This is a genomic window from Cytobacillus sp. ABV4_503 (assembly GCF_056158445.1).
On record NZ_JBSWTH010000002.1, the window covers coordinates 30,001 to 87,671 of the forward strand.

Annotated in this window: 54 protein-coding genes, 10 tRNA genes, 2 rRNA genes, 1 riboswitch and 1 other annotated feature (2 of these 68 only partly in view); of the genes, 54 read left to right on the forward strand and 12 right to left on the reverse strand. The window is 42.8% G+C overall.

The features are described from left to right. From ACXAD1_RS25075 to rocF, 13 genes are all read left to right on the forward strand, one after another. Positions 1-181, forward strand: a 23S ribosomal RNA gene (locus tag ACXAD1_RS25075) (it extends 2,755 nt beyond the left edge of the window). A 253-nt stretch (positions 182-434) separates the two neighbouring features. Beyond that, positions 435-551, forward strand: a 5S ribosomal RNA gene (rrf, locus tag ACXAD1_RS25080). Positions 552-572: 21 nt separating this feature from the next. Beyond that, positions 573-647 (forward strand) — tRNA-Asn (locus tag ACXAD1_RS25085). A gap of 36 nt (positions 648-683) precedes the next feature. Next, positions 684-756: transfer RNA gene (locus tag ACXAD1_RS25090), tRNA-Thr, on the forward strand. A 27-nt stretch (positions 757-783) separates the two neighbouring features. Continuing rightward, a tRNA-Glu gene (locus ACXAD1_RS25095) sits at positions 784-858 on the forward strand. A gap of 4 nt (positions 859-862) precedes the next feature. Next, positions 863-938: transfer RNA gene (locus ACXAD1_RS25100), tRNA-Val, on the forward strand. A 5-nt stretch (positions 939-943) separates the two neighbouring features. Continuing rightward, positions 944-1,019: transfer RNA gene (locus tag ACXAD1_RS25105), tRNA-Thr, on the forward strand. A gap of 15 nt (positions 1,020-1,034) precedes the next feature. Next, positions 1,035-1,118: transfer RNA gene (locus tag ACXAD1_RS25110), tRNA-Tyr, on the forward strand. Between the two features lie 64 nt (positions 1,119-1,182). Beyond that, a tRNA-Gln gene (locus tag ACXAD1_RS25115) sits at positions 1,183-1,257 on the forward strand. Between the two features lie 155 nt (positions 1,258-1,412). Continuing rightward, a tRNA-Lys gene (locus ACXAD1_RS25120) sits at positions 1,413-1,485 on the forward strand. A gap of 68 nt (positions 1,486-1,553) precedes the next feature. Beyond that, positions 1,554-1,628: transfer RNA gene (locus tag ACXAD1_RS25125), tRNA-Gly, on the forward strand. A gap of 4 nt (positions 1,629-1,632) precedes the next feature. Continuing rightward, positions 1,633-1,708: transfer RNA gene (locus ACXAD1_RS25130), tRNA-Ala, on the forward strand. 194 nt (positions 1,709-1,902) lie between these two features. Continuing rightward, complete coding sequence (gene rocF / locus ACXAD1_RS25135) at positions 1,903-2,808, forward strand: arginase (protein WP_206845569.1); 906 nt, start codon at positions 1,903-1,905, stop codon at positions 2,806-2,808. Positions 2,809-2,846: 38 nt separating this feature from the next. Here rocF and ACXAD1_RS25140 read toward each other — a convergent pair whose 3' ends face one another. Beyond that, on the reverse strand, positions 2,847-3,005 hold the full coding sequence (locus tag ACXAD1_RS25140) for a Spo0E family sporulation regulatory protein-aspartic acid phosphatase (protein ID WP_206845568.1): 159 nt from the start codon (positions 3,003-3,005) through the stop codon (positions 2,847-2,849). Between the two features lie 173 nt (positions 3,006-3,178). On the opposite strand from ACXAD1_RS25140, the gene sigW reads away from it, so the two are divergent. From sigW to ACXAD1_RS25205, 13 genes are all read left to right on the forward strand, one after another. After that, positions 3,179-3,742 carry an RNA polymerase sigma factor SigW gene (sigW, locus tag ACXAD1_RS25145; protein WP_206845567.1) on the forward strand — a complete coding sequence of 188 codons (564 nt, stop codon included), beginning with the start codon at positions 3,179-3,181 and terminating at the stop codon, positions 3,740-3,742. 16 nt (positions 3,743-3,758) lie between these two features. Continuing rightward, positions 3,759-4,394 carry an anti-sigma factor family protein gene (locus ACXAD1_RS25150; protein WP_206845564.1) on the forward strand — a complete coding sequence of 212 codons (636 nt, stop codon included), beginning with the start codon at positions 3,759-3,761 and terminating at the stop codon, positions 4,392-4,394. A gap of 177 nt (positions 4,395-4,571) precedes the next feature. Continuing rightward, positions 4,572-5,399, forward strand: a complete 828-nt coding sequence (gene cdaA, locus ACXAD1_RS25155) for a diadenylate cyclase CdaA (RefSeq protein ID WP_474911364.1) — start codon at positions 4,572-4,574, stop codon at positions 5,397-5,399. After that, positions 5,392-6,702 carry a CdaR family protein gene (locus tag ACXAD1_RS25160; protein ID WP_474911365.1) on the forward strand — a complete coding sequence of 437 codons (1,311 nt, stop codon included), beginning with the start codon at positions 5,392-5,394 and terminating at the stop codon, positions 6,700-6,702. Before cdaA ends, ACXAD1_RS25160 begins: the two co-directional genes overlap by 8 nt. A 34-nt stretch (positions 6,703-6,736) precedes the next feature. Beyond that, complete coding sequence (gene glmM, locus ACXAD1_RS25165) at positions 6,737-8,086, forward strand: phosphoglucosamine mutase (protein ID WP_474911366.1); 1,350 nt, start codon at positions 6,737-6,739, stop codon at positions 8,084-8,086. 257 nt (positions 8,087-8,343) lie between these two features. Next, a complete protein-coding gene (locus tag ACXAD1_RS25170; protein ID WP_474911367.1) occupies positions 8,344-8,505 on the forward strand; it encodes a hypothetical protein in 162 nt (53 codons plus the stop codon). 58 nt (positions 8,506-8,563) lie between these two features. Beyond that, positions 8,564-10,366: a glutamine--fructose-6-phosphate transaminase (isomerizing) gene (glmS, locus tag ACXAD1_RS25175; protein ID WP_474911368.1), complete on the forward strand. Its 1,803-nt coding sequence runs from the start codon at positions 8,564-8,566 to the stop codon at positions 10,364-10,366. A gap of 591 nt (positions 10,367-10,957) precedes the next feature. After that, positions 10,958-11,347, forward strand: coding sequence for a ribbon-helix-helix protein, CopG family (locus ACXAD1_RS25180; RefSeq protein ID WP_206845553.1), 390 nt, complete (start codon positions 10,958-10,960; stop codon positions 11,345-11,347). A gap of 335 nt (positions 11,348-11,682) precedes the next feature. Continuing rightward, positions 11,683-12,636, forward strand: coding sequence for an ABC transporter permease (locus ACXAD1_RS25185; RefSeq protein WP_206845551.1), 954 nt, complete (start codon positions 11,683-11,685; stop codon positions 12,634-12,636). Then, a complete protein-coding gene (locus tag ACXAD1_RS25190) occupies positions 12,626-13,579 on the forward strand; it encodes an iron chelate uptake ABC transporter family permease subunit (RefSeq protein WP_474911369.1) in 954 nt (317 codons plus the stop codon). The genes ACXAD1_RS25185 and ACXAD1_RS25190 overlap by 11 nt, the downstream gene beginning before the upstream one ends. Further along, the gene (locus ACXAD1_RS25195) at positions 13,576-14,343 is read left to right on the forward strand and encodes an iron ABC transporter ATP-binding protein (protein WP_474911370.1); all 768 of its coding nucleotides are present in this window, start codon (positions 13,576-13,578) and stop codon (positions 14,341-14,343) included. Before ACXAD1_RS25190 ends, ACXAD1_RS25195 begins: the two co-directional genes overlap by 4 nt. Before the next feature lie 209 nt (positions 14,344-14,552). Beyond that, positions 14,553-15,590 carry a siderophore ABC transporter substrate-binding protein gene (locus ACXAD1_RS25200; protein ID WP_474911371.1) on the forward strand — a complete coding sequence of 346 codons (1,038 nt, stop codon included), beginning with the start codon at positions 14,553-14,555 and terminating at the stop codon, positions 15,588-15,590. Positions 15,591-15,720: 130 nt separating this feature from the next. Then, complete coding sequence (locus tag ACXAD1_RS25205; protein WP_474911372.1) at positions 15,721-16,359, forward strand: O-methyltransferase; 639 nt, start codon at positions 15,721-15,723, stop codon at positions 16,357-16,359. A gap of 65 nt (positions 16,360-16,424) precedes the next feature. On the opposite strand, the gene ACXAD1_RS25210 is transcribed toward ACXAD1_RS25205, so the two are convergent. Next, complete coding sequence (locus ACXAD1_RS25210; protein ID WP_474911373.1) at positions 16,425-17,261, reverse strand: TetR/AcrR family transcriptional regulator; 837 nt, start codon at positions 17,259-17,261, stop codon at positions 16,425-16,427. Positions 17,262-17,355: 94 nt separating this feature from the next. Between ACXAD1_RS25210 and ACXAD1_RS25215 the strand changes: the two genes are divergently transcribed. Continuing rightward, entirely contained in the window at positions 17,356-20,439 is a 3,084-nt protein-coding gene (locus tag ACXAD1_RS25215) for an efflux RND transporter permease subunit (RefSeq protein ID WP_474911374.1), read from the forward strand. A gap of 336 nt (positions 20,440-20,775) precedes the next feature. Here the strand turns inward: ACXAD1_RS25215 and ACXAD1_RS25220 are convergent, their stop codons facing one another. Then, the gene (locus ACXAD1_RS25220) at positions 20,776-21,999 is read right to left on the reverse strand and encodes an MFS transporter (protein ID WP_474911375.1); all 1,224 of its coding nucleotides are present in this window, start codon (positions 21,997-21,999) and stop codon (positions 20,776-20,778) included. Positions 22,000-22,187: 188 nt separating this feature from the next. On the opposite strand from ACXAD1_RS25220, the gene ACXAD1_RS25225 reads away from it, so the two are divergent. Together ACXAD1_RS25225 and ACXAD1_RS25230 are read left to right on the forward strand one after the other, a co-directional pair. Then, positions 22,188-22,754: a hypothetical protein gene (locus ACXAD1_RS25225; protein WP_474911376.1), complete on the forward strand. Its 567-nt coding sequence runs from the start codon at positions 22,188-22,190 to the stop codon at positions 22,752-22,754. Positions 22,755-22,819: 65 nt separating this feature from the next. Then, positions 22,820-22,960: a BA3454 family stress response protein gene (locus tag ACXAD1_RS25230; protein WP_474911377.1), complete on the forward strand. Its 141-nt coding sequence runs from the start codon at positions 22,820-22,822 to the stop codon at positions 22,958-22,960. Between the two features lie 46 nt (positions 22,961-23,006). On the opposite strand, the gene ACXAD1_RS25235 is transcribed toward ACXAD1_RS25230, so the two are convergent. Together ACXAD1_RS25235 and ACXAD1_RS25240 are read right to left on the reverse strand one after the other, a co-directional pair. After that, a complete protein-coding gene (locus tag ACXAD1_RS25235) occupies positions 23,007-23,696 on the reverse strand; it encodes a hypothetical protein (RefSeq protein ID WP_206845535.1) in 690 nt (229 codons plus the stop codon). A gap of 197 nt (positions 23,697-23,893) precedes the next feature. Beyond that, a complete protein-coding gene (locus ACXAD1_RS25240; RefSeq protein WP_474911378.1) occupies positions 23,894-24,667 on the reverse strand; it encodes a general stress protein in 774 nt (257 codons plus the stop codon). Positions 24,668-24,847: 180 nt separating this feature from the next. Here ACXAD1_RS25240 and ACXAD1_RS25245 point away from each other — a divergent pair, with 180 nt between their 5' ends. The 12 genes from ACXAD1_RS25245 (at position 24,848) to ACXAD1_RS25300 (ending at position 37,207) form a co-directional block, all read left to right on the forward strand. Beyond that, entirely contained in the window at positions 24,848-26,050 is a 1,203-nt protein-coding gene (locus ACXAD1_RS25245; protein WP_206845529.1) for an alanyl-tRNA editing protein, read from the forward strand. Positions 26,051-26,230: 180 nt separating this feature from the next. Next, positions 26,231-26,548: a DUF3870 domain-containing protein gene (locus ACXAD1_RS25250; protein ID WP_206845526.1), complete on the forward strand. Its 318-nt coding sequence runs from the start codon at positions 26,231-26,233 to the stop codon at positions 26,546-26,548. 178 nt (positions 26,549-26,726) lie between these two features. Continuing rightward, complete coding sequence (locus ACXAD1_RS25255; protein ID WP_370224692.1) at positions 26,727-27,551, forward strand: M55 family metallopeptidase; 825 nt, start codon at positions 26,727-26,729, stop codon at positions 27,549-27,551. A gap of 13 nt (positions 27,552-27,564) precedes the next feature. Next, positions 27,565-28,497, forward strand: a complete 933-nt coding sequence (locus ACXAD1_RS25260) for an ABC transporter permease (protein WP_206845521.1) — start codon at positions 27,565-27,567, stop codon at positions 28,495-28,497. Then, positions 28,497-29,453 carry an ABC transporter permease gene (locus ACXAD1_RS25265; RefSeq protein WP_206845519.1) on the forward strand — a complete coding sequence of 319 codons (957 nt, stop codon included), beginning with the start codon at positions 28,497-28,499 and terminating at the stop codon, positions 29,451-29,453. Before ACXAD1_RS25260 ends, ACXAD1_RS25265 begins: the two co-directional genes overlap by 1 nt. Before the next feature lie 4 nt (positions 29,454-29,457). After that, positions 29,458-30,456 (forward strand): ABC transporter ATP-binding protein, encoded by a 999-nt coding sequence (locus tag ACXAD1_RS25270; protein WP_474911379.1) that lies wholly within the window; start codon positions 29,458-29,460, stop codon positions 30,454-30,456. A gap of 108 nt (positions 30,457-30,564) precedes the next feature. After that, complete coding sequence (locus ACXAD1_RS25275) at positions 30,565-32,193, forward strand: peptide ABC transporter substrate-binding protein (RefSeq protein ID WP_206845517.1); 1,629 nt, start codon at positions 30,565-30,567, stop codon at positions 32,191-32,193. A 210-nt stretch (positions 32,194-32,403) separates the two neighbouring features. Beyond that, positions 32,404-33,324: a S66 peptidase family protein gene (locus ACXAD1_RS25280; protein WP_206845516.1), complete on the forward strand. Its 921-nt coding sequence runs from the start codon at positions 32,404-32,406 to the stop codon at positions 33,322-33,324. A gap of 13 nt (positions 33,325-33,337) precedes the next feature. After that, the gene (locus ACXAD1_RS25285) at positions 33,338-34,444 is read left to right on the forward strand and encodes a dipeptide epimerase (protein ID WP_206845514.1); all 1,107 of its coding nucleotides are present in this window, start codon (positions 33,338-33,340) and stop codon (positions 34,442-34,444) included. Positions 34,445-34,477: 33 nt separating this feature from the next. Continuing rightward, positions 34,478-35,407: a C40 family peptidase gene (locus ACXAD1_RS25290; RefSeq protein WP_474911380.1), complete on the forward strand. Its 930-nt coding sequence runs from the start codon at positions 34,478-34,480 to the stop codon at positions 35,405-35,407. 2 nt (positions 35,408-35,409) lie between these two features. Beyond that, a complete protein-coding gene (locus ACXAD1_RS25295; RefSeq protein WP_474911381.1) occupies positions 35,410-36,420 on the forward strand; it encodes an ABC transporter ATP-binding protein in 1,011 nt (336 codons plus the stop codon). Between the two features lies 1 nt (position 36,421). Continuing rightward, a complete protein-coding gene (locus tag ACXAD1_RS25300; RefSeq protein ID WP_206845509.1) occupies positions 36,422-37,207 on the forward strand; it encodes a serine hydrolase in 786 nt (261 codons plus the stop codon). Between the two features lie 118 nt (positions 37,208-37,325). Here ACXAD1_RS25300 and ACXAD1_RS25305 read toward each other — a convergent pair whose 3' ends face one another. The 5 genes from ACXAD1_RS25305 to ACXAD1_RS25325 all read right to left on the reverse strand — a co-directional run bounded on the left by ACXAD1_RS25305 (position 37,326) and on the right by ACXAD1_RS25325 (position 42,231). Then, entirely contained in the window at positions 37,326-38,051 is a 726-nt protein-coding gene (locus ACXAD1_RS25305; protein ID WP_370224685.1) for a YqcI/YcgG family protein, read from the reverse strand. Positions 38,052-38,163: 112 nt separating this feature from the next. Beyond that, positions 38,164-38,595: a DUF4395 domain-containing protein gene (locus ACXAD1_RS25310; protein ID WP_206845506.1), complete on the reverse strand. Its 432-nt coding sequence runs from the start codon at positions 38,593-38,595 to the stop codon at positions 38,164-38,166. A gap of 122 nt (positions 38,596-38,717) precedes the next feature. After that, positions 38,718-40,403 carry a mechanosensitive ion channel gene (locus ACXAD1_RS25315; protein WP_474911382.1) on the reverse strand — a complete coding sequence of 562 codons (1,686 nt, stop codon included), beginning with the start codon at positions 40,401-40,403 and terminating at the stop codon, positions 38,718-38,720. Positions 40,404-40,765: 362 nt separating this feature from the next. After that, a complete protein-coding gene (locus tag ACXAD1_RS25320; RefSeq protein WP_474911383.1) occupies positions 40,766-41,659 on the reverse strand; it encodes an EamA family transporter in 894 nt (297 codons plus the stop codon). 134 nt (positions 41,660-41,793) lie between these two features. Continuing rightward, the gene (locus ACXAD1_RS25325; protein WP_206845503.1) at positions 41,794-42,231 is read right to left on the reverse strand and encodes a Dps family protein; all 438 of its coding nucleotides are present in this window, start codon (positions 42,229-42,231) and stop codon (positions 41,794-41,796) included. Between the two features lie 183 nt (positions 42,232-42,414). Between ACXAD1_RS25325 and ACXAD1_RS25330 the strand changes: the two genes are divergently transcribed. Beyond that, positions 42,415-43,299 carry a sulfite exporter TauE/SafE family protein gene (locus tag ACXAD1_RS25330; RefSeq protein WP_474911384.1) on the forward strand — a complete coding sequence of 295 codons (885 nt, stop codon included), beginning with the start codon at positions 42,415-42,417 and terminating at the stop codon, positions 43,297-43,299. A 13-nt stretch (positions 43,300-43,312) separates the two neighbouring features. On the opposite strand, the gene argS is transcribed toward ACXAD1_RS25330, so the two are convergent. Both argS and ACXAD1_RS25340 read right to left on the reverse strand, forming a co-directional pair. After that, positions 43,313-44,998, reverse strand: a complete 1,686-nt coding sequence (gene argS / locus ACXAD1_RS25335) for an arginine--tRNA ligase (RefSeq protein WP_474911402.1) — start codon at positions 44,996-44,998, stop codon at positions 43,313-43,315. A 45-nt stretch (positions 44,999-45,043) separates the two neighbouring features. Next, positions 45,044-45,298 (reverse strand) — a binding site (T-box leader). A 30-nt stretch (positions 45,299-45,328) separates the two neighbouring features. Continuing rightward, entirely contained in the window at positions 45,329-46,513 is a 1,185-nt protein-coding gene (locus tag ACXAD1_RS25340; RefSeq protein WP_206845501.1) for an FtsW/RodA/SpoVE family cell cycle protein, read from the reverse strand. Between the two features lie 362 nt (positions 46,514-46,875). On the opposite strand from ACXAD1_RS25340, the gene ACXAD1_RS25345 reads away from it, so the two are divergent. The 12 genes from ACXAD1_RS25345 to ACXAD1_RS25400 form a co-directional block, all read left to right on the forward strand. Then, complete coding sequence (locus tag ACXAD1_RS25345; protein ID WP_474911385.1) at positions 46,876-47,652, forward strand: hypothetical protein; 777 nt, start codon at positions 46,876-46,878, stop codon at positions 47,650-47,652. 80 nt (positions 47,653-47,732) lie between these two features. Continuing rightward, positions 47,733-47,937, forward strand: a riboswitch (cobalamin riboswitch). A 166-nt stretch (positions 47,938-48,103) separates the two neighbouring features. After that, on the forward strand, positions 48,104-49,078 hold the full coding sequence (locus tag ACXAD1_RS25350; RefSeq protein WP_474911386.1) for an ABC transporter substrate-binding protein: 975 nt from the start codon (positions 48,104-48,106) through the stop codon (positions 49,076-49,078). Further along, positions 49,044-50,096: a FecCD family ABC transporter permease gene (locus ACXAD1_RS25355; RefSeq protein ID WP_474911387.1), complete on the forward strand. Its 1,053-nt coding sequence runs from the start codon at positions 49,044-49,046 to the stop codon at positions 50,094-50,096. Before ACXAD1_RS25350 ends, ACXAD1_RS25355 begins: the two co-directional genes overlap by 35 nt. 127 nt (positions 50,097-50,223) lie before the next feature. After that, positions 50,224-51,696, forward strand: a complete 1,473-nt coding sequence (locus tag ACXAD1_RS25360; protein ID WP_474911388.1) for an adenosylcobinamide amidohydrolase — start codon at positions 50,224-50,226, stop codon at positions 51,694-51,696. After that, positions 51,693-52,658 carry an adenosylcobinamide-phosphate synthase CbiB gene (cbiB, locus tag ACXAD1_RS25365; RefSeq protein ID WP_474911403.1) on the forward strand — a complete coding sequence of 322 codons (966 nt, stop codon included), beginning with the start codon at positions 51,693-51,695 and terminating at the stop codon, positions 52,656-52,658. Before ACXAD1_RS25360 ends, cbiB begins: the two co-directional genes overlap by 4 nt. Further along, entirely contained in the window at positions 52,633-53,709 is a 1,077-nt protein-coding gene (gene cobD / locus ACXAD1_RS25370; RefSeq protein ID WP_206845486.1) for a threonine-phosphate decarboxylase CobD, read from the forward strand. The genes cbiB and cobD overlap by 26 nt, the downstream gene beginning before the upstream one ends. Then, on the forward strand, positions 53,691-54,266 hold the full coding sequence (locus ACXAD1_RS25375) for a bifunctional adenosylcobinamide kinase/adenosylcobinamide-phosphate guanylyltransferase (RefSeq protein ID WP_206845483.1): 576 nt from the start codon (positions 53,691-53,693) through the stop codon (positions 54,264-54,266). Before cobD ends, ACXAD1_RS25375 begins: the two co-directional genes overlap by 19 nt. After that, positions 54,263-55,786: a cobyric acid synthase gene (locus tag ACXAD1_RS25380; protein WP_474911389.1), complete on the forward strand. Its 1,524-nt coding sequence runs from the start codon at positions 54,263-54,265 to the stop codon at positions 55,784-55,786. Before ACXAD1_RS25375 ends, ACXAD1_RS25380 begins: the two co-directional genes overlap by 4 nt. Continuing rightward, on the forward strand, positions 55,773-56,564 hold the full coding sequence (cobS, locus tag ACXAD1_RS25385) for an adenosylcobinamide-GDP ribazoletransferase (RefSeq protein ID WP_474911390.1): 792 nt from the start codon (positions 55,773-55,775) through the stop codon (positions 56,562-56,564). Before ACXAD1_RS25380 ends, cobS begins: the two co-directional genes overlap by 14 nt. Continuing rightward, positions 56,522-57,139: a histidine phosphatase family protein gene (locus ACXAD1_RS25390; protein WP_474911391.1), complete on the forward strand. Its 618-nt coding sequence runs from the start codon at positions 56,522-56,524 to the stop codon at positions 57,137-57,139. The genes cobS and ACXAD1_RS25390 overlap by 43 nt, the downstream gene beginning before the upstream one ends. Next, positions 57,091-57,516, forward strand: a complete 426-nt coding sequence (locus ACXAD1_RS25395; protein WP_206845473.1) for a bifunctional adenosylcobinamide kinase/adenosylcobinamide-phosphate guanylyltransferase — start codon at positions 57,091-57,093, stop codon at positions 57,514-57,516. The genes ACXAD1_RS25390 and ACXAD1_RS25395 overlap by 49 nt, the downstream gene beginning before the upstream one ends. 15 nt (positions 57,517-57,531) lie before the next feature. Beyond that, positions 57,532-57,671 carry the 5' portion of a cob(I)yrinic acid a,c-diamide adenosyltransferase gene (locus ACXAD1_RS25400; protein WP_206845471.1) on the forward strand. Its footprint extends 448 nt past the window's final position, so the window shows 140 of its 588 coding nt (coding positions 1-140); the start codon lies at positions 57,532-57,534; its stop codon lies beyond the right edge, outside the window.

A 57,671-nucleotide genomic window follows, 5' to 3' on the forward strand; every position in this document is an offset into this window, starting at 1 on the left:
TAGCTATGTGCGGAAGGGATAAGTGCTGAAAGCATCTAAGCATGAAGCCCCCCTCGAGATGAGATTTCCCATAGCGTCAAGCTAGTAAGATCCCTGAAAGATGATCAGGTTGATAGGTCAGAGGTGGAAGCGTGGCGACATGTGGAGCTGACTGATACTAATCGATCGAGGACTTAACCAAAACGAAAAGCGGAGGCGACTGTTCAACTTCGAAAGACGTTGGAGAGCCGGCCATTCAAATCCTGGTTTTGGGATTTGGAGGGACGGATCGAAACGGCCGAGAAGTTAGGAGCCGAAGCTAGACAAGTCATTGGTGAATACTCGGCAAAATACTTCTTCATGCATTATCTAGTTTTGAGGGAACGAAAAAATGAAATTCTCTCTTGAAAAAAACATTAAAAGAAAGTACAATTATACTTGTCTTTTAAAAATAGTCTGGTGGCGATGGCGAGAAGGTCACACCCGTTCCCATACCGAACACGGAAGTTAAGCTTCTCAGCGCCGATGGTAGTTAGGGGCTGTCCCCTTGTGAGAGTAGGACGCTGCCGGGCTGTTTACTAAAATACCACTTTTCCGCAGTAGCTCAGTGGTAGAGCATTCGGCTGTTAACCGAACGGTCGCAGGTTCGAATCCTGCCTGCGGAGCCATTTTCATAAAGCCCCTTTTGGGAATTATGAGCTGTTGCTTCCATAGCTCAGCAGGTAGAGCACTTCCATGGTAAGGAAGAGGTCACCGGTTCGAGCCCGGTTGGAAGCTCTCTTAATGTAGACAACTAGAGTACTAGGCCCCTTGGTCAAGCGGTTAAGACACCGCCCTTTCACGGCGGTAACACGGGTTCGAATCCCGTAGGGGTCACCATAATGGAGGATTAGCTCAGCTGGGAGAGCATCTGCCTTACAAGCAGAGGGTCGGCGGTTCGATCCCGTCATCCTCCACCATATTTGCCGGTGTAGCTCAATTGGTAGAGCAACTGACTTGTAATCAGTAGGTTGGGGGTTCAAGTCCTCTCGCCGGCACCATCTTTTTTTATAGATGGAGGGGTAGCGAAGTGGCTAAACGCGGCGGACTGTAAATCCGCTCCTTCGGGTTCGGCAGTTCGAATCTGCCCCCCTCCACCATTTATTCTTAATAAAACACAAAAAACTGGACAAGCTATGAATGTCCTTTTTATTTTGTAATTATTGGGCTATAGCCAAGCGGTAAGGCACCGGACTTTGACTCCGTCACTCGCAGGTTCGAATCCTGCTAGCCCAGCCATTTTCGAGCCATTAGCTCAGTTGGTAGAGGATTTTAAAAGAATGCAGCATCGAAGCGTTACATCCCTGAATGGCAAGCTTTTAAAATCTGCGACAAAGACCGCAGGGCTTTGAAGCACATCTGCAAATTAAGTTTAGGCATCAGAATTATATTTTGAGCCATTAGCTCAGTCGGTAGAGCATCTGACTTTTAATCAGAGGGTCGAAGGTTCGAGTCCTTCATGGCTCACTTTATAGAAAAACACAGACCTTGGGAATCGACTCCTGAAGGTCTTACTTGTAAATATAAATATTTTTGCGGAAGTAGTTCAGTGGTAGAACATCACCTTGCCAAGGTGGGGGTCGCGGGTTCGAATCCCGTCTTCCGCTCCAAAATGGGGCCTTAGCTCAGCTGGGAGAGCGCCTGCTTTGCACGCAGGAGGTCAGCGGTTCGATCCCGCTAGGCTCCACCATTATACATAATTCGACAATCCTTAAACCAGCATGGTTTAGGGATTTTTTATTTCTCTTATTGGAAAGTTAACACCTTGATTTTTAAGATTACCTTCCCCGGCAGCCGCATATATATACACGATTTTGTCGAGTTGAGTCATGTGTTTGAAAGCGGTTAAAATAAGAGTATGAAGGGAAAGGGAGGACTTGTAATATGAAAAGACAGAAATTATCGATAATTGGAATGCCGATGGATCTTGGCCAGATGAGACGCGGTGTGGACATGGGACCAAGTGCGATCCGATATGCAGGTGTAAATGAGCGATTAAAGTGTTTATTCGAAGAAGTCCATGACCAGGGTGATATTGCCATCGGCCGTCCGGAAGTTCAAATCGATCCAAATTCAAATCTTAGAAACTTGGACCTTATTGCTGAAAAGACAGAAAAACTAGGAGAAGAAGTTGATAAAGCAATAGAAAGTGGTTCTTTTCCATTAGTACTTGGCGGCGATCACAGCATCGCAATTGGAACATTAGCCGGTGTTTCGAAGCACTACAAAAATCTTGGAGTAATCTGGTATGATGCCCACGGGGACTTAAATACAGCTGAAACTTCACCTTCAGGGAACATTCATGGCATGCCACTTGCAGTAAGCCTGGGAATTGGGCACCCGCTTTTAACCAATGTAGGAGGATATGCTCCAAAGGTTAAGCCGGAGAATATTGTTATTATTGGAGCAAGATCTTTGGATGAAGGAGAACGGGAGCTAATTAAGGAAAAAGGCATTAAAGTATATACCATGCACGAAATTGACCGGCTTGGGATGACCAAAGTTATGGAGGAGTCTATTACATATTTAAAAGAAAGAAATACAGATGGTGTTCATCTGTCTCTGGATTTGGATGGACTGGATCCGCATGATGCACCGGGTGTTGGAACTCCCGTTATTGGCGGCATCAGCTATCGTGAAAGCCATTTGGCCATGGAGATGCTTGCAGAAGCTCAGATCATAACATCGGCTGAATTTGTAGAGGTTAATCCAATTTTGGATGACAAAAATAAAACAGCTACCGTGGCAGTCGCGCTAATGGGTTCATTATTTGGCGAAAAGCTTCTATAATAGAAAATAAAAATGAGCAGAACGTAAACAAGTTCTGCTCATTTTTTTGCTGTGAGTGTATAATATTTATTTAGAAGCTGATCGAGTTTCGTGCTCGTATCAACTACCATGTGATCTGTAAAAGAAGCGGAAGCTGCTAACTGCATCATTCTTGACCGGCAATCCTCAATATCTCTCAATAATTCCTTAACACACACCGTAACCAACCCTTTTCGAATAATTTAGTACTTTTATACCCTAAAAGAAAAAAATTAAACCAGAATAAGTAAAAATTTGCTAATATAGAAATTGAATGTTTTTTTATTAAAATGAAACCTTTTCCGCTATCGGTTCGTATTATCGATTAGCCGCACTGGAGCTGAGGTAAAAAATGGAGACAATCGTAAAGAAGAGGATAAAGCAAGTATTAAAGGGCGACCAGGATGCTTATGCTGAAGTTGTTGAAATATACAAAGATAAAGTTTTTCAGATATGCTACAGAATGCTGGGAAACAGGCATGAGGCAGAGGATATCGCTCAGGAGGCTTTCTTAAGAGCCTATGTAAACATTGCCAGCTTTAATATTGACTTGAAGTTTTCCACGTGGCTTTTTCGGATTGCCACAAACCTATGTATAGACAGAATCAGAAAAAAGAAGCCTGATTATTATCTGGATGCAGAGGTCGCAGGAACGGATGGACTGAACATGTATTCTCAAATTGCTTCCGATGCGAGGCTGCCTGAAGAAGATGTAGAAAGTCTGGAATTGCAGGAAACAATCCAAAGGGAGATATCGAAGCTTCCGGAGAAATATCGTTCGGTTATTGTTTTAAAATATATTGAAGAATTATCGCTGAACGAGATCAGTGAAACGCTCGACCTTCCTCTGGGAACGGTTAAAACCAGGATTCACCGGGGCCGGGAAGCACTTAGGAATCAATTAAGATACGTTTAAAAAGAGGGTGAGAACTTTGAAATGTCCAGCAGAAATGGTTGTTTATATGCATGAGTACCTAGATGAAGAGATCTCAGCCGAACATGAGATGGAATTAAGGGCACACTTGCAGAACTGTGAGGAATGCCAAATTCATTTCCATGAATTAAAGAAGACGATCGCTTTAGTCCAAAGCACTTCACATATACAGGCACCTGAAAATTTTACGGCAAACGTTATGGCGAAATTGCCCAAAGAAAAGCGGAAAGTCGGTGTCCAGCGCTGGTTCAGGCATCATCCGCTTTTAACTGCGGCGTCCCTCTTTCTTGTTCTGATGATGGGAAGCGTCGCTTCTTCCTGGGATCAGGATCACCAATTATCGGTTTCTAAGCAGCCAAACCTTGTGGTGCAAAACGATAAGGTGATCGTACCGGAAGGTGAAGTGGTAAAAGGCGATGTAGTGGTTAAGAACGGTGACTTGGAAATCCAGGGCGAAATAGAGGGAAATGTTACGGTCATCAATGGCCAGCAGTACATGGCTTCAGCCGGTAATGTTACCGGAGAAATCGAAGAGGTTGATGCCATTTTCGAATGGCTTTGGTATCACATCAAAAAGGCAGCCAAGGATGCTGTTAATGTATTTGAAAGCGGAGAAACAGAAAAAGAGAAATAGTCATAACCATAGTAAGAATCCCTGCTTTAAGGCAGGGGTTCTTAGTGTGCTTATTTTTCCAGAGTGGTGTCTGTTGTCTCAAAATTGGAATTAGCGTTAAATATGATATAATATGAAAGTTACATAAAAGAACTTTAAGCATTTTTGCTTTTGAAATATATAATTGGAGGAAGGATAATGTCGTTTGCAGATTTCTCTATTTTGAAATTGTTGGCTAATACAATAGACATTCTCCTTGTCTGGTACGTCATCTATAAGCTCATAATGATTGTTAAAGGAACAAAGGCTGTCCAATTGCTGAAGGGGATTTTTGTCATTATTCTGGTTAAAGTAGCAAGCGACAAGTTCCACCTGCAAACATTAGGATGGATGATGGAACAAGTGCTTCTTTGGGGATTTCTGGCCATCATAATCATTTTCCAGCCGGAGCTGCGAAGAGCACTGGAGCAATTGGGAAGAGGAAGATTCTTCTCAAGGACGGCTAATCAGGAGGAGGAAAATCAGGAGAAACTGGTCGAATCCATTGCAAAGGCTGTGGATTATATGGCTAAACGCCGCATTGGGGCGCTTATTTCAGTTGAGCGGGAAACAGGGATGAACGATTATATTGAAACCGGTATTCAGCTGGATTCCAAAATTTCATCTGAGCTCCTGATTAATATATTTATACCGAATACACCGCTGCATGACGGAGCCGTTATCATTCAAAAGAATTGTGTGGCTGCAGCAGCGTGTTATCTGCCGCTGTCAGAAAGTCCATTCATCTCAAAAGAGCTGGGCACCAGACACAGGGCTGCTTTAGGTATAAGTGAAGTAACTGACAGTATTACCATTATCGTTTCAGAGGAAACAGGAAGTGTTTCCTTAACCAAAAACGGTGAGCTGCACCGTGATTTAAAAGCTGAAACTTTTAAAGATATGCTTTCAAATGAGTTGCTTGTTCAACATAAAATAAAGCAGACTTCTTCAGGTCTTTGGAACTGGAGGGGGAAAAAGAATGGATAAGTTAATTGATAAATTGGTAGACACCCGCTGGTTCATGAAAATTGTTGCTTTGATTCTGGCACTTTTTCTATTTGATTCAGTATATGATGCAGATAAGGAATTAAAGGACATTAACGTTCCAGGCCAGCAGGATTCAGACATTATTGAAGATGTCCCTGTGAAAAGCTATTATGATACGGAAAATCTGGTTGTTACCGGTATTCCGGATACTGTTGATTTGAGCATAGAGGGTCCCAAGAGCCACCTTGAGCCAGCAAAAAAACAGCAGAATTTTGAAGTATATGTAGATTTGACAAATGCAGAAACTGGCTCTCAACGAGTGGAAATTAAGATCCGCGATATCTCAGATAAACTTGATGTGACGATCAATCCGCAATATGCAGATGTGACAGTCCATGAAAAAGTGACCCAGGAATTTAAAGTGGATGCAGAATTTAATAATGGCCTGCTTGGTGAGGGCTATACCGCCGAAGCGGCATCTGCAGAACCAAAGACGGTAAAAATCACGGGAGCAAAAGAAGTGATTGAGCGGATCAGCTTTGTTAAAGCAACTCTTGATGTAAAGGGGCCAATAACCGAGACAATCACTAATGAAGCAACTGTCAGGGTATTGGACCGTGAGATGAATAAGCTTGATGTTATTGTGGAACCCGAAGTGATTCAAGTAACAGTACCTGTTAAGCAGTTAAGCAAGACGGTTCCCGTTACGATCGTCCGGAAGGGAGAACCTCAAGATGGTGTTACCATTAATTCGATTGAACTCGATGTTGACGAGGCTTCTATTACGGGCCGGGAAGAAATATTAAATGAGACTGAAAGTGTCAGGGTAGAGGTGGATGTCAGCAAGATTGAAAAAGATACCGTGCTCACCCTGCCGGTTATTATTCCGGATGGGATTTCTGCAGTGGATCCTAAGACAGTGAAGGCGACTGTAGACGTCAGCACTGAGGAGAATGTGAATGAAGAGGATAATACAGAAGAGCCTGCTGAAGAAACAGAGGCACAGGAACAAGAGGAAACCAAAACCTTTTCAAGCCTCCCCATCAACTTAGTGGAATTAGCTGAAGAATATGAAGCGGTCCTTAAAAACCCAGCTTCCGGACGGACAAGTATTACGGTTACCGGTAAAAGCAGCACGGTTCAGGATCTCAAAGCAGAAGATTTTAATATATATTTGAGCCTGGCAGACCTTGGTGAAGGTGACCATGAGGTGCCAATCAGCGTCGATGGCCCTTCAGGGGTGGATATAAAACCTGCAGCAGGCAAAGCGACCATAACGATTACGCAAAAAGAAGAAGCTTAATATAGTTTTTAAAGTTAGAAGGAGCGATTATAAAATGGGTAAATATTTCGGTACAGATGGAGTACGAGGAGTTGCAAATAGTGAACTGACACCGGAGCTGGCTTTTAAACTGGGCCGCTTTGGGGGTTATGTATTAACAAAGGACCATGATCGTCCGAAAGTATTAATCGGCCGTGATACCCGTATTTCGGGCCATATGCTGGAAGGCGCACTTGTAGCGGGGCTATTATCAATCGGAGCAGAAGTTATGCGTCTCGGAGTCATTTCAACGCCTGGCGTCGCTTATTTAACAAAAGCACTGGGTGCAGAAGCTGGCGTAATGATTTCTGCATCCCATAATCCTGTTGAAGATAACGGAATCAAGTTCTTTGGCCCGGATGGATTTAAACTTTCTGATGCTCAGGAAGCTGAGATTGAGGTATTAATGGATATGGAAGCAGACCAGCTTCCAAGACCGGTCGGAGGCAGCCTGGGACAGGTAAATGATTATTTTGAAGGCGGACAGAAGTATCTTCAATACCTAAAGCAGACGGTTGATGAAGATTTCTCTGGCATCCACATTGCGCTTGATTGTGCACATGGTGCCACTTCTCCGCTGGCAACACACCTATTTGCTGATCTTGATGCTGATCTTTCAATGATGGGAGCATCTCCTAACGGATTAAATATCAATGCAGGAGTTGGTTCTACACATCCTGAGGCATTATCTGCCTTTGTTAAGGAAAAAGAAGCAGATGTAGGTTTGGCATTTGATGGCGATGGAGACCGTTTAATTGCCATTGATGAAAATGGCGATATTGTAGATGGCGACCAGATCATGTATATTTGCGGAAAATATATGAAAGAGCAGGGAAGGCTTAAGCAAAACACAGTAGTTTCCACTGTGATGAGCAACCTTGGATTCTATAAAGGGCTTGAAGTCAATGGTGTGGAAAGTGTTCAGACAGCTGTAGGCGACCGTTATGTTGTGGAGGAAATGAAGAAGAACGGCTACAACCTTGGCGGAGAACAGTCAGGACATATTATTTTCCTGGACTACATCACAACTGGAGATGGGCTTTTGACAGGCCTTCAGCTTGTTAACATCATGAAAGTAACCAAAAAGCCGCTATCTGAGCTTGCAAACGAAATGCAGAAATTCCCGCAGAAGCTTGTGAACATCCGTGTTACAGATAAACACCATGTGACTGACAATGAAAAAGTGAAAGAAGTCATTGCGCAGGTTGAAGAAGAAATGAACGGAAACGGCCGGATCCTTGTCCGCCCTTCCGGTACAGAGCCGCTTGTCCGTGTAATGGCAGAAGCGCCAACAGGTGAGCTGTGCGCGTCTTATGTAGAGCGCATCTCTGCTGTTGTTGAAAGTGAAATGGGATTAAAAGAATAAGCAGCACAATTCATATGCATAAGGGAACTCCTGAACTCCCTTATGCATATTTTAATTTGTGGGAGTTTCCATCCTCTCCATATTCATTTATCTGTTGACGGAAGTCTGACTTTGATGTATGATAATCCTGTTTTTGTATTTATGAATACAAGACAGCTTCATTCAAAAAGAGAAAGGTGGATAGTGAACAAATTAATTTAAAGCGCCTGAACTGATCCTGGACGTAAGGATTAGTTGACGAGGAGGAGGTTTATCGAATGTTCGGCGGATGCCTCCCGGTTGAAAGCACAACCGATGATTTCTTCTTTAAAACATTCGGGCAACTGAATGGACAAAGAGAAGGGAATGCTAAAACTAAATACGCTCATCCAAGAGGCTGTATTGCCCCATTGAGCGACGAATATAAAAAACAGAGATAAGGGGCAGGAGTGCCCCGAAAAGGCTTCTTGCCCCTTCATTATTAGGAGGAAGAGAAGTATGTGTGGTATCGTTGGATATATTGGAAACTTAGATTCAAAGGAAATTTTATTAAAGGGCTTGGAGAAGCTTGAATATAGAGGCTATGATTCAGCTGGCATCGCGGTTATGAATGATAACGGCGTTCAGGTTTTCAAGGAAAAAGGCCGTATTGCGGATCTTCGCAGCATTGTTGATGAAGATGTGATGGCAAACACAGGGATTGGACACACCCGCTGGGCAACTCATGGTGTTCCAAGCAAAGTAAATGCTCACCCTCATCAAAGCAACTCCGGCCGTTTAACGCTTGTCCACAATGGCGTAATTGAGAACTATGACATTTTAAAGCGCGAATATTTGCAGGGAGTTTCCCTTAAAAGTGATACAGATACAGAAATCATCGTTCAGCTTATTGAATTATTCTTGAACGAAGGTTCTAATACTGAAGAAGCGTTCCGCAAAACGCTGACACTTTTAAAAGGCTCATATGCGATCGCCCTTTTGGATGCAGAAAACGATGAAACGATTTTTGTTGCAAAAAACAAAAGCCCTCTTCTGGTTGGATTAGGTGAAACATTCAATGTAGTCGCTTCTGACGCAATGGCGATGCTGCAAGTTACAGATCAATATGTTGAATTAATGGATAAAGAAATCGTTATTGTCACAAAAGATGCTGTAAAAATCCAGACGCTGAATGGCGAGGAAATCAGCCGGGATCCGTATACCGCCGAATTGGATGCAAGCGATATTGAAAAAGGAACATATCCTCACTACATGCTGAAAGAAATCGATGAGCAGCCTTTAGTGATGCGCAAAATCATCCAGAAGTATCAAAATGATAATGGCGAGCTGACAATCGACCAGGAAATCGTTGAAGCAATGAACGATGCAGACCGCATTTATATCATTGCTGCCGGGACTTCTTATCATGCAGGTCTTGTTGGAAAGCAGTTTATTGAAAAAATCGCAAAAATTCCAGTTGAAGTTCATATTTCAAGTGAGTTTGGCTACAATATTCCGCTGCTTTCAGAGAAGCCGTTATTTATCTTTATCTCTCAAAGCGGTGAAACAGCAGACAGCCGTGCCGTGCTTGTGAATGTAAAGGAAATGGGCCATAAGGCGTTAACGATTACAAATGTTCCTGGTTCTACTCTATCCCGTGAAGCGGATTACACGCTATTGCTTCATGCGGGTCCTGAAATTGCTGTTGCTTCTACCAAGGCTTATACAGCTCAGATTGCTGTATTATCCATTCTTGCAGAAGTTACAGCGAAGAGCCGCGGATTGGAACTGGACTTCAACCTTGTTCAGGAGCTGGGCATTGTTGCTAACGCAATGGAAGTCCTTTGCGATGCGAAAGAAGAGTTCGAAGACATTGCACGCAAATTCCTTTCCACTACACGCAATGCTTTCTTCATTGGCCGTGGTATCGACTACTATGTTGGTCTTGAGGGTGCACTTAAACTGAAGGAAATTTCATATATTCAAGCTGAAGGCTTTGCAGGCGGAGAATTAAAGCATGGAACGATCGCCTTAATTGAGAACGGTACGCCAATCATTGCCCTGGCAACTCAAGAAAGTGTTAACTTAAGCATTCGCGGCAATGTCAAAGAGGTTGTTGCCCGCGGAGCAAACCCTTGTATCATTTCCATGAAAGGGCTGGAAACAGAAGAAGACAGCTTTATCATTCCGGAAGTGAACGAGCTATTAACACCTCTTATCTCTGTAATACCTTTACAATTAATCTCTTATTTTGCTGCGCTGCACCGCGAGTGTGACGTAGATAAGCCGCGTAACCTGGCTAAGTCGGTTACTGTGGAGTAAGGAAATTCTATACTGAAAATAACGTTGGACCAGTAAAGTTGGGGTGCCGACTTCAAAAATTACTGCTCCACAACATTATTAAAAATTTGATCAAGTTAGACTCAATCCAATTGCAGGATTGGGTCTTTTTTTTAAGGCTATTTTCGCAAGGTTTGTTGCTTTTTGTATATGATTTACTGAGTTGATTGTAGCGGAAGGTGCGAGATCCTCGAAAATGCTGGCGCATTTCCTTCGTGCGGTGCTTATTCGAGGATGCTTATTCAAAGTCCTGCGGAAGTAGCGGGACAGGTGAGACCCCGCAGACGCGCAGCGTCGAGGAGGCTCACCGCCCGCCCCGCGGAAAGCGAGCAGCCTGGAGCGGAAATCAAAAGGCAACATTAATAGGCGAAAAACAACAATTTACACGAAAAGAGCCTTTTTTTAAAAAGATTATTATAAATAAGACAGGCATAATTTAGCATTCGTTTAAGCTGTGAAAACTTTGCAGTCAGTGTAAAAATGAAGGAATTGACGGATTCAGTCAGGATTTACAACTGTTTTCTTAAAGGGTATGATTTTTATAGAAAGATAATAGATTATGGGAGCGGAAAAATGAAAGAATTAACATTCAAATCTTACGACCAATTTCTCCAATTTAACGAGCATAAGGCGATGGAAAAAGCGGTCATGAAGGGACTTCAAGGAGATGAGCTGGAGAAATTCAAGCTTGAATTTCTGCAAAGAGCCAAAACCATGTGGAAAGAGTATGATTGTGATCTTTGGCTTCAAAAACACGGATATGTCATCATAAATGTCTGGAAAGACGGGAGCGGCAAAAGAAAAGTTACAAGAGGAAGGCCGAAAAAGCTAGATTCTGAAAAATATTTGCACACTGTTCATGTAAGGCTGGATGAGGAAACATATCGGCAGCTCACCAATCACTGCCAGGAGAATCAGATTGACGTATCTGAAGCTATTCGTGTTCTAATTAAAACACTATAGAAGCAAACAATGGGGGATTCAACTTTTTGGTTTGAATCTTCTTTTAGTTTAAGTTCCCTTATTAAAGTGAAAATAAATTTAGACAATTACCGGAATTTACAATCTGCCTCTTTTCTTTTAATATTTTTTGTGATACATTAATTGTGTTGGTAAGTTGATAATCATTTTCAATAAACGAAAAAGCTATACATATCAAGGTTCTTTTTTTTGCTTTTTGATGATAATGATTATCATTATATTTAAAGTAGATTTAAAGATTTACTTCTACTCCTTTAATTGGAATAAAGGTCTTTTCAGTTGTTGAATTGATAATAAACATGTTATGAGGGTTATTAATGAGATTATGGATGTTAGGAATTGCAGCAATCGTTCTGTCTTTTATCTCACTGTTTATCGGTGCAATAGATATAACGCCTAAGGATCTGCTTAATTGGGAATCAGATGAAACACATATCTTCCTTATTAGCCGCATTCCACGGCTATTGGCGATTATATTAGCGGGGGCAGGGATGAGTATTGCCGGTTTAATTATGCAATCTTTAAGCCGAAATAAGTTTGTATCACCAACTACGGCTGGAACATTGGATGCAGCAAAGCTGGGTATTTTAATTTCCATGCTGTTTTTTACGAATGTAACCTATACACAGCAAGTTATTTTTAGTTTTGCCTTTGCTTTAGCAGGTACATTTCTTTTTATGCAGATCTTAGATCGTATAAAATTTAAAGATGTTATTTTTGTTCCATTAGTTGGAATTATGTATGGAAATATTTTATCTTCCATTACAACCTTCTTTGGATATGAAGCAGATCTTCTGCAAAATATATCTTCTTGGCTTATGGGAAGTTTCACTTTGATTATTGCTGGCCGTTATGAGCTTTTGTATGTTAGTATTCCGGCTATTATTTTAGCGTATCTATATGCGAATAAATTTACAGTTGCAGGAATGGGTGAAGATTTTGCGAGAAATCTAGGTTTAAGTTATAAGATGGTACTAAATATTGGCCTGATTCTTGTTGCGATTATTTCGACCACGGTTGTCCTTACTGTAGGGGTTATTCCATTTTTAGGTCTGATTGTGCCAAATATTGTATCTCTTTATTTGGGTGATAACTTGCGCAAAACGATTCCGCACACAGCGGTGTTAGGGGTTGTCTTCTTATTAATATGTGACATTCTAGGACGCATCATTATTCATCCATATGAAATTCCAGTTAATGTAACAGTGGCAGTGATTGGCAGTGCAATCTTCTTAACGATGCTGCTTAGGGGGAGAGCATATGCGAAATAGTACAAAACTGATAATGTTAGCAGCTATTGCCATTGTGTTTGTTTTGCTATATGGCTTTTATGATATTAAAGGCGGCTTTGATTATGCTTTTCCAAAGCGTATGCTCCGAGTTACAGCGATGATTATAACAGGTATTGCGATTGCTTATTCCACAATTGTGTTCCAGACAATTACACATAATCGTATTTTAACACCTTCTATCATGGGCCTTGATTCTATGTATCAAGTAGTACAGACATTAATCTACTTCTTTGCAGGATCAATGTCAGTGTGGGTGTTAAATAAATACTTAAACTTTGGTGCAGCCATTTTTGCCATGGTCGTCTTTGCCTTGATTTTATATCGATTTTTATTCAGAGCTGATAAGCACCCAATATATTTTCTTCTATTAATAGGGATGATTATAGGAACACTCCTGGGAAGCTTTGTTACATTTCTGCAAGTATTGATTGATCCAGTCGAATATTTAAGCCTTCAAAGTCGTTTATTCGCGACCTTTACAAACGTAAAAGCGGAGTTATTATTTATTTCAATTGGCATCCTGTTCCTTGCATTCCTTTATGGATACCTTATTATGGATAAACTGGATGTTATGTCACTGGGCCGCGAAAATGCGATGAATCTAGGCATTAATTATGACGGTATGGTTATGAGAATTTTAATTTTATCGTCTGTTTTAATTGCCACATCTACAGCACTAGTTGGTCCAATTACATTCTTTGGATTAATCGTTGCAAACCTTTCTTATCAATATCTTGTGACGTATAAGCACTCTATTCATATATTGGGAGCTAGTTTAATCAGTATTATTGCATTGGTTGGCGGGAATTTCCTTGTGGAGCATATTTTTGAATTGCGTACAACATTAAGTGTCATTATTAATTTTATCGGTGGTATTTACTTTATTTATCTATTACTTAAGGAAAGTAGGGCAGCAGGATGATTGAAATCAAAGGATTAACAAAGCAATTTGGTAAAAAGCCTGTTGTAGAGGATGTTACGGTCACAATTGAGCCGGGAGCCATAACCTCTTTTATTGGACCGAATGGTGCTGGTAAATCAACACTTCTTTCTATGGTAAGCCGTTTATTGGAAGCAGATACAGGTGAAGTATTGCTCGATCAGAATAATGTGAGAAAGTGGAAGTCTTCGGACTTTGCAAAGAGAGTATCCATATTGAAACAAGCCAATTACCTTAATGTGAGATTAACGGTGCGTGAGCTTGTATCATTTGGGCGTTATCCCTATTCAAGAGGGCGTTTAACAGCTGAGGACGAAAATTTTGTTGATCAAGCCATTGAATACATGAATTTGGCTGATATGCAAGACAAATATTTAGATGAACTATCAGGTGGTCAAAAGCAACGGGCATTTATAGCAATGGTCATCGCGCAGGATACGGATTATATCCTGCTGGATGAGCCTTTAAATAACCTGGATATGAAGCATTCTGTTCAAATTATGAAAATTTTGCGCAAATTAGTTGATGAACTAGGAAAGACGGTTGTCATTGTTTTGCATGACATAAATTTTGCATCTGTTTATTCTGATCGCATTGTAGCCTTAAAAAATGGCAGGCTGATGAAAAATGGGCCGACCAATGAAATCATAAATTCTGATGTGCTTCGTGAAATCTATGATATGGATATTCCAATTCAAGAACAGAATGGCTGCAGGATCTGTGTCTATTTTAATTCGCATACATAAACATTGAAGTAATAAAAAACCCTGGAGAAATCTATCGTATTTCTTCAGGGATCAGCTTATTACGTGTCAGATATTTGAAAAAATGGAAGATAATTTAAAAAAGTTCACAAAAGTTATTGACTAATAAAGATTATTCGATAATAATTATCATCATAGTTGATAATGATAATCAATATCAATAAATAAATAATAAGGGAGAGTTAAGAAAGATGAAAAAACTATTTTTGGTGATGGTAGCAGCTATGGTATTATTGCTTGCCGCATGTGGATCTAACGAAGAAGCTTCAAAAGAAGAACCAACTGATAAAGCTGCAGCTGAAGGCCAATCTGAAGAAACGAGTGCAGCTGAAACAGAAGGAAGCCCTGCATATCCAATGACTGTTTCTCCGACGGTTGCTTCAACAGAAGGCAGTGAGGGTGGTACAACTAATTTTGAAGATGTAGAATTTGAAAAGATGCCAGAAAAAATTGCCGTATTCGATTATGGATTCTTAGATACATTAGATGCTCTAGGTGTTGAAGGAATTGTTGGGGTTGCAAAAGATTCTACCCTGCCTGCTCACCTTGAAAAATACGCTTCTGATGAGTATAAAAGCGTTGGTGGATTAAAAGAACCTTTACTTGAAGATATCGCTGAAATGGATCCGGATGTTATCTTTATCTCTGGGCGTCAGTCAGCTTTCTATGAAGAATTAAAAGAAATCGCTCCTGTCGTGTTTGTTGGTACTTCTCAGGATGACTACTGGAACACATTCCAATCTTCTGTAGATCTAGCGGCGAAAATGTTTGGTAAAGAAGCGGAAGCCGAAGAATACACGGCAAAATTTGATTCAGCTTTAGAAGAAATCAAGGCTTTAGCTGGAAACTACGAAACCTCTTTAGTAACAATGTACAATGAAGGTAAATTATCTGGTTTTGCAGCAAATTCCCGTTTCGGCTATATTTATGACATTTATGGATTCAAGCCTGTAACAGAAGATATCGAGTCTTCTTCTCACGGTTCTAACTTCGGTTTTGAAGCCATCCTGGAATTTAATCCACAAGTGCTATTTGTAATTGACCGTACAGCAGCTGTTGGAGGCGACTCTAATATTGAAGATGATATGGAAAATGATATCATTAAGAAAACAGATGCTTTTAAAAATGAAAAAATCGTTTACTTAGATGGACCACTATGGTATCTAAGTGGAGGCGGTTTACAATCCGAGCTTGCTAAAATTGAAGAAGTTTTAGCTGAGTTGAAATAACTTATGAAAGGGGCTGTCCAGAAAGTCAGTGAAAACTGACCCTTTGGCAGTCCCTTATTATTGAAATTTAATGATAGATTCCAAAGAAGAGAAAGAAAAAATAATCAATTTCTAATAAAGGGGCAGGAGAATGAAACAAATTAACAGATATATCGATTCAGTTTTTTATAGCCAGGATGATATTTTAGAGGAAGTTCTTCTTTCCATAAAAGAGAATGGTATGCGATCCATTTCTGTATCTCCTTCTACTGGTAAGCTTCTCACGCTGCTAGTATCGATGTCAGGGGCAAAAAATGTCCTTGAGATCGGGGCGCTTGGAGGATATAGCGGAATTTGTTTAGCCAGGGGATTCGATAAGGCAGGAAAATTAACTTCACTTGAGCTGGTGGAGAGCTACGCAAATATAGCAAATAGTAATCTAGTTAAAGCTGGTTTTGGCAGTCAAGTATCATATTTAATCGGACCAGCTTTGCAAAGTCTCGAACAGCTTGTTAGCGATAATAGACAATTTGATTTTTTCTTTATCGATGCAGATAAAGAAAATTACGAAAACTATCTGAATTATTGCATCAGACTAGCGGAAAATGGAGCATTAATTGTTTGTGATAATGTACTGGCCAGAGGCAGTGTAGCGGACGAATATGCTGAACCGACTCGGCATGCTGAATTCATGAAAAAATTCAATGAAACCGTTGCCAGCCATCCTCAATTAGAATCTGTGCTTATTCCTATTGGTGATGGGCTGACTGTTTCAAAAGTAAAAAAATAAAAAAAAATATTAACACAATACACAAAAAGCAGGATGCTTGCTAAATGCATTCTGCCTTTTATTGTTTAAACCTCATAGTAATGGAAAAGCAGATAAGCAATCCATCTGCAATGAGGGTTGTTTCTGATATTTGTAATCAGCCCTTTTACGATAGCAGGATTCAGGCTGCGCTCCAGCACATCCTGCTTTAGCAGGATGAGGGATTCTTTTTCAACCGAGTCTTCTAATTCCTCAATTTTTTGCTCCATAATTTCAATTATTTGTCCGTGAGTCATCTCTTCATGTCCCGTCTTCCTGAACATCTCGTATAGCTCATCGGTTATAAACGGGATAGTCGAATGCTTGGCAAGAAGTTCTGTCTTCTCCGCAAGTGATCGGCACAGAAGGTCCAGATCCAAAGGAACATTGAAAAATAAAAATAAATGAGAGTACACATGCATAAAGCCTTTGATGCAATAGATTAAATCGTATTTTGTATGCTGGACAGTCTTTCCGTATAACTGATCAAGCATGGAAAGGGTGATGTCATCGATTAATTGGTCAAAGTGACGCCCTTTTGATATCAGTTCTTCGTTGAATGTATGCGCCTGTTCTTTAATGAAAATTTTGGCGAAGTCTGAATGCTTTTGAAAGGAGTGGAATGTTGTGTAAAAAAACTTCACTAAAAGCTCTTCACCATTGTTATTCGGGTCTTTGACTATGTGGTCAATATCTGAAATGAATTGCTCCATAAAATGATCAATCAAAGCCATGATCAATTCATCTTTTGATTTGAATGATAAGTAGAAAGCTCCTTTGGATATACCGGAGTGCTCTGTGATCTGCTGAACAGAGGTAGCTTCAAATCCTTGCTTCGCAAAGAGTTCAAGTGCGCTTTCCATAATTAATTGCTTTTTGTTCATGTAATGGTGTCACTCCTTTTTGATTGACAAATGACCAATCAGTCATTATTATATGTAATTGAGTCTAACAAGTCAATTAAGGGTAGGTGCACAAGTGAAAGGTTTAGTGAATTTTGTCCTGCAGAATAAACTTGCAGTCTGGCTGTTAACAATTATTATCACGGTATCTGGCATCTATTCAGGTACACGAATGAATATGGAGACCATTCCGGATGTCTCAATTCCTTACTTAATGGTAATGGACGTATATCCGGGGGCGACTCCTGAAAAAGTGATGGAAGATGTGTCCATCCCAATTGAAAAAGCCGTAGAAGGCCTTGAAAATGTTAAATCAGTTTACTCAAATTCATATTCTAACATGTCAAATATCCAAGTGGAATATGAATATGGTATTGATATGGATGAAGCCAAGCGCGCTCTCCAATCAGCTCTTGATGCAGTGGAGCTTCCGGAAGGAGCACAGGAACCTTCCATCACGGCCATCAGCATGAATATGATGCCGGTTGCTGCACTGAGTGTAAGCAGTAAATCAGAGGATATTATTGAGTTAACCTCAACTGTAGAAGATATCATACTGCCAAAAATTGAGAAAATTGAGGGTGTAGCATCAGCGACCATCACTGGTCAGCATGTGGAAGAGGTGCAGCTCACATACAACGAAGAAAAACTGGCTGAGCTTGAGCTGACCGAAGATAAAGTAAAGGAAATGATCCAGGCGAGCAACATGGCTGTATCATTGGGACTTTACGAGTTTGAGGAAGGAGAACAGGCTGTCGCAGTAGACGGCAAGTTCATGACCGAGGATGAATTAAAGAACATGCTTATCCCGGTAACACCAACCGCACAAAACCAGTCACCTTTTGTGAAGCTGAGTGACATTGCCGAGATTGATACTGTCGGCAGAGTACAATCCGTTTCCCGTACAAATGGTGATGATGCCATTGCGATTCAAATTGTGAAAGAACAGCAGGCAAACACCGTTGAAGTGGTCAACAGTGTCAAAGAACTAATCAAGGAAGAAAAAGAAAAGGTCGAGGGCCTTGTTATAGATCTTTCACTTGATCAGGGCAAGCCGATTGAAGAATCTGTTTCAACCATGATTGAAAAAGCCGTGTTTGGCGGGCTGATCGCAGTCTTGATTATTTTACTGTTCCTGCGTGATTTTAAATCCACGATTATTTCAATCGTATCCATTCCAGTTTCGATTTTCATGGCTTTGCTGCTGCTGAACTGGATGAATATTACCTTGAATATTATGACGCTTGGAGCCATCACGGTTGCTATCGGCCGTGTGATCGATGACTCTATCGTTGTGGTTGAAAATATTTACCGCCGCCTGCATTTAAAAGAAGAAAAACTAACTGGGCGGGCACTTATCCGTGAAGCTACGATTGAGATGTTCAAGCCAATTCTTTCCTCAACATTAGTAACGGTTGCCGTATTTGCACCGCTCATTTTTGTAGGAGGCATGGTCGGCGAGCTGTTTATGCCATTCGCTTTGACGATGACGTTTGCACTTGGCGCTTCACTCCTTGTGGCCATTACAATCGTTCCAGCGCTGTCTCACTTCTTGTTTAGAAAGAAATTGTACAGCGAAAAAACGGAAGGCAGCCATAAGGAAGCTGGAAAGCTATCAAAATGGTATAAAGGCATTCTTGAGAAGTCTCTTAATCATAAGATTATTACATCCATCATTGCGGTTGTATTGCTGGCGGGAAGCTTAGCTCTGACACCAATGATCGGATTCAGCTTTATGGGAAGTGAAGAAGAGAAAGTAATGTATCTAACTTACACGCCTGAAGCTGGAGAACTTAAAGATGAAACTTTAAAGAACGTTGAAGCAGTAGAAGAAGAGATGCTGAAGCGTGATGATATTGACATCGTTCAAATATCTGTAACCGAAGAAGCGGATCAAATGGCTGCCATGATGGGCGGAGGAGCAGGCGGAGCCTTAATGTATCTGATCTTTGACCCTGAAATGGATAATTTTCCTGAAGTCCGTGAAGAAATTGAAGATTATGTGTTTAATATCGGACAATCAGGTGAATGGAAGAGCCAGAACTTCTCATCTATGTCCGGTTCAACCAATGAAGTCAGCTACACATTCTACAGTGAAGATTTAGATAAACTGAATGAGTCTGTCAAAATGGTAGAAGACGTAATGAAGGAAAATGAAGAATTAGAGGACGTTTCTTCAAGTGCAGAAGACGCCTTTGTTGAATATACCTTCAATGTTGAGCAGGATGAACTGCTGCAGTACGGTCTGACAGCCGGACAAATTGTCATGATGCTGAACCCGTCAAACACCAAGGATGTTCTGACAACGATTGAAAAAGACGGTGAGACGCTTGAAGTCATTGTCCAGCAGGAGCAGGCGGAACAGCCGAAATCCATTGATGATATCCTGGCAACACAGGTGCCGACAGCAATGGGTACAACTATGCCTCTTTCCGAGCTTGTCACAGTGAAAGAAGGTACAACGCATAATACGCTTGCCCGCAGTAAAGGCGAGTACTACGCAACCGTGTCAGGTACGGTAAAAGGTGATGACATCACAAAGGCTACTTCTAAAACAGATGAAGCGATTGATGAATTGGATCTGCCTAAGGGTGTAACCGTCGGAGTTGCGGGTGTTCAGGCAGATATGACCGAGACGTTCACACAGCTTGGCGCTGCGATGCTTGCAGCCATCGCGATTGTGTACTTCATTCTGGTCGTTACATTCCGTGAAGGAGTGGCGCCATTTGCGATTCTCTTCTCCCTTCCATTTGCCGTGATTGGTTCTTTCGTTGGCTTATTAATTGCCGGCGAAACCATTTCTGTATCGGTCATGATGGGACTATTAATGCTAATTGGTATTGTCGTAACCAATGCTATCGTTCTGGTGGACCGGATCATCCATATGGAACGTGACGGTCTGGTTATGAGGGAAGCGGTGCTGGAAGCGGGAGCAACCCGACTTCGCCCAATCCTGATGACAGCCATTGCTACAATTGGTGCATTAATTCCATTGGCCATCGGCTCTGGAGGCGGAGGGCTTATCTCTAAAGGCCTTGCCATTACCGTTATCGGGGGTCTGACAAGTTCGACGCTATTGACCCTTATCATTGTGCCAATCGTGTACGAAGTATTATCTAAAATGTTTAAGAAGAACCGCAGAGAAATCGAAGAAAACTAAAAGGAAGCCCTGCAGGATATAATAGTCTGCAGGGCTTTTCCGTCTTTTAAGGGGCTATAATTATTCTTTTCTGCGATTTTAGTTGGAAATTAAATTTTTCATTGAATTTGGGCTGTCTTTTACTGCCAATATTTAATATTTTCATATCATGTGCGAGGATATCGGTCAATTTTCCTTTTTATCGGTCACCTCACCATGGATATCGGTCAGATTTTTATTTTATCGGTCACCTCACCATATTTTTCGGTCAGATTTCTACTATTTCGGTCACTTCGCGTTACATCAGCCTCCCTGCCAGATCATAGTGCAAACATTACTCAGACTCTTAACAAAATCTTAAATACCCCTGATGAACTCCCTCTTTTCTTTCACAAGATCTACTCTTGCAAACAGAAGTGCATACATAATAGTAAAAATAAGATACGATAAGCCAATAATCAGGCTAAGAGTCCTCGGAGCAAAAACTTCCAGCAGGAATCCTGCTGTGCCCATGGAGATAGCCAGGGAAAGATTTGAAACCATCTGCATTAAACCAAAAAAGGTTCCTTGTTTGGATCGGGGTATAAATTTCATCATGACCGTATCCAGGCATATGTTGCCAAGGCCGCCCGCAAAGGTGATCAGCACAACGGTGAAAAGTGCTGCATAAAAGCTTGGTGCGAGGCTTAATAAAATATGGCCAGTACCTTCCAAAGCAATAAAGAGGATCGCGAGTATCAGGAGACCCTTCTTGATCATATGAGAAAAGAATGAACTTAGAATGAGTCCAATCCCCAATGCGCCATACATAAACCCAACACCCAATTCTCCCATATTAAAAACTTCCAGCCCATAAATGCTTACAAGAATATTATCAATTCCATTGGCGAGCGGCATGGTCAGCATCATGATAAAAAAGGCAATCAGTGCGGAGGAGCCAAGAATAAGTCTCGCTGGTGAAATCGCTGCAGATGTTTTGGTTTTTTTTCTATTTACCTCAGAGACATCCGGGAAAACCATCCTGGAGATTAGATATGCTGATAAAAGGAAGGTAAGGCCGTTAATCATGAATGCAGCATGGTTTCCCAGAAAGTAGGCAAGGATTCCTCCGGTGCTTGAACCAATAATGAGGACGGCTCCGATCATGATTTGTTCAATCGCGTTCACATATATGAGTCTATCTGATTTTACAAGAGCAGGTATCGCAGACATCCTGGCCGGGGAGTAGATCGCTTCTCCCATTGAGATGAGGAATGCACTTGCGTAAATAATCCATAAATCCCCAGTTTCTTTTACGAAAAGCAGCCCTAGGACCGCAGGCACTCTCAACAAGTCTACTGTCACCAGAATGGCCTTTTTTGAAAAGCGGTCCGCAAGAATTCCTCCTAATGGGGCAATGAAGAAAAAAGGTGCCATGCGGATGGCAAATAAGAGGCCAATGGCTACTCCGGAACCTGTTACGTGGTATAGCAGGGCAAGCAGCGCAACCTGTGTGAAGCGATTTCCAATTCCATTAATGACGCCAGCCCAAAAGAGCTTTTGATAATTTTTTTCCTGTTTCCATACAGTCCAATTTGTCATTTTTTCCGCACCTCTGCGAATGTTAATTCGACATATATCTAATTTGTTAACAAAAAAATAATTAGATAATCATCTAATTAGATTATATTCGAATTGGTTTGTTTTCACAATCATAAATTTGACATTTCTTGTAGAGGTGAAACTTTATCTTTTGGTTAAACGTAAAGATTATTAAGGAGGCGGGTTTGATGAAATTAATTTTCGAGGTTCTATTTTTGTTAATTGTTATCTATTACAGCTATCATTACATCATTTTAATAACGAAAATGAAGAAGAAAACAGCCCTTATTCCTTTTGGCAAGACGGACCTGAAAACCGTAAGGAAATTCCCCCAGAAATCTGCAAGTGCACCTGTTATCTCAGAAAATAAGCTGGGACTAACAATGTATGCTATCATGCTGGTTTTTCTAATTGCCATGTTTATATTCGGAAAATATAATATGAAATTCAGCTGGACGTATCTCTATCTGCTGTTTATCCCTTTAATCAATGCCAGGGATCTGCTGAATGTATTTGCAGTCTATGATGACGGCTTTATAAGCGGAAGCAAGTTTATTCCATGGAATAAGCTGCAATCCTTCCATTTCAAAAAAATCGATCTGGATCATAAATACTATGGTTTTTCTCAAGAAGTAAATGAAGGCTTTGAACTTATTCTTAAAACAAAAATGGGCAGCCATAGCCTAGTTGTAACGGAAGAGGAAATGAAGGAAAGGCTGGCAAGTATTTTCGAAGAGTATGTGAAACCGGCATAGTGAAGTTTTAAATCGTCCTTTTGTTGGTATTTATATAATAAAACATCAGGAAAGGACCAAGAGAGATGAAAGAAATTACAGTAACTGTTGACTATGAAGGTTTAAAATATCAAACGAATATCCTTACAAATAAAGAAGCCGGCGACGAAGAAATTTTAAAGCAGGCAGAAGACCAGATCAGGAAACAGCTGAATAATTTAGATTAAAAATTAACCCCCTTAATCAGAAAAGATAAGGGGGTTAATTGTGGGGTTAGTGCAGTTTTTGATTAAGTTTTTGCTGCAGCAATTCAATTTTATTCGGCAGGACAAATAAGTACTCTATTAAACTTTCTAAAAGCTCCATCAGCAGAGAAGCCATTTCCTGATCAATATCCTTTTCAAGATCAAGCATCTGGTAAAAAGCGCTGCCTGGCTGTGCCAGCTGGCTTAAAGACTGCAGAGGCCTTGCTAAATCAACATGCTCTGGCAGCTGTTCAAACTGTTTTGAAAGGTTTTGCCCCTTGACCTCCTCGCCGAGGAAGTTCTTCAGTATGCTTTCAAGTACCCGTTTGGACATCACGGCAGTAGCAACCGTATCTTTGGAATAGCTGACATTTAAAGCCGATCGGTAGGCTCTTGTCAGGTCTCCCGGCACTTCCTTTATTTTTTCAAGCTGAGTCAGGAGCTCTTTCGCTGAATTGGGGTCATAGATATAGAGAATAGTCTCGTCACTGGATTGTTCAGCTTGGTTAAGAATCATGATAAAAACCGATTCCTTTTTGCAGGCAGAACAACTTCCATGCGAAAGTATGCTGGACTTGCTTGTATGATTATAATTTGCCTTTATCGTAAAAAGGCTCGGTTTACTGCATTTAGGGCACTCGCATTGGACACTTGATGGTATCTTTTTGTAACCAAATTGACTATGAGAAATAATTTGTGCTGGCAACACTCTTCTCATTATCATTTCCCCCCGCTAGATTTCTGTTTTTCCATTCCATTACATTTAAGTATAACTTTGAAAATAATTCGGACAAACCTGAAAAATCTGGAATTTATTCAATCGAAATCCAGTATTGAAATGTGAGAGCTCATGCCATTATCTATATGTACGCAAAAAAGGAGCTCATCCCTTTCTTGGGAAAAGCTCCTATTTCTTTATCCTTTATAAGGGTTATTGCGGTTCTCCCTTACGTTATTAAAATCATAAGTATCTCTGTAGCGGGTATCCACATCATCGTTGTAGGCAGAAACAGTACGGTCTGTATAGTCATCTGTTTTCGTGTCGTCAAGCTTTTCGCTAAGCGGACGGTTTGAGTCCAGGTTCTCATCTGTCCAAACACTGCTGCTGTTTCTGGTGTTATCCTTAAAAGCATTCGTTCCGCGGTCAAGCTCTCCGGGATTTAAAGGATCAGCGTTTGTATAGGTTGTCCTGTCTCCTTCCAGAACAGAACGGTTTGTATCTGTATAGCCGTCAGTAAAATCTGCGGACTTAGTCTCAGGGTCAACTAACACAAGGATTTTCCCTGATTTGACATCAGCTTCATAACGATGTGCTTCCTCTTCAGGAATGCCCATGCCGATAAGTGCTCCTGCTATACCGCCGGCTCCTGCGCCAACAGCAGCGCCTGTTAATGTAGCAGCGATTGGTCCTGCTGCCACAATCGGCCCGATTCCGGGAATCGCCAATGCGCCTACACCGGCCAGAAGACCTGTTAGTCCTCCCAGAATTCCGCCTGTTGCCGCTCCGGCAGCTAATCCTTCTTCCGTTTTTGTGCCTGTTTCTTCTGTAACGGCATCTACATCATCTTTATTTTTGCTGATTACGGAAATGTCTTCAGGACGGTATCCCTCCGCTCTTAACTTTTCAACCGCTTGTATAGCTTCCTGCTCTGTATCATATGCACCTACAATATGCTTGTTTGTTGCCATGTTCATCATCCTCCTTATAATTTATTGCTTATCTATTGGTGTACATACCTTTTTCATCACAGCCATAAACCGCGTGGATAAAATTACTAATAATTTACCCTTGACTAATAAGTGGCTTGACCTGTAACTGCATAATCGGTAGTTTAAAAATAGAATAGTCACAAGAAAGGTTGGTTCGCTTTGAATAAACTTTATTATGAAGACCCATATATCCAAACATTTGAAACGGAACTTGTATATCAGGCAGCAGATGACATGGAAAGGATATATGCCGTCCTGAAAGAAACGGCCTTTTATCCAACTGGCGGAGGACAGCCACATGATGAGGGAACACTAAATGGCGTAAAAGTAGTGGATGTCGACGAGGTGGATGGGGAAATCCGTCACTATATAGAAAGGGAGCTAGACCCGTCCAGGTCCAGTGTATCAGGAGAAATTGATTGGAACAGACGGTTTGACCATATGCAGCAGCATGCAGGACAGCATATATTATCGGCTGCCTTTGAAGAGCTTTACGGCTATAAAACGGTCAGCTTTCATTTAGGCAAAGAAACATTAACCATTGACCTGGAAATCAGTGAATTGCGGGTCCAGCATGCAGAGGAAGCGGAGAGGCTGGCAAATAGCATCATCCTTGAGAACCGTCCAATTGAAGCCAGGTGGGTGAGTGCGGAAGAAGCTTCCCAATTTCCCCTTCGCAAGCAGCTGTCTGTAAGTGAAGACATTCGGCTTGTGATGATTCCGGAATTTGATTATAACGGATGCGGCGGAACCCATCCATCTTCAACCGGCCAGGTTGCAGGCATTAAAGTATTAGACTGGGAACGCCAAAAAAAGAAAATCCGTGTGCAGTTTATCTGTGGGGGCCGGATCCTTGCGCAGCTTCAGACCAAACATGAGATTACCAAAAATCTTAGCCAGCTTCTTAATGCACCTGAAAAGGACTTGCCGTCAGCGGCCAGCCGTTTGATTGAAAATGGAAAGGACCTGGAGAAACAACTGGAAGCAGCAAAGGAAGCACTGTTAGCTTATGAAGCAAAAGAAATGTTCACAACAGGGAACGGAGAGTGGATCAGCAAAGTCTCTGAGGGACGCTCCATTCAGGAGCTGCAGAAACTGGCGCGCCTAATCGCCTCCCAATCTGAAAATGCAGTTGCTATCCTAATCAATGAAACCGCTGATAAGCTCCAATTTGTATGTGCCAGAGGAAAGGATTCCGGGCCTGATATGAAGAGCCTTTCCGCAGAACTTCTGCAGAAAATTAATGGCAAAGGCGGGGGGAACCCTCAATTTGCACAGGGTGGGGGAGACAAGCTTATGAGCGGGGAGGACCTCCTGCAGTATGCATTGAGACTTGCCGGGCAAAGCAGCACTGAAAACTAATTAAGTAAAATTTAAAAGGAACAGCGTTAATTGATAAAATATTTAGAAAAGTATTGAAAAGTGATTGTAATAGAGCCTCTGTTGTATTACAATTTTGGTACGGGCCATGCATTATAATGAATGTTTATGATAGCCTCATAAACGCCTCATATAATATCCGGTTCTGCAGGAGGCAAGTTCATGTACAGACAAAATACCGTCTATATCATCGGAGACAGCAAAACATCATTGAACAATCCGATTATGCAAAAATACAATGGCTTCTTTATAGGTCTTGTAATTGACAGGGACACAGATGAAATTGTAGATGCAGAATGCTCATCTACCATTAACTTAACCTCATTATTTATTAAATCTATATTTGTCGGCAAATCCATACTGGAAGCAGACAAGGTAATGGAAGAAATCGAAAGCCGCTACTTCGGCTCCTCGCAAAAGGCGCTAATGGTTGCCTTTAAAAATGCCCATATAAAATATACACAAATTATGAATAAGTAAAGCTGCTTTTTCTGTTTTCCGCAGATGAAATCCAGCTATCAGAGAAGAGCATTATTTTCTCCGATAGCTGGATTTTTTGCATTCTGCCTGTATAAGGCAGATTGGAGGTAAATTTTACAGAAAATATCAAATAATCTATAATATAAAACTATAACAATATAATATTTGGGGGATTCAAATGAAGCTTTATCTATCTGTTGATATGGAAGGAATAACGGGTCTGGCTGATCACACACATGTAGACTCTTCGAAGCACAATTATGAACGAAGCAGGGTAATCATGACTGATGAAGCAAATCATGTGGTAACAGCTGCCTTTGATGAGGGCTGCAGCGAGGTTATTGTAAATGACAGCCACTCGAAAATGAATAACCTGCTGATTGAAAGGATGCATCCTGAAACACAGCTGATTACGGGCGATGTGAAGCCATACTCAATGGTTCAGGGGCTTGACTCAACCTTTAGCGGTGCCATGTTTGTTGGTTATCATGCACGTGCTTCCATGAAGGGAGTGATGTCCCACTCCATGATATTCGGTGTTAGGCATATGTACATCAATGACCATGCCATTGGGGAAATGGGCTTTAATGCTTATGTGGCAGGTTATCATGGCGTACCGGTCCTTATGGTGGCCGGAGATGACCAGGCGGCTCTGGAAGCAGAAAAATTAATTCCGAATGTCACCACTGCGGTTGTAAAGGAGACGATATCCCGTTCAAGCGTGAAATCGCTGACACCTGCAAAAGCCGGACAGCTTTTAAGAGAAAAAGCAGCAGAGGCTCTTAGCAGGAAGGAACTTGTAGAACCGCTTGTTCCGCCAGAAAACCCTGTATTGAAAATTGAATTTGCCAACTATGGCCAGGCTGAGTGGGCTGCTTTAATGCCTGGTGCGGAGATAGAAGAGAATACAACCATTGTCCGCTATCAGGCTAAAGATATTCTTGAAGCATACCAGGCGATGCTGGTGATGACTGAGCTGGCCATGAGAACTACATTCTGTTAGGAAGTGTTAATGAATGACTGGATACATAATAAAACGCCTTATCGCAATGGTCGTCACACTTTGGTTCATTATCACTCTGACTTTTTTCTTAATGCATTCCATACCGGGGTCGCCTTTTAATGAAGAAAGAAATACAAGTGAAGCGGTCCAGCGGAATCTGGAAAAATTCTACCATTTGGATGAGCCGCTCTATGTCCAATATGGGATGTATTTGAAGTCCGTTGTGACATTCGACTTTGGGCCATCTATTAAAAAATCTTCCCAGACGGTTAATGAAATGCTCGGACGGGGTTTTCCGGTGTCTTTCGAACTGGGAATGGTCACATTGATCGTGGCAGTTTTTTCGGGAATTGCCCTCGGAATCATAGCTGCCCTCCGGCACAATGGCTTTATTGATTATTTAGCGATGACCATTGCTGTTCTGGGCATATCAGTGCCAAACTTTGTGCTTGCCACACTGTTAATTCAGCAGCTTGCTGTCAACCTGGCAATCCTGCCGGTGGCTACCTGGTCAAGTCCGAAGCATATGATCCTGCCGACTCTGGCGCTTGCGACCGGGCCCATGGCGATTATCGCCCGTCTGACACGTTCAAGCATGCTGGAGGTGCTGACTCAGGATTACATAAAAACAGCCAAAGCAAAAGGCTTATCACCGGTGAAAATTGTGTTTAAGCATGCACTGAGGAATGCCCTTCTGCCTGTCGTAACTGTACTGGGATCCTTGGCAGCGAGCATTTTGACAGGTACGTTTGTCATTGAAAAAATCTTTGCCATTCCTGGAATGGGAAAGTATTTTGTAGAAAGCATCAATACACGTGATTATCCCGTCATAATGGGAACCACCGTTTTTTACAGTTCAATATTGATTATTATGCTGTTCCTTGTGGACATTGCATACGGAATTTTAGACCCGAGAATTAAGCTGCACAAAAAGGAGGCGAGCTAATGGAACTGCGAAAACAGCATGATGACCGCAATCTTGCACCCGATATTCCGGATGATTGGTTTGTGCCTAAGGCCAAGGACCAGGATGCAGCGGAAGCAGTTGTAAGGCCGAGCCTTTCCTATTGGCAGGATGCATGGCGCCGGCTCTTGAAAAATAAGCTGGCAATGGCAGGTCTATTCTTTCTTATTGCTTTAGCCTTTATGTCTATTTTTGGACCGATGATTTCTCTGCATAGTGTATCTGAGCAGTCTCTGACCAATCAGAACCTTCCGCCATCATCGAAATATTGGTTCGGCACTGACGAGCTTGGCAGAGATGTATTCGCCAGAACATGGTATGGGGCAAGAATTTCCTTATTCGTGGGAATCGTTGCTGCCATGATTGATTTTGCAATCGGAGTCATCTATGGTGGTATCGCCGGCTATAAAGGCGGCAGAACAGATAATGCCATGATGAGGGTTGTGGAAATTCTATATGGACTTCCTTATTTGCTTGTTGTTATTTTAATCAGCGTCGTAATGGGACCAGGTTTATTCACGATTATATTTGCCCTTTCTGTGACGGGCTGGGTTGGGATGGCCCGGATTGTCCGCGGGCAGGTTCTGCAGATTAAGAACTATGAATTTGTACTGGCATCAAAGACTTTTGGGACAAAAACTTCGAGGATTATTAAGAAAAACCTGCTGCCGAATACAATGGGCCCTATTATTGTACAGATGACACTTACCGTTCCGTCAGCCATCTTTGCAGAGGCGTTCCTGAGCTTTCTGGGATTAGGCATTCAGCCTCCTTTTGCCAGCTGGGGATCCATGGCTAATGATGGGCTGTCTACAATCCTATCAGGTCACTGGTGGCGCCTGTTCTTCCCTGCCTTTTTCATCTCCCTGACCATGTTTTCATTTAATGTGCTCGGAGATGGATTGCAGGATGCCCTCGATCCGAAGTTAAGGAGGTAGCAGCATGGAGAAAGTACTGGAAGTAAAAGACCTGCATGTCACATTTACCACTTATGGCGGTGAAGTCCAGGCTGTAAGGGGAGTAACATTTGATTTGTATAAGGGAGAAACCCTTGCGATAGTCGGTGAATCCGGCTGCGGAAAAAGCGTGACTTCCCAGAGCATCATGCGGCTGATTCCATCCCCGCCAGGGAGAATAGCTGATGGCGCTGTCCTTTTTAAAGGGAAGGATTTGACTAAATTAAAAGAGTCTGAGATGCGGGATATTCGCGGTGCAGACATTTCGATGATCTTTCAGGATCCAATGACCGCTTTGAACCCTACGATTACCATTGGGGAGCAAATTATTGAAGGAATTATGCAGCATGAATCCATTTCCCGGCAGGATGCCCGTAAAAAGGCCCTGGAAATGCTAAATTTAGTTGGGATTCCAAATCCGTCCGAAAGATTGAAGCATTATCCGCACCAGTTCAGCGGAGGGATGAGGCAGCGGATTGTGATTGCCATGGCCCTTGTCTGTGAACCGGAAGTGCTGATTGCCGATGAACCCACTACAGCACTTGATGTAACGATTCAAGCTCAAATATTGGATTTGTTTAAAGATATACAGAGGAAAACAGGGGTATCTATAATCATCATTACCCATGACCTGGGGGTTGTCGCTCAAGTAGCGAATCGCATTGCCGTGATGTATGCAGGAAAAATAGTGGAAGCTGGTGAAAGAAGGGAAATCTTCTATAATCCTCAGCATCCCTATACGAAGGGCCTGCTGAATTCAGTTCCGCGTCTTGATTTGGACGGAGCTGATCTTGTTCCCATTGGCGGATCACCTCCGGATTTATTCGCTCCGCCGGCTGGCTGCCCATTTGCTGCCAGATGCGGCTTCGCAATGGAAGTATGTGACCGGGTCTATCCATATAAAACTCATTTAAGCCAGGATCATCATGTAGATTGCTGGCTCCAGGATGAGCGGGCACAGAAAATGCTTGCAGGTGTAAAATAGGTTTTTCCTTTCAAAGTGCCGGACCGGTACTTTGAAAGTTATGATTCTATCAGCTGTCAAACAGCCAGCTGATAGATAAAGAAATATATTTTAAGAGGGGGAAAAAGAATGAAAAAGTTTTTATCACTGCTGCTGGCGGGCGTATTGCTATTTGTCATGGCAGCCTGTACGGCAAATGAAAATGCCGGCAATGAATCAGACAGCAAGGATGATGGCAAGAAAGAAGAAGAAAGTGCTGAAAAAGTACTTTATTTGAACAATGGCCAGGAGCCGACTTCGTTTGACCCTCCTATCGGCTTTGACTCTGTTTCCTGGAGCGCACTGAACAACTTGATGGAAGGTTTGACCCGTCTTGGGCAAGATCATGAACCAGAAGCAGCAATTGCTGAAAAATGGGATATCTCAGAAGATGGAAAGACTTACACCTTTCATATCCGTGAGGATGCAAAATGGTCAAATGGTGATCCTGTAACTGCAGGTGACTTCGAATTTGCATGGAAGCGCCTTTTAAATCCTGATACTGGTTCTTCAGCCGCTTTCCTCGGCTACTTCATTGAAGGCGGAGAAGCTTATAACAATGGGGAAGGATCAGCTGATGAGGTAAAAGTAAAAGCAGTTGATGACAAAACATTTGAAGTTACTTTAGTTAGTCCGCAAGCTTACTTCTTAAGTGTGATTACTAATCCTGCGTTTTTCCCAATTAACGAAAAAGTTGCAACAGAAAATCCGAAGTGGTTTGCTGAAGCTGAATCCTTTGTCGGAAATGGGCCTTTCAACTTAACGGAATGGGAGCATGACAGCCATTTTGTGATGGAGAAAAACGATCAGTATTGGGATGCTGAGACTGTAAAGCTTGATAAAATTCACTGGGCAATCATTGATGATACAAATACAGAATATCAAATGTATCAATCGGGAGAACTGGATGTATCTGATGTACCTTCTGAGCTAAGCGAGCAGCTGCTGGGAGAAGCAAAGGTTGAAGACCAGGCTGGAGATTATTTCTATCGATTTAATGTAAACATGGAGCCATTCCAGAATCTAAACATCCGTAAAGCATTTGCGATGGCAGTGGACCAGCAGCAAATTGTTGATTTCGTCACAAAGAATGGTGAAAAGCCAGCATATGGATTTGTTTCATATGGTTTTGCTGATCCTACAGGAAAAGATTTCCGTGAAGTATCGGGTGACCTTGTAAAAACAAATGCAGAAGAAGCGAAGGCATTACTTGAAAAAGGCATGGAAGAAGAAGGATATGATAAGCTTCCGGAAGTTACCTTAACATACAGCACGGATGATACACATAAGAAAATAGCTGAAGCACTTCAGCAAATGTTCAAAGAAAACCTTGGCGTTGAAGTAAAGCTTGCCAACATGGAATGGAATGTATTTGCTGAAGAACAAAAAGCGCTTAAATTCCAATTATCACGCAGCTCATTCCTTGCTGACTATGCTGACCCAATCAACTTCCTTGAAAACTTCCAGACAGGACATTCCATGAACCGCACTGGCTGGAGCAACGAGAAATACGATCAGCTGATTAAAGATGCAAAGAATGAAGCAGACGAAGCAAAACGCTTTGAACTGATGTATGAAGCTGAAAAAATCTTATTCGAAGAAATGCCGATTATCCCTATCCATTACTACAACCAGGTTTATCTCTATAATGATGCAGTTTCAGGAATCGTCCGCCATCCGGTTGGATACCTGGAGCTTAAATGGGCAGATAAAAAGTAATACTTCTTCGGCTTGACGTGAAAGTGACAGGAAAAGGGGTGTTCGTGTGAACATCCCTTTTTTTCAGAGTAGCATTCTGAATTATTTCCCGAAAAATAATATATTTTCCCGAATTTTAGCTTATATCCTCGACAATTATTTCATTTCCCAAACAATGCTTTTACTTAAGGAGCATATAATGCTAATAAACAACTAAAAGGATGTGGCAGCATGGCAATGAAACCTCAGCGCTTGGAAAAAGGCGATGCTATTGGAATTATAGCACCGGCAAGCCCGCCCAATCAGGAAAACCTAAAGCGATCCCTGGCCTTTTTGGAGGAGCTTGGCGTAAAGGTAAAAATGGGCGATCATGTGACTGATCAATATGGATACCTTGCCGGAAATGACGAGGACCGGCTGGCAGATTTACATAAAATGTTTCTGGATAAGGAAGTCAAAGCAATCATTTGCGCAGGCGGCGGCTATGGCACAGGGAGAATTGCATCCCAAATTGACTACAGCCTTATTAAAGAAAACCCGAAAATTTTCTGGGGCTATAGTGATATTACATTCCTGCATACTGCAATCCGCCAGCAGACAGGATTGGTCACCTTCCATGGCCCGATGCTGGCATCCGATATTGGCAAGGAGGATGCGGATCCACTATCAAAGCAGTATTTTAACCAGTTATTTAAGCCTGTAACGCTTGACTATCCGGAAGGGATTTCGAATCTGGAGACGCTGGTGAGCGGGAGTGCTTCAGGAATCTTAACGGGCGGCAATCTGTCTCTCCTGTCCAGCACGATTGGAACACCATATGAAATTGATACAAAAGATAAGCTTGTGCTTATTGAAGACATCAATGAAGAGCCCCGTGCGGTCGACCGCATGCTAAACCAGCTGCATATGGCCGGGAAGCTTGAGGATGCGGCCGGCTTTATCATCGGGGACTTTAATAATTGCGTCCCGGAAAGAGAACTTTCCTTAGAACTGGATGAAGTGCTTGATACGTATATAAAAAGGGTGAATAAGCCGGCTGTAAAGGGCTTTAATATCGGCCATTGCTCTCCGCATATTTCTGTGCCATTAGGTGTAAGTGCAAAATTGGATGCGGCCGGTAAAAAGCTGATAATCGAAAGCGGCGTTAAGTAAAAGGGTGGTATGGATGAAAATAAACACGATCGAAACATTTAGAGCTGCGGTACCACTGAAAAAACCATTTAAAACAGCTTTGAGAACGGTTGAGACAGCTGAAACGATTGTTGTAAAAGTAACTTGCGATAACGGTATTGCCGGCTGGGGGGAGGCCCCTCCAACTGTGGTGATCACAGGAGACAGCCTATCAAGCATCGAATCCGCCATTCATCATGTATTAAAGCCGATGCTGGTCAATAAGAGCCTTCTAAACTATGAGGATATCTTCCAGGGAATTCAGTCAGCTTTGATAGGAAATTCGAGTGCAAAGGCAGCGGTGGATATGGCATTGTATGATTGTCTTGCACAGCAGTGCAAACTGCCTCTTTACCAATTTTTAGGCGGGCATAAAAATGAGGTGGAAACGGATTATACGGTAAGCGTCAATGGCCCGGAGGAAATGGGGGAAGATGCTGTTTCCTATGTTCAGCAAGGCTTTAATGTCCTTAAGGTGAAAGTCGGCAAGGATGATATTTTAACAGATATTGAGAGAATTAGAGAAATACGCACACGAGTCGGACCTAAGATTAAAATCCGCCTGGATGCCAATCAGGGCTGGAAATCAAAGGATGCTATCTATGCCATTCGAAAAATGGAAGCTTTGGACTTGAATATTGAGCTTGTCGAACAGCCTGTGAAGGCATGGGATATAGAGGGCCTTAAGCAAGTTACCGATGCGGTTGATACACCGATTATGGCAGATGAAAGCGTCTTTTCTCCGAAGCAGGCATTTGAAATCATTAAAACGCGAAGTGCTGATTTGATTAATATTAAGCTGATGAAATCAGGCGGTATTTATCAGGCGCAGATCATCAATCAGCTCGCTGAAGTATGCGGGATGGAGTGCATGGTAGGCAGCATGATTGAAACCAAGATCGGCATTACGGCCGCAGCCCACTTTGCCGCAAGCAAAAAGAATATAACCCGTTTTGATTTTGACGCCCCATTGATGATGGCAAAAGAAATTGTAGAAGGCGGAATTCAATATTCCGGCCGCAAAATCACCCTGCCATCCGAACACGGCCTTGGCATCAGGAATGTATCGTTAATCGTAAACAAGCAGGAACTAACTTCCTGATAAAGTATGGATAATTTAAAGGAGGAATTCGTTTTGGCAATTCAGCAAAAATGGCTGGTTTCGGTTCCTGCTGCAACCTTGTGGACAGCAAGTGATTCATCAAGAGAAATAGACCTTGACGCCATCACCAATCCAGTTCATCTGGATTCCTGGCTTGAAAAACTCACATATGAACCCAGGCTGGAACTTTGCAATGGGAATCTTGTTCAATCACAAGTTCTGTACGGAGAAGAAGTAATTGTATTGGAGGAGAAGGATGGGTGGGTTCATGTTGTTGTGCCGAGCCAGCCTTCTTCTAAGGACGGGAGAGGATACCCTGGATGGGTGCCGATAGCCCAGCTGACAAAAAATGAAGATTGGAAGCTTGATAGCAGAAAGGCCGCGGTCATTCAGAAGAAAAAGGCAACGCTCTATTCTAATGATAGAGAGCCTGAACTTGTTCTAAGCTATCAAACTATACTCCCGGTGTTAAAAGAAGAAGCCGAGTGGATTCAGGTGCAGACACCTGAGGGAACAGGATGTCTAAAACCTGAAGATGTGCAGGTGTATGAATCAATCGGGGCTATACGGAAAGGCAACGGAAAAGACATCATCGATGCGGGGGTACAATTTTTAGGCCTGCCATATCTATGGGGCGGCATGAGCAGCTTTGGATATGACTGCTCAGGCTTCAGCTATTCTATGTGCAAAGCAAATGGATATATCATCCCCCGTGATGCCCATGATCAGGCGGAAGCAGGGAATCTGGTTGAACTTGACGCCATTGAACCCGGGGACTTATTATTTTTTGCTTATGAAGAAGGAAAAGGCAAACTCCATCATGTAGGCATCTATTATGGTGATGGAAAGCTGCTTCATTCTCCTAATACCGGTAAAACCATCGAAATTATCGACTTGAAAGATACTATCTATGAAAAGGAATTATGTGCAGCTAGACGTTACTGGCAAGAGACGGGGGAATAAATATGTCAAAAGAAGCACTCTTACAGGTCAATCATTTAAAAAAGCATTTTTCAATGGGGAAAGGCCAGACTCTGAAGGCAGTTGATGATGTCTCCTTTCATATCAAACAAGGCGAAACTTTCGGGATTGTCGGCGAATCCGGCTGCGGAAAATCAACCGCAGGGCGTACAATTATTGGTTTATACAACCGTACAGAAGGCGAAGTCCTTTATGACGGAAAGAATGTCCATACCATGACTGAAAAAGAAAGATTTGCTTTTCACAGGAAGATGCAGATGATCTTTCAGGATCCATATGCTTCGTTAAATCCGCGGTCAACCGTCCAGGAGATTATTTCGGAGCCCATGGAAGTGCATGGATTATATCCGAACAAAAAGGAACGGCTTGAGCGGGTCTATCAGCTTCTGGAGGATGTGGGTCTTAACCGCGATCATGCCAACCGCTATCCGCATGAATTCAGCGGCGGACAGAGGCAAAGAATTGGAATTGCCCGGGCTTTGGCGCTTGATCCGGAATTTATTATTGCTGATGAGCCGATCTCCGCACTTGATGTATCGGTACAAGCCCAGGTAGTCAATCTGCTTAAAGGGCTTCAAAAGAAAAAAGGTCTAACCTACTTATTTATCGCCCATGATCTCTCGATGGTCAAACATATCAGCGACAGAATTGGCGTTATGTATTTGGGGAATCTAGTGGAATTAACCACTAGCGAAAACTTATATAAAAATCCGCTTCACCCTTATACACAGGCCTTGCTGTCGGCGATTCCCATCCCTGACCCTGATGTCGAGGATCACCGGGAAAGAATTATTTTGGAAGGGGAACTCCCGAGTCCGATGAATCCTCCTAGCGGCTGCGTATTCCGCACACGCTGCCCTTATGCGATGGAGGCCTGTGCTTCCATGAAGCCTGAGTGGCAGGAGATTGAGAAGGATCACTTTGTGGCCTGCCATTTATATAATGAAAAGGTAACGGGCGACCATAACCGGCCGCAAGTAGCCGCTGCGAAATAAAATGAACTTTCATACTTTCAAAGCGGAAATTCTTAAATTGGCCAGCTGCTGTGACGGCCGCGTTTCCGTATATATCCATACAGAAGATGGTGTAATCGAAACAAATGCCGATGATGTTATCTCTTCCGCAAGCTTGATTAAGGTTCCCATTTTACTCGCGGGGCTTTCACAGGCAGAAAAAGGGATGCTTCAGCTTGATGAAGAAGCAGAGGTGAAGGATGCTGCCCGGGTTGGAGGAGCCGGGGTATTGCAGTCCATGAGCAAGGGTCTGAAGGTGAAGTTTATAGACTTAATGACGCTCATGATCATTGTATCTGATAATACAGCAACTAATTTAATCATTGAGAGGCTGGGAATAGAGAAAATCAATCAGCTAATCAAAGGTTTGGGGTATAATTGTACAGAATTAAACAGGAAGATGATGGACTTTGAGGCATTGAAAAACGGCATGGACAACACTACGACTGCCAGGGATATGGTGTCTGGCATAAAGGCGTTGGCAGAGCAGTCACTTTTAACCGGGAAATACACACAAAAAGCACTGGATATATTGGAAAAACAGCAGTACAAAAACAAACTTGCAAACACGATAGACACGGAAAAAGTCAAGGTTGCCAGCAAAACAGGCGAACTTCCAGGAATAGAGCATGATTGCTGCATATTTACCCATAAAGGAAAAACTGTTTACGCCGCTGTACTTGTGGACCAGCTTCAAAGCCAGGCAGCGGGCAGAGAATTACTGTCCGCAATCGGCAGTCTCATTAATCAATATATAACCCTAAAATAAGGAACCGTATACTGAGAACGGTTCCTTATTTATTTATGCAGTTTTTGCTTTTCAGGTAAAATTAGGAGATGGACGTTCCTCGAAGATAATTCGTGCGTTAGGCGCTGCGCTTTCAAAATTATTTATGATGAAAAGGGCATTTCCCTTCGATTGGTTTAATGTCATCACCGATAAAGTATTGTTTCCACTCACGGTGTTCGGGATCGCCATAATGGCTGATGTTTGGATGGGTAGGGAGGCCATCCCATTTTTCAACCCGTTCCCTTACTTTTTCCCTGGACATGATGCCGCCTTTAGAGGTGCCTTCAAGGCCTTCAAAAATGCGGCGCGGCTGGAAACCGAGCACAAGGCTATTGCCCAAATCCCTCGTCTTTCTCTGCTTGTAGGCAGGCGCATTTCCAAACACAAAGAATGGTTCCTCGGCAAAAGAAAACGCCCATAAATGATGGTCAGGATCTGTCGGATAATCCTTTGGCCAAGGCTTTGTATCAACCTTATGCAGGTACTGAAGGATATTCCAGAAATATTTTCTGTAATGTTCAAGCGGGTTTTCATCTGTTTCCGGCTCCACAAATACAAACAAGCCATGTCGAATCAGTTTTGGTGCGTCAAATAGCTCGATAAAGGATTCGAGGGCTTCCGGCAGGTTAGACCAGTCCTCCTGTGTAATATAGGCATATCTCAATTCGCCGCGCATCTCAGCAGTCATTCCAAAATAGCACGGGAAGGTTTTATCTGTAACCGTATCATGAAATGTTTTATATTCTTGAATAACCCACTCAGGCACAATTTCGGGGTTAGTCATATCCTCTTTTGTTAAGAGAAACTTACTGGCAGTTTTCATTTTTTCACCTCAGAATGATTTACTTATGAAATATGTACCCCTTAAAAAGTCCTTTGAAACTAGCTGAGTGGAAACGAAAAAGAAAAAGAAAAAGACAGCCGTGTTGGCTGCCTTAAGCTTTATCTAATGATTTTCGGTATTTATATTGATTGAACTGAAAGCGGATAAAACAGCCTATGCAAAATCCCAGAATGGCAACAAATGCTGATAGGGCTACCATAGCTGTAAAAACATACCCTGCAGCTGTCCAGCCCAGAAGAAAGCTTATTAGGCCCAGCGCCAGGCAGGCAACGGCAATCACTTGATTAAATTGCTGCTGCTCCCAGTCTTCGGGAATGTAATCAGCAGGATTTTTTCTCAGAAAATGTTTTGCTGTACGCATAATGGGATTGTAGCTGAACAATAAGCCCATTATACCTGCAAGTAGGGGGATGGCAAGAATCCATGCTTCTCCGATAAGCCACGAAGCTAAAACACTTAATACGATCGACCATTGATTGGTTCTTACGAGCGGACGGGGAATAGAAACCGGTGTATTTGCCAATTATTTTCCGACCTTTCTCATTGGTTTTATAGGTATTATTAGTTTACTTAAATTGCAGGTTTTTGTGAAGAGAAAAAGCCTGGAAAATAAAAAAGCACGCCCACAGGGACGTGCTTCAAAAATTATTTCAATGGACCATTGTTTTCATCCATCCGGTTATTGCGCGGATTTAATGGGTCGTTTGCAGGATTCATAGACGGATCTGGACTTGTTGGGTTAATCGGTTTATCAACAGTACTAGTGGCGTTGCCTGGTTTCATTTCAGGCATGGCTTCTTTCATCACTGCTTTCGTATCGGCATCTTTGTTAATAGTTGTTTCTTCAATTTTACGATCAAGCTTTTGAAGATACTTGGCTGCAAAATCCTTTCCACCAAGACCAAATGATAAGCCGAATGCCAGGGCAAGTGCACCAAGCGTTAGAATGAACGCAGCATTTACAATGGAAGCGGCGAGACCAAGCTGATCGAGTGCCATAAAGATTGAAATCGCGATAATGGCTGCCTGAGCGATATTGGCAAGGAATTTATAATGCGGTCCTTGAAGAACCGTGCTTAGCAATTTCTTAACCAGACCTCCCAGCCACAAACCTACGCCAAGAATGACAAGAGCTGCAATCACATGAGGCAGGTAGGCAATTACACCTGTCGCCAATGTTACCAGGAAGTCAAGGCCAAGGATATTAAGAGCCTGTACCACAAACAACAGGACAATAATCACTTCTGCAATATAGCCAATCACCTGGGAGAAGCTTAAACCATTGCCTGCAGCAGCAGACTTATTTAATCCCATACCGGAGAAGTAAGAATTCAATCCAATGCGTTCGAGTAAACTGGAGACGAATTTGCGTACCCATTTTCCGAGCCAAACTCCAATCAGCACGAAGAATATAGCTACAGCAATATTCGGCAGCATCGTCAGGACATCATTCAGCATGGCAATGGCAGGTCCGGAAATGCCTTCAATATCCAATCTCTCTAGAGCGGCAATGACTGTTGGGATCAGAATAAGAACAAACACAACTGTGCCAATCACAGATGCCAGGCTTGTCCCTTCAAACAATCGGTTTAAGCCAAGTCTTGCGGTCAGTTTTTCACTTCCAATAGCCTGCAGGAAATTCGTTACAATATCACGGACGATTTTCGCAACGAACCAGCCTACAAATAAAATCAGGGCTGCTGCAAGAAGCTTAGGCAAAAAGGCCAGGATGCTTTCAAGCATGCCGGTGAACGGTCCGGCGATTCCATTCATGTTTAGAGCTCCCAATACAGCCGGCAGGAATACCAGCAATGTCAGATAGAACACAATTTTAGCTGCGTTATCAATAACATTGGCAGGCTGCTCTTTATGGTCTGTTAAATTCCATTTGCTAAGCTTTTCTTGAACTTTGAGCGTTCTGCCGCTCTTTCTGATCAGCAGGCTGAGTCCGGTGGCGATAAGCCATGCGAATAATAGAATTAGAGCTGCTTTTAAAATGCTCGGCACTGCTGCCATTATGGAGGAGAACATGCCCACAAGAGGTGCAGCGATAATATCGAGGTCCAATATATTGAAGAACAGGATAAATACGAACACTAACAGCAGATAGAAAATAATCTTGCTGATTATTTTCTCAGATGAATACTTTCTATTTGCTTTATCAGGGAATACTCTGTCATCAAGGCTGGTTTTGCGCAGCCCTTTTAAAACGGCTTTTTCTATTGCTTTTGCAATCATCCACCCAACTAATAATACTAATAGTGCTAATAATAAATCAGGCAGTTTGGCCAAAAGGTAATCAAATCCGCCCCAGTACCGATTATTGTCCAATATTGTCACTCCTTAAAAGAATTTGTAGAATTGCATACTTTCATATACCCACTGCTTTTAGGAGTAAACAGTCCTTTTATCAAGATTGTTTTCGCAGAAGGGGCGTTTGACTTGCCCCATTCGGACAGAAGAAGAGGAAAACAGGAAGATGGAGTCCGAATGTGGCGCTCATTCGGACAGGGGAAGATATAACACAGAAGGAAGCTTTATGAATCCTGCCTCTTCACCAAAACACAGCAGTTGTTATAGACACGCATAATACATGATAAAAACCTATCGATGAGATAATAGACTTTATAGAAAAGAGACGTTGGAGGTCATTTCCAAAGTCTTTTTTCTATAAATCTTAAGTCGTAAATTCCTTACGTGCTAAATCGATTCTTTGCTGCTTTTTTCAATGAGAATTGCGGAATACTGATTCCAATCAGGATCATCACAATTCCGAAAGTCTGTGCTTCCGAAATTCTTTCGCCTAGAATCAGCATGGCCGCAGCAACAGCAGCCGGGAGTTCGGCAGAACCTACAATTGTGGCAAGCCCTGAATCTAAATGGGGTGAACCGATTGCAAAAAATAAAATTGGGAAAATGGCTCCGAACAATGCCATCAGCAGGCCGAATTTCCATAGGCCTTCAAGCTGAATGCCGCCGCTTATTAAGACGGGGCCTGAAACAGCTGCAACCAGAAGAAGTCCGCCAAATGTGATGAAGATGCTCCTCTGAATGGTTGGAATTCCCTTACCTGCCTTGCCGCTCGCAAAAATGAATACGGCAAATGTTACCGCAGATAATAAGCCATAGATCAGGCCATCAGCTTGAATAGGATGTGACCCGGAATTAATCAGGTTGCTTGCAAATACTGTCCCTATAATAAGCAAGATCGAAGAAATGACTTTTGCTTTACTGGGCATCCTTCTTTCATATAGGGCTTCTAAAAGAATTCCTATCCAGGTGAACTGAAATAAGAGAACAACAGCGATGGAGGCCGGATTCCGGTCGAGGCTCATTCCATACAGAATGCCTGTTAAACTTAGGGAGGCACCGGTCAATAACAAAGCTGCTGTTTGTTTAAGGGTGATTTTCGTTCTTTTGATAAATGGGAAAGAAAGCAACAGCAAAAGGAGCCCAAATAAATATTGGCTTCCGGTCAATTCAGGAACAGAGTGGCCGGCCTGGAGTCCAAGTTTTACAATGGATGCCAGAATGCCATAACTGCATGCGCCAAGAAAAATAAATAATGAATATTTTAAATTTGCCATTATGGATACTCCTTTCTAAAGAGGATATGGGGCAAGGTCAATCATAACATCTCAGTGATCCTAAAGGGGAAAGATTTTTTTTCACAAAAATAAGAGCCAGTGATTTTTCTCACTGACTCTTTCTTTATTATCGTCTATTCTCCTAAGTAGGCATTTAACATCCAAATATGCGTATCTAATTTCTCCATAAGGCCGATGGCGAAGTCGCCTGTCACTTGATCTTCCTGCTCCTCAGCAAGCTGGGCTAAAGAAATTAATAGTTCTTTAATCTGTCTATAATCGGAAGTAAGAGCGGCAACCATATCTTCTGCTTTCTTTTCCCCATTAGTCTCTTCAAGAGTAGTGATGCTTAAGAACTCCTTTAATGTCGCTGCCGGTGAGCCACCGATTGCAAGCAGGCGTTCCGCTGCCTCATCCACAACTTCCGCTGCTTCATTATATAATTCTTCGAACTTTTCATGAAGGGTAAAGAAAAGCGGGCCTTTTACAAACCAGTGGTAGCGGTGCAATTTAGTATAAAGAACACTCCAGTTTGCGATTTGTACATTTAATGCTGCATGTAATTTTTCCATTTTTATATTCCCCCTAAGTCGTTTATATATTTATTATAACAAATATTAAATTAAAATCAATACTTATTTATAATAATTATAAATAAGATAAATTAGAAATCCGCAGTATAACTCTGTACGATTATGGTAAAGTGATATAGTACCGCTTAATTGGAAAGACATAACGGTTAGTGAGGATTTGAAATGGAATACGTTTTATTTATTACACTCGGAGCGCTTATTAGTGTGCTTTCCGGTTTTTTTGGAGTAGGCGGGGGATTCATTCTTACTCCCACTCTCATGCTCTTTGGTTTTTCTCCTGTAGAAGCGATCACTACGAGTTTGCTTTTTTCAATTGGAACCTCCCTTTCAGGCATCTTCGCTCATATCAGGATGAAGAATATACGGCTTAAGCAAGGGCTGATACTTGGACTAAGCGGCATGGCAGCTACTCAGGCTGCACACCCCTTTGTGCTGTTTCTTGAGGAAAAGGGCTGGGATACGTGGGCAGTGCCTTTGTTTTATATCATTCTCCTGTCTTATTTTGCTTTAGGTATGTTAAAAAGCAGGAAAAAGTCGGCCTCAGGCGACGTTCCGCCTTCTGAACTTTCACCATCTATTGTGAAGATGGTGCTCATTGGATTTTTTGCTGGCTTTGTTTCTACGACTTTAGGTGTGGGCGGCGGCTTTATTATGGTGCCTTTATCGGTTGCTTATTTAGGGATGATGCCGAAAAAAGCAGTAGGGACCAGCTTGTTTGCTATTCTGCTGATTGTCACTGCAGGCTTTGTTTCTTATTCTTCAACCATATCCATTGATTATTGGATTGGCCTTTCACTGGTAGGAGGAGGCCTCATAGGGTCACAATTTGGAGCGAAGCTTACCTCCTATTTTGAAAACGAAGAGATCACCTATATGCTCGGAGCCTTATATATGGCTACTGTGGCAAGTGTGATTCTAAAGTTAATACACTTGAATTATACCGGCTTACTGGTGATGGCCATCTTTGTCGGCGGATTTTTAGTAAGAAGCCTTGTGAAAATGCAGAAAGCAAATACCCGCACAAAGGCAAAAAAGGAGAGACCATAATGGGCCTCTCTTTTTACATTTGCTGGGGCACCTTCATGCCGAGTGTTTGCATGCCATCGGTAAGGACAATTGTGACTGCTTTGACAAGGGTAAGTCTTGATTTGATGCCGTTATCTTTCTCCAATATTCTTACCTGTCCGTAATATTTATTGAAGGCTTGAGCCACATCAATCAAATATTTAGCCAGGACAGAAGGGGAAAGCTGCATATAAGATTGTCTGATTTTTTCAGGATACTGATAGAGCAGCTTGATAATTTCCCAGCTGTAAGAATCAGATAGCCCATTTTCGGCAGATGGAACATTGTCTGCCTTGCGGAGCAGAGAATAGGCCCGGGCATTGGTGTATTGCAGATAGGGTCCTGTTTCTCCTTCAAATGTCAGCATATCTTCAAGTGAAAATTCAATATTATTCATGCGGTCATTTTTCAGGTCATGGAACAGAATAGCCCCGATGCCGACTGCTTCAGCGACTTCATCTTTGTTTTCCAAGCCGGGATTTTTAGCTTCGATATTGTTCTTTGCCAGAAGGATTGCTTCATTCAGGACCTCCTCAAGAAGGATGACTCTGCCTTTTCGGGTAGACATCTTTTTCCCATCTTTTAAATAGAGGCCAAAAGGGACATGTGTCATATTATCCGCCCACTCATAACCCATCTTTTTAATAACGCTTTTAACCTGTCTGAAATGGATGCTCTGTTCCTGACCGACAATGTATAGGGAATGATCAAACTGATAGGTTTCTTTTCTGTAAAAAGCTCGAGCGAGATCCCGTGTTGCATACAGAGTCGCTCCGTCGGATTTTTTTATCAGGCATGGAGGGAGGTCTTCATCAGGCAGTTGAACCACCTCTGCGCCATTAGACTCAGCCAGCAGGTCTTTTGCCATGAGTTCCTCTATGACGGGTTCCATTTTATCATTATAAAAAGCTTCACCATTGTATGAGTCGAAATGAATACCAAGCATATCATAAACCCGCTGGAATTCTTTCAATGATTCATCTCTAAACCAGCTCCAGAGTGCCTGAGCTTGCTCATTTCCGTTTTCAAGCTCTTTGAACCAGGAACGCGCTTCATCTTCAAGGGCTGGGTTAGCTTTTGCTTCTTCATGGAAGCGTATATATAGGCTAAGCAGTTCCTTTATGGGATTTTCCTTCACTTTATCCGGGCTGCCCCACTTTGTATAAGCGGTGATCAGCTTGCCGAATTGTGTGCCCCAGTCGCCTAAGTGGTTGATTCTGACCGCTGTATAACCGCATTTTTCGGCCAGGCTGCCGAGGGCGTTTCCAATGACCGTAGACCGCAAATGGCCCATGGAGAAGGGCTTTGCGATGTTTGGCGAAGAGAAATCAAGCACGGCTGTTTTGCCTGCGCCATCATTCAGCTGTCCATATTCTTTTCCTTCGTTCAAAATTTTTTCCATTATGACTGCACCGGCTGACTCTTTGGAAAAGAAGATATTAATGTAAGGACCAGCAGCCTCTGCTTTTTCGATATGCGGTCCCTGAATCAGGCACGCTGTCTCTTCAGCAATAGAGGCAGGTGACTTCCTCAATGCTTTTGCAAGTGTAAAACAGGGAAAAGCAAGATCGCCATATGCCGGATTCTTTGGCGTTTCGATTAAGTCTGCAATTGCTTCGTCTGAAAGCTGCCCATTCAGCACTGAAGCCAGCTGGGCTGTGAAAATAGCTTTAAAATTAATCATATTACACCTCCTGGAAAATAAAAAAGCCCGTCTCTATATAAATATAGAGACGAGCTGAATCTGCCCGCGGTACCACTCTGATTGTCCAAAGGACCTCTTGCAAAAGGACGTTTCCTAATATTTGAACTTCCTTATGGGGTTTGGTAACGGGACTCCTTACCCGGCATAGCCTACTTTTCTTTCAGCTATGCATCTCCGAAGTGCGCTTCGCAAAAAGGATTTTCCGACAGGCTTGCACCGTCCCTGTCTCGCTTTTAGGAAAGAGCCCTTTGCTACTCTCTTCATCATAGACACTAAATATATTAATGTTATTATACGTGGTTGGAATTATTTTGCAACATAATTTGAATCCGTTGAAAACATATAAGTCTTATGATGGTAGCGAATGCTGAAAATCAGGCCCATCGCCATCATGTTTCCCATAAGCGAGCTCCCGCCGTAGCTGATAAACGGCAGCGGAATGCCGGTGATTGGCAGTACCTGAATAGTCATACCGATATTTTGAAATACATGGAAGGTGATCATACTGATGACCCCGACACAAATATAAGTATTAAAGGGGTCGGTCGTCTCCAAGCCGGTTTTAGTTAAGTGATAGATAAGCAGAAAGAAAAGGCTGATTACTACACTGGCACCAAAGAAGCCGTACTCCTCGCCAATGACGCTAAAAATAAAATCAGTATGGGCATCAGGCACATATACCTGTCTGTCAGTAAACCCTTTTCCGGATATTAATCCTGAGCCGATTGCGAGCATGGAGTTGTACAGCTGCATTCCGGCTCCCTGCTTGTGATTAACCGGGTCAAGCCAGGAATAAATTCTGCTGAACTGATAGGGGTCTATCCCAAGGTACTTCTCCAAAATCTCTGGTGCTATGATGACCAGATAAAGCACCGTTCCCGCGAAGGCGCCAAGGATCCCATAAATCGGAACAAGGATTTTCCAGGTGATTCCGGAAACCAGGATGATTCCTGTTAATATGGCGATGATGACAAGGGCGGTACCCAGGTCTTCAATAATGATCAATCCTAATGGAGGCAATGTGGCTGCCCCTAATTTGATTAGAAGGAAAAAGTCAGTTCCTGCAGTCTTTGCCTGATATTTTAGATGGTGGTCAGCGATGATTTTGCTGAGGGCAATAATAAGGAATACCTTAACAAACTCTGAGGGCTGCACAGAACCAAGTCCAGGAATGATATACCACAATGTAGCCCCTTTGCGTTCTGGTGCAATGCTTTCCGGTGCAATGAATAACCCGACAAGCAATAGGATGCCTAAACCATACAGCAGCCAGGTAAGCCTTCTGATTTGCTCGCTGTCAAAATACATGACAATTGCCACAATGATAGCTCCAACAACATAATTTTTTATTTGTGAGACGACAAAATTCCCTTCATATTGATTGGAGGATTGTCCGCTGTAAATAGCGATGCAGCTGATGAGGAAAAATAGCAGCAGAAGAAAGCATAATGTCCAATCGAATCGGTCTGAGAATCTATTATTCTGGTTCATTTGTATACACCTGGTTTCTTTACCTTTTTACATTTTTATCCTAACAAAGAAAAATAACCCTTACAATGGAGAACAGATTACATTTTTTCTCTGCATGTAGTTAGACGAATGAATCAGCACGATGGTTTCCTGTATTTTCAAAAAAACGGGCATGCTGCAATTTAAAATTTTTTCTCATCGGCAAAGATATTTTCAGATTTTTTTGCTACAATAAGAGAATAAAATACTGGATGTTTAACAGGCAGTTTCAAAGGAAGCTGTCTTTTTACTAATTTGTGAAGGTGCTTGTGCTATTCTATCTGTCTAGCCCAGTGCTTTTCTTTGAAAACACCACTTTGGGTAACGGTTCGGAGGTTTCGTCATTGAAAAGAAGGAATCATGCAATTCGTGATCTCATCTACATCCATCTTAATGAACAGGATCAGTATGTGATGACTTATGGAATTGAGTTTGAAGAGTTTGCCCAAACTCTTTCAGATTCTATTAATAATCTGCTGCTGTTAAAGCATCGTTTTGAACATGGGGACTTTAATACCCATACGATGTTCGATTATGTGTCAAGGGACAAGCTGGGCAGGCTGGTTGAGGATGATGTATACGGCTATGGCGATTTTTGCTGGATCGACTTCGAGGAAGAGGAAGCGGTGAATGAGCTTCCCGGCCAGACAATTGCTGAGCTTCTTTATCTTGGTCATGTCAAGGAACATCTTAAGCCGCCTTTTTACAATTATCTGAGCAATCGCTTTGTGTACCTTGCCCATGATGATGGCTGGTTTAACCGCACATATTATCGCGATCTGAACGATTTTTACCGGATGCTTGGAGAAGTAATCCCCGGTAAAATGGGACAGATGAAAGTCGAAAAAACGCTCCTTGGCATTAAAAAGAAAAAGACGTATCCTCCAATTACCAGAGATGTCCTGCTTTCCTTAAAGCCTCTTATGAAAGAAGGAGCGGTCCTTTCCATTAAGGATATCGAACAGAATCGGGTCCGGATAGAAATTCCTATTTGGATCATTGGTGATTTTGCGAATATGGATGATATGTATGATGAGTATGAAGCCATTGTGAAAGAGCCATGTGAGGCTAAGATTGTGTTCGATAAGAAAACAAGAGAATGGAAAATATACTCGCGTTAGAATTCTGAACTTTTTTACAACATTCAGCAAATTTCTCTTACTTTTTCTGCGGGATGGTGTATAATCGGAGATAGAAAATTTTATATCCGCATAGAACAGGTGTCTTCTCAAAAGAGCTTTAAAACAGGCTCTTTTGAAGACTTAATAGGGAAGCTGGTGAAAGTCCAGCGCGGTCCCGCCACTGTAAATGGAAGCTGTCTGCAAATCCACTGTACAGGAATGTATGGGAAGGAGCAGAACGCATTGACCATGAGCCAGGAGACCTGCCTGATTCTTAGCACCCATAAACCTACGAGGATAGGGAGGTGTTTGGTCCGGCCATCCCTTTTGCACTGATTGATAAATGACCATACCAACATCTCCTTGCTGTTCGAGGGGATGTTTTTTTATTTTATAGGTGGTGACAGGCACCGCCCGAATTTTGTCGAAAGTTCTAGGAGGATTGCTGAGTATGAAAAAGTTTTATGCATTTTTATTAACGTTGCTTCTGGCTGCAGGAGTGCTTGCAGGCTGCGGCGAGAGTGCTGAACAGCCTAAAGAAGAGAACAAGGTTGAGGAAGGGCAGAATGCCGGCGGGGAAGAAGCTGCTTTTCCTGTAACAATAAAGGATGCTCTTGATAATGAAATAACCATTGAATCCAAGCCTGAAAGAATCGTGTCCATGATTCCAAGCAACACCGAAATTGCTTTTGAATTGGGGCTTGGAGAAGAAGTTGTCGGTGTCTCCGATTTTGATAATTACCCGCCCGAAGCCACAGAAAAAGAAAAGATTGGCGGCATGGAATTTAATGTCGAGAAAATTATTTCTTTAAATCCGGATCTTGCCCTTGCTCATGCTTCAAGCGCACATAATTCCGAAGCTGGTCTTCAGCAATTAAGGGATGCAGGTGTGACCGTCCTTGTTGTCAATGATGCGAAGAGCTTTGATCAGGTTTTTGAATCCATTGAAATGGTTGGAACCGCAGCGGGAGAGAAAGATAAAGCAGAGCAGCTTGTTTCAGACATGAAAAGCAAGCTCGAGGAAATCAAAACAAAAGCTCAGGGCATAAAAGAAGAAGACCGCAAATCCGTATTCGTGGAAGTTTCACCTGCTCCTGAAATCTATACAGCAGGTACAAAAACATTTATGGACGAAATGCTAAGTGCCATCAATGCAGAAAATATCATTACGGAAGAAGGATGGCCAAAAATGGATCCGGAAGCGATTATCGAACGGAATCCGGATGTAATCATCACTACTCATGGCTATTACACTGAAGATGCTGTCGGCAATGTAATGGGCAGGGATGGCTGGCAGGATATAACCGCAGTGAAAAATAAGCAGGTTGCCGATGTTGATTCCGATATGGTAACCCGCTCTGGCCCTCGTATTATTGAAGGAGTCGAGGAACTTGCAAAAGCAGTATATCCGGACGTATTTAAATAATAAATTTTTAGCTTATATAACAGCAGCGGCTTTCCTGCTTTTTGCCATGCTGATGGGGATATCAATTGGAACAGTGTCTGTTCACCCCATGACGATTATCAGAGTAATAAGCGCTGAGCTATTTCCCTTTATTTCATTGGAAAACACGGATGCTATGCATTCAAATATCATTATGAATATTCGCCTGCCGCGCGTATTGCTGGCTGGCCTAGTAGGGGCGTCTCTTGCAATTGCGGGAGCCGCCTTTCAAGGTTTATTAAGAAATCCGCTGGCAGATCCATATACAATTGGGGTTTCGTCCGGGGCTTCACTCGGTGCTGTTTTAACATTATTCTTAGGCTTATCCATTCCGTTTGCAGGAATGTTTACGCTGCCGTTATTCAGCATTTTGTTTTCCTTTTTAACCATTTTTGCCGTTCTGCTATTTGCCAGAAAGATTGAAAGATCCATGAAAGTGGAAACGATTATTTTAACAGGCATTATCTTCAGTTCTTTTCTTGGCGCTCTAATTTCCCTAATGATAGCCCTTACTGGAGAGGAGCTTAGACAGATTATTGGCTGGCTTCTTGGCAGTGTATCCATGAGAGGCTGGGCGTATATTAACATTATCCTTCCGTTTTTTGTAATAGGTGCCATCCTTCTGTTAGTGAACAGTAAAGAGCTGAATGCCATGAGCTTCGGAGAGGAAAAGGCCCAGCATATAGGGGTGGACGTTCAGAAGAGAAAGATGATGGTCCTGGTAGCTGGCTCCATCTTAACGGGTGCGGCTGTAGCTGTGTCTGGAACGATAGGGTTTGTCGGGCTAGTGATCCCTCATCTGACCAGGCTGTTATGGGGACCGGATCATAGGCACCTATTGCCGCTATCGATTCTTATGGGTGCAGGTTTTCTTATTATTGCCGATCTGGTTTCACGGACAATCATTGCACCTACCGAGCTTCCAATCGGTGTGATTACAGCGATCATCGGTGCACCTGCGTTTGCCATTATTTTAATTAAAAGAAAGAATAAACTTTGAACTTCGATTACTGTCCAGTATAAGCGTCCACCTATTCAAGGGGATGGCTTCCGGGATTTTCTTCGCTGGAACAAACGTTTCTGCTTGTTCTGAAGGCATATCTTAGTTCAGAAAGAAGTGGTTAATCATGCTTAGCATTCATCAGGTTACTGGCGGATATGCCGGTACACCGGTTGTGAAAAATATCAGCTTTGAAGTAGAAAAAGGGGAGCTTTTCGGAATATTGGGGCCGAATGGAAGCGGCAAGACCACGATTCTAAAGATGCTGAGCGGAATTCTGCCTCATAAGTCAGGAGATATACTGATCAAAGGAAAGAACCTTTCACAGTATACACCGAAAGAGCTTGCAAAAATTATTGCTGTTCTGCCGCAGCACTCCTCTCAGGCCTTTTCTTATACCGTAAAAGAAACGGTTTCTCTCGGGCGGTATGCCCATCAAAAGGGGTGGTTCCAGAGCTGGTCCGGCAAAGATGAAGAAGCGGTCAATCGGGTCATGGAGCAGACAGGCATTTCCCATTTTCGGGATTATGATATACAGCAATTATCCGGCGGCGAAAGACAAAGGGTGTTTTTAGCCCAGGCCCTTGCCCAGGAGCCGGAAATATTATTGCTGGATGAGCCGACTAACCATCTTGATTTATCCTATCAAAAAGAATTGCTTGATCTCCTTTCTGTATGGTCAAAGGACTGCGGGCTGACGGTCATTTCCATTTTTCATGATTTGAATTTAGCTGGCCTGTATTGTGATCGCCTATTGCTGCTGGAGAATGGCGAAGTCAATATTAACCACATACCCAATGAGGTTTTAAAAGAAAGCAGAATACGCGAGGTCTATAGGACGAAGATTGAGAAGCTTCCGCATCCAAGAGTCCCGGCCCCTCAGATGGTGCTGGTGCCCCAGCGCTCTCAGGCGGAAAGTCAATCAGTGAATCGAATTGATCAATCCAGTCTTGAGGTAAAGGACGACTTACTTGTCATTTGTTCCCCATTTCCGCTGAAAACCATGTCATCAGGTGTAACCGGATCTGGCACCGGCTGGAATCGCATATTTCTAAACCGGCATGTGAGCAAGAATTATGATTGCAGTGATCATCGGGCGGAGATGGCGGATTTTGTCCGGGAGATTGGCTTTGAACCCGGGGAAACCGTGGGGATGATGACCGCTGTATATGTTGAAGATCATAGCAGTAAATTTTATGAAGAGGGAACCTTTTCTGTGTATGTGGTCGTGACAGCAGGTGTCGGCAATGCTGTTGATGCCTCGAAAAGTGAAGCACATTCTTATCATCTGACTCCGGGTACAATCAATACATGGATTTTCGTTAATGGCAATCTGACAGAGGAATCCTTTATCCAATGCATTATGACTGCAACCGAGGCAAAGACAAGAGCCTTATATGATCAGAAAGTAAAGGATGCAGTCACAGGGACGATTGCGACCGGAACATCGACAGACAGTATTATGATTGCGGCCACACAGCAGGGAGAAAACCTCGAGTATGCGGGTACCATTACACCGCTAGGCAAAGTGATCGGAAAAGGTGTCTACGAATGTACTGTAGAGGCGATAAAAAAATCGCAAAGAAGGATAAAGAGATGATTTTTAATCACCTGCTTGCCCTATCCTTTGCCTGCATAATAGATAAGCTGATAGGAGACCCGCCAAACTGGCCGCATCCGGTCAGATGGATGGGTGCCCTGATACATAAACTTGAACAAGGCCTTAATAAAGGGCGCTTTAGAAAATTAAATGGGATTATCATGCTTTTTATAGTCCTGCTGGCTGCAGGAGGAATAACTTTTTTAATCATCCGCCTCTTCTATGGAATTCACCCGATTGCCGGCATTCTGGCAGAGGGCATTTTTATCTTCACAGCCATTGCACAAAAGAGTTTAAAAGATGCAGCACTGGAGGTCTATGAGCCTCTGGCAGAAGGAGATATGGAAGAAGCAAGATTGAAGCTTTCATACATTGTCGGCAGGGATACAGATCGATTGGATGAGCCAGGCATTGTCAGGGCTGCCGTGGAGACAGTGGCTGAAAACACCAGTGATGGCATTACAGCTCCATTATTCTGGGCCTTGATTGGAGGTGCTCCAATGGCCCTTATCTACAGGGCCATTAATACATGCGATTCAATGGTTGGCCATAGAAATGATAGATATATGAATTTTGGATGGGCATCCGCCAAAGTGGATGATATCGCGAACTGGATCCCGAGCCGGCTGACATCGGTTTGCATCATGCTTACACAAAACCCGGAGCATTCTTCATATGGGGAAGTATGGAGAGTTCTATTAAGAGATGCACCAAAGCACCCGAGCCCAAATAGCGGCTGGGGCGAAGCAGCTGTTGCAGCCCTTCTGGGGGTTCAGCTTGGAGGAATCAATTTTTATAATGGTGTAATCTCAAACCGTGCAACGATGGGAAAGCCGATGGTGCAGCTTGAAAAAGAACATATCATAAAAACCATTTCGATTATGAACAAGACGGTTTTCTTATTCTTGCTTTTATTATGGACAGGAGGGATGTTCCTTGATTTGGCCTTCACATGGATCTAACCCGCAATATTTATATAAAGCAATCGATAAACCAATGCCCGAGGAGCGAATTGATTTCAGTGCCAATATCAATCCCCTTGGCCCTCCCCGCGAATTAAAAGAAGGATGGGGAAACTTATTTCAATTTATTAGCGATTATCCGGATCCCCATTCTACTCTATTAAAAAGCAAAATGGCGGCTGCAGAGGGAATAAAAGAAACACAGATTTTGGTGGGAAATGGAGGCGCCGAGCTAATCACCCTGATTGGCCGGATGATAGCCGGAAAAAGGGTGCTGATTATTCAGCCGGCTTTTTCGGAATATGAAGAGGCCTGCCGCGTGAATCATTGTAAAGTCTCCTATCATCAGCTGGAGCCTGGAGCCTGGAATCTCAATATGGAAGCGCTATCTGAAAAGCTAAGAGCCGCTGATGTTGTTTTCTTCTGTAACCCGAATAATCCGACAGGTATTTTTTACCCATCTTCCATTGTGAAGGAATTGATTGAGAAGTGTCATATCCACAGCTGCCTGCTTATTATGGATGAAGCTTTTTATGACTTTGCCTGCGACTATCAATCTATTGTTCCTTTCATAGGAAAGGATTCGAATGTTGTGGTGCTGCGCTCCATGACAAAGATGTTTTCTATACCGGGCCTGCGCCTTGGATACATGATGGGAAGTGAGGGGTTAATTGAAAGAGCGAATGCTCTGAAACCGCACTGGAGCGTAAATGCTCTTGCTTTAAAAGCAGGAGAATGGTGTCTGGACAGCAAAGAGCATGTCAGGCTGACAAAGAATTTGATACGGCAGGAGAGAGAGCGGCTGGTTCAATTTTATCAGCAATTTGATTTTGAGGTTTCTCCTTCTTCAGTTAATTTCTATTTGTTAAGAGATCCGAAACTTGATATGCAGCTGCCTCTCTTTCAATTTTTGCTTGAGAAAGGAATTATCCCAAGGCACACAATGAATTTCCTTGGCCTGGAAGGAAGATGGCTGCGCTTTGCGATTAAAGGGCCGAAAGACAATGATGTGCTGATGGAGGCGATGCGGCAATGGCGGGAGGATCGCTGATTTTTATCTCCGGTGGAGTGCGGAGCGGAAAGAGCTCCTTTGCAGAGAGGACTGCTGCGGGGCTGGCAATGAAGTCGGAAGGAAAGCTTCATTATATTGCTGCAGGAAAAGCATACGATCCCGAGATGGAGGCACGGATTCAGAGGCACCAGGATGACCGCGAAAAGAGCGGTTTGAGCTGGACAACCTGGGAGAAGCCTTCCGCACTTGAAGAGATCTCGGGAAACTTTAATAATCAGGATATTGTTCTTTTCGATTGCTTGACTACTCTCTTGAATAATGAACTTTTTAGAGCGGAAGACGATTGGCGGAACAGAGAATTCCAGGAAAGTCTGTCATTTGATATTCTCAGGGCCATCACTGAAATCCGTAAAAATTGCAGGTACTTGATCGTTGTCAGCAACGAAGTCTTGAATGAGCCAATTGGCAAAAATGAACTGGTGATTACCTATTCAAAAATACTTGGGACGCTTCACAGGAATATAGTAGGTATGGCTGATGAAGCCTATCTTGTTGAAGCTGGCATCCCCATACAAATGAAAGGGGAACCGGAATGAAAGGAATAATGATTCAGGGGACTTCATCCGATGCCGGCAAAAGCCTGATTGCTACGGCTCTTTGCCGGGCCTTCTCCAATGAAGGTTTCCGCACGGCTCCTTTTAAATCCCAGAATATGTCTAATAATTCATACGTGACAAAGGATGGAAATGAAATCGGCAGGGCACAGGGCATTCAGGCTGAAGCGGCAAGAACTGAAGCTGCTGTCTGGATGAATCCCATTCTCCTTAAGCCGCAATCCGCTCAGAATGCGGAGGTCATTCTCCTTGGAAAAGCAGTCAATTCCCTATCAGGAAGAAGCTATCGGGAAACCTATTATGAAAAGGGACTGGAGACCATCAGAGAGGCACTGAGCCTGCTTGATGCTCAATACGAGCTGCTTGTGATAGAGGGTGCTGGCAGCCCTGTTGAAATTAATTTAAAAGATAAAGAGCTTGTGAATATGAAAGTCGCTGAAATGGCGGATGTGCCGGTCATCCTGGTTGCTGATATTGACAGGGGCGGTGTTTTTGCCAGCATTGTTGGAACCCTGGAGCTTTTCACCAAACAGGAAAGGCAGCGGGTTGCGGGCATTATTATTAATAAATTCCGCGGAGATATCACACTGTTTGAGGATGGCATCCGCTGGATTGAGGAAAAGACGGGCATACCTGTCCTTGGCGTTCTGCCTTACTTGGATAACCATATGATCGATGCAGAGGATTCCCTATCCATTCAGTCTGCTGCTCCAAGAGCTGGAGGAGGTATTCTGGATATTGCAGTGCTGCGGCCGCCATTTATTTCAAACTTTAGTGACATCGATCCGTTTTACTATGAAGATGACGTTAACATTAGATGGGTAAGACATCTATCAGAGGCTGGCTCGCCTGATGCGGTGATCATTCCCGGCACAAAGAGCACGATTCGCGATTTGCGCTATTTCAAGGAAAAAGGTCTGGCGGACTGGATTGTGCGCTATGCTGCCGATGGAGGTTCTATTGCCGGCATTTGCGGAGGATACCAGATGCTCGGCAGGAGATTAATCGATATGGCGGGTTCTGATACCGGTAATCCTAATGAAAAGGAAAAAGGCTTGAATTTAATACCGGCAGATACCATTTTTCATGAACGCAAGAAGACCGTGCAGGTGAAGGGCTGTCTGCATTCAAGTATGAACCTTCCCGTAAAAGAAATCTTGGATGGATATGAAATACATTTAGGTGAAACATTTCTTGAAAAAGACTTTGAAGGCAATCGCCTTCTTCTGCTTCAAAATGGCGAAGAAGATGGATTCTATGGAAATGAAGGCCGTCTGGTAGGGACGTATATGCACCACATCTTCCATAATGATGAATGGAGGGGTGCGTGGCTTAATTCCCTGAGAAAACAAAAAGGCATTCCAAGTAAGGAGCCTGTCCGAATAAAAGCCCTGAAGGATAGGAAATACAACGAACTGGCGGAAAATATGATTCAGCATCTTGATTGGGGAAAATTAAAGGAAATCGTCTTTAGCTGGAGAAAACAGAATGAAATGGCTTAAGGGATTATTGATCAACCTTCAATTTTTCACAAGCATTCCCATTCCAATTTCTCTGCCCATGGATAAGCCTCACTTGGAGAAGGCAATCAGAACCTTCCCTATAGCCGGCCTCATTCAGGGGAGCATATACGCATTTATTCTCTATGCTCTTCTGGAATGGACTCCTTTTTCAATCCTGGCTGCGGCTTTTGCCGTCTGGCTGGCCGGCATTTTGCTGACCGGCGGGATTCATCTTGATGGGTGGATGGATGCGAGCGATGCGTTCTTCTCCTATCGGGATCAGGAGAGGCGGCTGGAAATCATGAGTGATCCCCGAGTGGGGGCGTTCGGTGTGCTGTCCATCATCGTATTGCTGAGTACCCGTTTTCTATTTATCTATGAAATTGTCCTTTTATCAAATCCATATTCCTATTTTTTAATCACAGTGATTCCTTTTTTAAGCAAGATGGTAATGGGGGTATTGCTGATAAAAGTTAAGGCAGCCAAAACAGAGGGGCTGGGCTCATTATTTCAGCAGGCTGCTTCGAAAACCACCTTAACTATTTACCCTATCTTCCTTCTGGCCGCCGCGGCAGCTGCCGTGCTGGCAGGTTACCCGGCCATTGTTGGGTTTCTTATCATGGTTCTTTTTTCAATATTGTTATTCGCATTTTTATCAAGGAAAGTCATTGCCTGGTTTGGCGGAATGACAGGGGATGTACTTGGGGCCAGTGTGGAAGGGACGGAGGTGCTTTTATGGATGATACTGTGGCTGTTGCATTATTTCGTCATGGGCTGACAGAAGCCAATAAGTCCCATGCTTATCTGGGCTGGACAGATTCTCCTTTGTGTCAGGAACATAGGGAGAAGCTTGCCGCGGCGCCTCAATACTATTGCAGAATTTTCGCGAGTGATTTAGGCAGGTGCATGAAGACGGCGGCTATTCTTTTCCCGGATCATTCTATTGAATCATGTCCCGAATGGAGAGAAATGCATTTTGGCGAGTGGGAAGGCAGGACGTATCAAGAGCTGAAAGATAACCCGGCTTATCAAAAATGGCTGGAAAATCCTTTCTCAGGAGTGGTGCCCGGAGGGGAATCCTTTTCAGCATTTACAGCAAGAGTGGATAAAGGGTGGCAGAATTTAACCGATCAATTGCTTCGGAAGGATATGCGCGATGCCGCAGTTATTACACATGGCGGAGTCATAAGATACCTTCTTGGAAAGTATGCACCGGAGAAAAAAGAGTTATGGGAATGGCAAGTTCCGTTTGGAAGAGGCTATGAGCTTAGATGGACACGGGAAGAGTTTAGGAGGGGAGAGAGATGCACTTCATTACAGGAGGCGCCTTTAACGGGAAATCCCGATGGGTGAAGGGATTTTATCAATTGGATGATACTCCTCATAAATGGATTTCAGCTTATCATGGTGAGTTGGCCGGCGATTTGGATCAAAATCTAATCGTCTATGAGGGAATCGAACTGATGATTCGGGAATGGTCACAAGCGCTGGAGTTTGAAGAGATTCGGGACAAATGGCAGGAGATGCTGGCAAAATGGCAGGAGTGGGAAAAAACAGCTGTCAATCGAAGGATCGTTTTAATCGGATCTGATATTTCTAAAGGCATTGTTCCTATGGAAGCAGCTGACCGAAAGTGGCGGGATGCGTCAGGCTGGACCTTTCAGGATGCCGCTGCTGCTGCAGACAGAGTTGATTTGATTTGGTATGGCATCAGTCAAAAAATAAAATGAAATGGGGAATTGCTGATGAAACTTTATACACGAACTGGTGATGAGGGAAAAACAAGCATTATCGGAGGCAGGGTGGAAAAGGATGATGTAAGGGTTGAAGCCTACGGAACAGTGGATGAAGTCAACTGTTTTGTCGGGCAGGCTATGACACAGCT

Excerpts from the sequence above, each read along its gene's own strand:
- ACXAD1_RS25185 (WP_206845551.1), top strand. The coding sequence starts at position 11,683 with ATGAGATTATGGATGTTAGGAATTGCAGCAATCGTTCTGTCTTTTATC.
- ACXAD1_RS25230 (WP_474911377.1), top strand. The coding sequence starts at position 22,820 with ATGAAAGAAATTACAGTAACTGTTGACTATGAAGGTTTAAAATATCAA.
- ACXAD1_RS25210 (WP_474911373.1), bottom strand. The coding sequence starts at position 17,261 with ATGAACAAAAAGCAATTAATTATGGAAAGCGCACTTGAACTCTTTGCG.
- ACXAD1_RS25250 (WP_206845526.1), top strand. The coding sequence starts at position 26,231 with ATGTACAGACAAAATACCGTCTATATCATCGGAGACAGCAAAACATCA.
- ACXAD1_RS25300 (WP_206845509.1), top strand. The coding sequence starts at position 36,422 with ATGAACTTTCATACTTTCAAAGCGGAAATTCTTAAATTGGCCAGCTGC.
- ACXAD1_RS25260 (WP_206845521.1), top strand. The coding sequence starts at position 27,565 with ATGACTGGATACATAATAAAACGCCTTATCGCAATGGTCGTCACACTT.
- ACXAD1_RS25270 (WP_474911379.1), top strand. The coding sequence starts at position 29,458 with ATGGAGAAAGTACTGGAAGTAAAAGACCTGCATGTCACATTTACCACT.
- glmS (WP_474911368.1), top strand. The coding sequence starts at position 8,564 with ATGTGTGGTATCGTTGGATATATTGGAAACTTAGATTCAAAGGAAATT.
- ACXAD1_RS25360 (WP_474911388.1), top strand. The coding sequence starts at position 50,224 with ATGCTTAGCATTCATCAGGTTACTGGCGGATATGCCGGTACACCGGTT.
- ACXAD1_RS25220 (WP_474911375.1), bottom strand. The coding sequence starts at position 21,999 with ATGACAAATTGGACTGTATGGAAACAGGAAAAAAATTATCAAAAGCTC.
- ACXAD1_RS25275 (WP_206845517.1), top strand. The coding sequence starts at position 30,565 with ATGAAAAAGTTTTTATCACTGCTGCTGGCGGGCGTATTGCTATTTGTC.
- ACXAD1_RS25350 (WP_474911386.1), top strand. The coding sequence starts at position 48,104 with ATGAAAAAGTTTTATGCATTTTTATTAACGTTGCTTCTGGCTGCAGGA.
- ACXAD1_RS25240 (WP_474911378.1), bottom strand. The coding sequence starts at position 24,667 with ATGGCAACAAACAAGCATATTGTAGGTGCATATGATACAGAGCAGGAA.
- ACXAD1_RS25285 (WP_206845514.1), top strand. The coding sequence starts at position 33,338 with ATGAAAATAAACACGATCGAAACATTTAGAGCTGCGGTACCACTGAAA.
- ACXAD1_RS25200 (WP_474911371.1), top strand. The coding sequence starts at position 14,553 with ATGAAAAAACTATTTTTGGTGATGGTAGCAGCTATGGTATTATTGCTT.
- cdaA (WP_474911364.1), top strand. The coding sequence starts at position 4,572 with ATGTCGTTTGCAGATTTCTCTATTTTGAAATTGTTGGCTAATACAATA.
- ACXAD1_RS25280 (WP_206845516.1), top strand. The coding sequence starts at position 32,404 with ATGGCAATGAAACCTCAGCGCTTGGAAAAAGGCGATGCTATTGGAATT.
- ACXAD1_RS25395 (WP_206845473.1), top strand. The coding sequence starts at position 57,091 with ATGCACTTCATTACAGGAGGCGCCTTTAACGGGAAATCCCGATGGGTG.
- ACXAD1_RS25390 (WP_474911391.1), top strand. The coding sequence starts at position 56,522 with ATGGATGATACTGTGGCTGTTGCATTATTTCGTCATGGGCTGACAGAA.
- ACXAD1_RS25325 (WP_206845503.1), bottom strand. The coding sequence starts at position 42,231 with ATGGAAAAATTACATGCAGCATTAAATGTACAAATCGCAAACTGGAGT.
- ACXAD1_RS25235 (WP_206845535.1), bottom strand. The coding sequence starts at position 23,696 with ATGAGAAGAGTGTTGCCAGCACAAATTATTTCTCATAGTCAATTTGGT.
- glmM (WP_474911366.1), top strand. The coding sequence starts at position 6,737 with ATGGGTAAATATTTCGGTACAGATGGAGTACGAGGAGTTGCAAATAGT.
- ACXAD1_RS25225 (WP_474911376.1), top strand. The coding sequence starts at position 22,188 with ATGAAATTAATTTTCGAGGTTCTATTTTTGTTAATTGTTATCTATTAC.
- rocF (WP_206845569.1), top strand. The coding sequence starts at position 1,903 with ATGAAAAGACAGAAATTATCGATAATTGGAATGCCGATGGATCTTGGC.
- ACXAD1_RS25320 (WP_474911383.1), bottom strand. The coding sequence starts at position 41,659 with ATGGCAAATTTAAAATATTCATTATTTATTTTTCTTGGCGCATGCAGT.
- ACXAD1_RS25295 (WP_474911381.1), top strand. The coding sequence starts at position 35,410 with ATGTCAAAAGAAGCACTCTTACAGGTCAATCATTTAAAAAAGCATTTT.
- ACXAD1_RS25205 (WP_474911372.1), top strand. The coding sequence starts at position 15,721 with ATGAAACAAATTAACAGATATATCGATTCAGTTTTTTATAGCCAGGAT.
- ACXAD1_RS25330 (WP_474911384.1), top strand. The coding sequence starts at position 42,415 with ATGGAATACGTTTTATTTATTACACTCGGAGCGCTTATTAGTGTGCTT.
- ACXAD1_RS25180 (WP_206845553.1), top strand. The coding sequence starts at position 10,958 with ATGAAAGAATTAACATTCAAATCTTACGACCAATTTCTCCAATTTAAC.
- sigW (WP_206845567.1), top strand. The coding sequence starts at position 3,179 with ATGGAGACAATCGTAAAGAAGAGGATAAAGCAAGTATTAAAGGGCGAC.
- ACXAD1_RS25195 (WP_474911370.1), top strand. The coding sequence starts at position 13,576 with ATGATTGAAATCAAAGGATTAACAAAGCAATTTGGTAAAAAGCCTGTT.
- ACXAD1_RS25340 (WP_206845501.1), bottom strand. The coding sequence starts at position 46,513 with ATGAACCAGAATAATAGATTCTCAGACCGATTCGATTGGACATTATGC.
- ACXAD1_RS25380 (WP_474911389.1), top strand. The coding sequence starts at position 54,263 with ATGAAAGGAATAATGATTCAGGGGACTTCATCCGATGCCGGCAAAAGC.
- ACXAD1_RS25190 (WP_474911369.1), top strand. The coding sequence starts at position 12,626 with ATGCGAAATAGTACAAAACTGATAATGTTAGCAGCTATTGCCATTGTG.
- cobS (WP_474911390.1), top strand. The coding sequence starts at position 55,773 with ATGAAATGGCTTAAGGGATTATTGATCAACCTTCAATTTTTCACAAGC.
- ACXAD1_RS25305 (WP_370224685.1), bottom strand. The coding sequence starts at position 38,051 with ATGAAAACTGCCAGTAAGTTTCTCTTAACAAAAGAGGATATGACTAAC.
- ACXAD1_RS25170 (WP_474911367.1), top strand. The coding sequence starts at position 8,344 with ATGTTCGGCGGATGCCTCCCGGTTGAAAGCACAACCGATGATTTCTTC.
- cbiB (WP_474911403.1), top strand. The coding sequence starts at position 51,693 with ATGATTTTTAATCACCTGCTTGCCCTATCCTTTGCCTGCATAATAGAT.
- ACXAD1_RS25160 (WP_474911365.1), top strand. The coding sequence starts at position 5,392 with ATGGATAAGTTAATTGATAAATTGGTAGACACCCGCTGGTTCATGAAA.
- ACXAD1_RS25265 (WP_206845519.1), top strand. The coding sequence starts at position 28,497 with ATGGAACTGCGAAAACAGCATGATGACCGCAATCTTGCACCCGATATT.
- ACXAD1_RS25375 (WP_206845483.1), top strand. The coding sequence starts at position 53,691 with ATGGCGGGAGGATCGCTGATTTTTATCTCCGGTGGAGTGCGGAGCGGA.
- ACXAD1_RS25255 (WP_370224692.1), top strand. The coding sequence starts at position 26,727 with ATGAAGCTTTATCTATCTGTTGATATGGAAGGAATAACGGGTCTGGCT.